This window comes from Salmonella sp. SAL04214, from assembly GCF_046550615.1.
In the GTDB taxonomy this organism is placed as follows: domain Bacteria; phylum Pseudomonadota; class Gammaproteobacteria; order Enterobacterales; family Enterobacteriaceae; genus Salmonella; species Salmonella enterica.
The window spans coordinates 57672-112596 of record NZ_JBGDXT010000015.1 but is presented as its reverse complement, the minus strand read 5'-3'; the positions used below and the strand labels follow the sequence as shown (position 1 = coordinate 112596).

62 protein-coding genes and 1 other annotated feature (1 of these 63 running past the window's edge) are annotated in these 54925 nt (G+C 51.0%); of the genes, 20 read left to right on the top strand and 42 right to left on the bottom strand.

The features are described from left to right. Positions 1-454: 454 nt before the first annotated feature. The 3 genes from clpB to rluD all read right to left on the bottom strand — a co-directional run bounded on the left by clpB (position 455) and on the right by rluD (position 4866). Positions 455-3028 (bottom strand): ATP-dependent chaperone ClpB, encoded by a 2574-nt coding sequence (gene clpB / locus ACLJQD_RS21205; protein WP_001235092.1) that lies wholly within the window; start codon positions 3026-3028, stop codon positions 455-457. Between the two features lie 129 nt (positions 3029-3157). Continuing rightward, positions 3158-3889 carry a purine nucleoside phosphorylase YfiH gene (gene yfiH, locus ACLJQD_RS21200; RefSeq protein WP_017442224.1) on the bottom strand — a complete coding sequence of 244 codons (732 nt, stop codon included), beginning with the start codon at positions 3887-3889 and terminating at the stop codon, positions 3158-3160. Beyond that, positions 3886-4866, bottom strand: coding sequence for a 23S rRNA pseudouridine(1911/1915/1917) synthase RluD (rluD, locus tag ACLJQD_RS21195; RefSeq protein WP_000079130.1), 981 nt, complete (start codon positions 4864-4866; stop codon positions 3886-3888). The genes yfiH and rluD overlap by 4 nt, the downstream gene beginning before the upstream one ends. A gap of 131 nt (positions 4867-4997) precedes the next feature. Between rluD and bamD the strand changes: the two genes are divergently transcribed. From bamD to ACLJQD_RS21180, 3 genes are all read left to right on the top strand, one after another. Then, entirely contained in the window at positions 4998-5735 is a 738-nt protein-coding gene (bamD, locus tag ACLJQD_RS21190; RefSeq protein ID WP_000197660.1) for an outer membrane protein assembly factor BamD, read from the top strand. Positions 5736-6006: 271 nt separating this feature from the next. Continuing rightward, positions 6007-6345 carry a ribosome-associated translation inhibitor RaiA gene (gene raiA, locus ACLJQD_RS21185; protein WP_000178449.1) on the top strand — a complete coding sequence of 113 codons (339 nt, stop codon included), beginning with the start codon at positions 6007-6009 and terminating at the stop codon, positions 6343-6345. Between the two features lie 157 nt (positions 6346-6502). Next, positions 6503-6889, top strand: a complete 387-nt coding sequence (locus tag ACLJQD_RS21180) for a hypothetical protein (protein WP_001156922.1) — start codon at positions 6503-6505, stop codon at positions 6887-6889. Between the two features lie 1033 nt (positions 6890-7922). Here ACLJQD_RS21180 and ACLJQD_RS21175 read toward each other — a convergent pair. From ACLJQD_RS21175 to ACLJQD_RS21060, 24 genes are all read right to left on the bottom strand, one after another. After that, positions 7923-9626, bottom strand: coding sequence for a hypothetical protein (locus ACLJQD_RS21175; protein WP_000977528.1), 1704 nt, complete (start codon positions 9624-9626; stop codon positions 7923-7925). Then, positions 9626-10171 carry a hypothetical protein gene (locus ACLJQD_RS21170; RefSeq protein WP_000200792.1) on the bottom strand — a complete coding sequence of 182 codons (546 nt, stop codon included), beginning with the start codon at positions 10169-10171 and terminating at the stop codon, positions 9626-9628. Before ACLJQD_RS21170 ends, ACLJQD_RS21175 begins: the two co-directional genes overlap by 1 nt. Continuing rightward, entirely contained in the window at positions 10143-10868 is a 726-nt protein-coding gene (locus ACLJQD_RS21165; protein WP_000267951.1) for a hypothetical protein, read from the bottom strand. The genes ACLJQD_RS21170 and ACLJQD_RS21165 overlap by 29 nt, the downstream gene beginning before the upstream one ends. Then, a complete protein-coding gene (locus tag ACLJQD_RS21160) occupies positions 10858-11412 on the bottom strand; it encodes a tail fiber assembly protein (protein WP_000122989.1) in 555 nt (184 codons plus the stop codon). The genes ACLJQD_RS21165 and ACLJQD_RS21160 overlap by 11 nt, the downstream gene beginning before the upstream one ends. A 12-nt stretch (positions 11413-11424) precedes the next feature. Then, positions 11425-13668 (bottom strand): phage tail protein, encoded by a 2244-nt coding sequence (locus tag ACLJQD_RS21155; RefSeq protein WP_025614139.1) that lies wholly within the window; start codon positions 13666-13668, stop codon positions 11425-11427. Positions 13669-13677: 9 nt separating this feature from the next. Next, complete coding sequence (locus ACLJQD_RS21150; protein ID WP_001001823.1) at positions 13678-14265, bottom strand: phage tail protein; 588 nt, start codon at positions 14263-14265, stop codon at positions 13678-13680. Then, complete coding sequence (locus tag ACLJQD_RS21145) at positions 14258-15442, bottom strand: baseplate J/gp47 family protein (RefSeq protein WP_000136921.1); 1185 nt, start codon at positions 15440-15442, stop codon at positions 14258-14260. Before ACLJQD_RS21145 ends, ACLJQD_RS21150 begins: the two co-directional genes overlap by 8 nt. Next, entirely contained in the window at positions 15439-15768 is a 330-nt protein-coding gene (locus tag ACLJQD_RS21140; RefSeq protein ID WP_001002797.1) for a DUF2590 family protein, read from the bottom strand. The genes ACLJQD_RS21145 and ACLJQD_RS21140 overlap by 4 nt, the downstream gene beginning before the upstream one ends. Further along, a complete protein-coding gene (locus ACLJQD_RS21135) occupies positions 15765-17732 on the bottom strand; it encodes a phage tail tape measure protein (protein WP_000811099.1) in 1968 nt (655 codons plus the stop codon). The genes ACLJQD_RS21140 and ACLJQD_RS21135 overlap by 4 nt, the downstream gene beginning before the upstream one ends. Continuing rightward, positions 17729-17872 carry a DUF6890 family protein gene (locus tag ACLJQD_RS21130; protein ID WP_371061717.1) on the bottom strand — a complete coding sequence of 48 codons (144 nt, stop codon included), beginning with the start codon at positions 17870-17872 and terminating at the stop codon, positions 17729-17731. Before ACLJQD_RS21130 ends, ACLJQD_RS21135 begins: the two co-directional genes overlap by 4 nt. A gap of 47 nt (positions 17873-17919) precedes the next feature. Then, entirely contained in the window at positions 17920-18177 is a 258-nt protein-coding gene (locus tag ACLJQD_RS21125; protein ID WP_000411498.1) for a putative phage tail assembly chaperone, read from the bottom strand. After that, entirely contained in the window at positions 18164-18397 is a 234-nt protein-coding gene (locus tag ACLJQD_RS21120) for a hypothetical protein (RefSeq protein WP_014344474.1), read from the bottom strand. The genes ACLJQD_RS21125 and ACLJQD_RS21120 overlap by 14 nt, the downstream gene beginning before the upstream one ends. Then, positions 18324-18656 carry a hypothetical protein gene (locus ACLJQD_RS21115; protein ID WP_000376377.1) on the bottom strand — a complete coding sequence of 111 codons (333 nt, stop codon included), beginning with the start codon at positions 18654-18656 and terminating at the stop codon, positions 18324-18326. The genes ACLJQD_RS21120 and ACLJQD_RS21115 overlap by 74 nt, the downstream gene beginning before the upstream one ends. Further along, positions 18656-18997 carry a M15 family metallopeptidase gene (locus ACLJQD_RS21110; protein ID WP_000175558.1) on the bottom strand — a complete coding sequence of 114 codons (342 nt, stop codon included), beginning with the start codon at positions 18995-18997 and terminating at the stop codon, positions 18656-18658. Before ACLJQD_RS21110 ends, ACLJQD_RS21115 begins: the two co-directional genes overlap by 1 nt. Continuing rightward, entirely contained in the window at positions 18994-19290 is a 297-nt protein-coding gene (locus ACLJQD_RS21105; RefSeq protein ID WP_001154426.1) for a phage holin family protein, read from the bottom strand. Before ACLJQD_RS21105 ends, ACLJQD_RS21110 begins: the two co-directional genes overlap by 4 nt. A 12-nt stretch (positions 19291-19302) precedes the next feature. Continuing rightward, positions 19303-19758: a phage protein gene (locus ACLJQD_RS21100; protein WP_000166745.1), complete on the bottom strand. Its 456-nt coding sequence runs from the start codon at positions 19756-19758 to the stop codon at positions 19303-19305. Continuing rightward, positions 19755-20882, bottom strand: a complete 1128-nt coding sequence (locus tag ACLJQD_RS21095; RefSeq protein WP_000220185.1) for a DUF2586 domain-containing protein — start codon at positions 20880-20882, stop codon at positions 19755-19757. Before ACLJQD_RS21095 ends, ACLJQD_RS21100 begins: the two co-directional genes overlap by 4 nt. Then, on the bottom strand, positions 20879-21583 hold the full coding sequence (locus ACLJQD_RS21090) for a hypothetical protein (RefSeq protein WP_000606932.1): 705 nt from the start codon (positions 21581-21583) through the stop codon (positions 20879-20881). The genes ACLJQD_RS21095 and ACLJQD_RS21090 overlap by 4 nt, the downstream gene beginning before the upstream one ends. After that, on the bottom strand, positions 21580-22062 hold the full coding sequence (locus ACLJQD_RS21085) for a phage tail protein (RefSeq protein ID WP_000080872.1): 483 nt from the start codon (positions 22060-22062) through the stop codon (positions 21580-21582). Before ACLJQD_RS21085 ends, ACLJQD_RS21090 begins: the two co-directional genes overlap by 4 nt. Continuing rightward, on the bottom strand, positions 22059-22511 hold the full coding sequence (locus ACLJQD_RS21080) for a head completion/stabilization protein (protein WP_000491223.1): 453 nt from the start codon (positions 22509-22511) through the stop codon (positions 22059-22061). Before ACLJQD_RS21080 ends, ACLJQD_RS21085 begins: the two co-directional genes overlap by 4 nt. A gap of 93 nt (positions 22512-22604) precedes the next feature. Next, positions 22605-22796 carry a hypothetical protein gene (locus ACLJQD_RS21075; protein WP_000505908.1) on the bottom strand — a complete coding sequence of 64 codons (192 nt, stop codon included), beginning with the start codon at positions 22794-22796 and terminating at the stop codon, positions 22605-22607. Between the two features lie 18 nt (positions 22797-22814). Continuing rightward, positions 22815-23513 carry a phage terminase small subunit gene (gene gpM, locus ACLJQD_RS21070; protein ID WP_001177275.1) on the bottom strand — a complete coding sequence of 233 codons (699 nt, stop codon included), beginning with the start codon at positions 23511-23513 and terminating at the stop codon, positions 22815-22817. 11 nt (positions 23514-23524) lie between these two features. Beyond that, positions 23525-24553 (bottom strand): phage major capsid protein, P2 family, encoded by a 1029-nt coding sequence (locus ACLJQD_RS21065; protein WP_001176504.1) that lies wholly within the window; start codon positions 24551-24553, stop codon positions 23525-23527. Between the two features lie 34 nt (positions 24554-24587). Beyond that, complete coding sequence (locus ACLJQD_RS21060) at positions 24588-25427, bottom strand: GPO family capsid scaffolding protein (RefSeq protein WP_031603163.1); 840 nt, start codon at positions 25425-25427, stop codon at positions 24588-24590. A gap of 210 nt (positions 25428-25637) precedes the next feature. Here ACLJQD_RS21060 and ACLJQD_RS21055 point away from each other — a divergent pair, with 210 nt between their 5' ends. Genes ACLJQD_RS21055 through ACLJQD_RS21045 form a run of 3 tightly spaced genes read left to right on the top strand, consistent with a single transcriptional unit; the run spans position 25638 to position 28761 of the window. Beyond that, a complete protein-coding gene (locus ACLJQD_RS21055) occupies positions 25638-27422 on the top strand; it encodes a terminase large subunit domain-containing protein (protein ID WP_001151938.1) in 1785 nt (594 codons plus the stop codon). Continuing rightward, the gene (locus ACLJQD_RS21050; RefSeq protein ID WP_000746493.1) at positions 27419-28438 is read left to right on the top strand and encodes a phage portal protein; all 1020 of its coding nucleotides are present in this window, start codon (positions 27419-27421) and stop codon (positions 28436-28438) included. Before ACLJQD_RS21055 ends, ACLJQD_RS21050 begins: the two co-directional genes overlap by 4 nt. 53 nt (positions 28439-28491) lie before the next feature. After that, positions 28492-28761: an ogr/Delta-like zinc finger family protein gene (locus ACLJQD_RS21045; RefSeq protein ID WP_001264830.1), complete on the top strand. Its 270-nt coding sequence runs from the start codon at positions 28492-28494 to the stop codon at positions 28759-28761. A gap of 27 nt (positions 28762-28788) precedes the next feature. Here ACLJQD_RS21045 and ACLJQD_RS21040 read toward each other — a convergent pair whose 3' ends face one another. From ACLJQD_RS21040 to ACLJQD_RS21025, 4 genes are all read right to left on the bottom strand, one after another. After that, positions 28789-31446 (bottom strand): toprim domain-containing protein, encoded by a 2658-nt coding sequence (locus tag ACLJQD_RS21040; protein ID WP_000994502.1) that lies wholly within the window; start codon positions 31444-31446, stop codon positions 28789-28791. Between the two features lie 259 nt (positions 31447-31705). Further along, complete coding sequence (locus tag ACLJQD_RS21035; RefSeq protein WP_000681786.1) at positions 31706-32275, bottom strand: 3'-5' exonuclease; 570 nt, start codon at positions 32273-32275, stop codon at positions 31706-31708. A gap of 9 nt (positions 32276-32284) precedes the next feature. Next, positions 32285-32617: a hypothetical protein gene (locus ACLJQD_RS21030; protein ID WP_000645096.1), complete on the bottom strand. Its 333-nt coding sequence runs from the start codon at positions 32615-32617 to the stop codon at positions 32285-32287. Between the two features lie 25 nt (positions 32618-32642). Beyond that, positions 32643-32981 carry a Cox family DNA-binding protein gene (locus tag ACLJQD_RS21025; RefSeq protein WP_000661530.1) on the bottom strand — a complete coding sequence of 113 codons (339 nt, stop codon included), beginning with the start codon at positions 32979-32981 and terminating at the stop codon, positions 32643-32645. 108 nt (positions 32982-33089) lie between these two features. Here ACLJQD_RS21025 and ACLJQD_RS21020 point away from each other — a divergent pair, with 108 nt between their 5' ends. The 4 genes from ACLJQD_RS21020 (at position 33090) to pheA (ending at position 35919) form a co-directional block, all read left to right on the top strand. After that, positions 33090-33389: a helix-turn-helix domain-containing protein gene (locus ACLJQD_RS21020; RefSeq protein ID WP_000085723.1), complete on the top strand. Its 300-nt coding sequence runs from the start codon at positions 33090-33092 to the stop codon at positions 33387-33389. A gap of 66 nt (positions 33390-33455) precedes the next feature. Beyond that, the gene (locus ACLJQD_RS21015; protein ID WP_024136262.1) at positions 33456-34448 is read left to right on the top strand and encodes a tyrosine-type recombinase/integrase; all 993 of its coding nucleotides are present in this window, start codon (positions 33456-33458) and stop codon (positions 34446-34448) included. 162 nt (positions 34449-34610) lie between these two features. Next, positions 34611-34736 (top strand) — a sequence feature (Phe leader region). Beyond that, positions 34612-34659 (top strand): pheA operon leader peptide PheL, encoded by a 48-nt coding sequence (gene pheL / locus ACLJQD_RS21010; RefSeq protein WP_010989056.1) that lies wholly within the window; start codon positions 34612-34614, stop codon positions 34657-34659. It overlaps the preceding feature by 48 nt. 22 nt (positions 34737-34758) lie before the next feature. Further along, complete coding sequence (gene pheA, locus ACLJQD_RS21005) at positions 34759-35919, top strand: bifunctional chorismate mutase/prephenate dehydratase (RefSeq protein ID WP_000200080.1); 1161 nt, start codon at positions 34759-34761, stop codon at positions 35917-35919. Here the strand turns inward: pheA and ACLJQD_RS21000 are convergent. Genes ACLJQD_RS21000 through aroF form a run of 3 tightly spaced genes read right to left on the bottom strand, consistent with a single transcriptional unit; the run spans position 35880 to position 39047 of the window. Then, the gene (locus ACLJQD_RS21000) at positions 35880-36788 is read right to left on the bottom strand and encodes an SMP-30/gluconolactonase/LRE family protein (protein WP_017442223.1); all 909 of its coding nucleotides are present in this window, start codon (positions 36786-36788) and stop codon (positions 35880-35882) included. The genes pheA and ACLJQD_RS21000 overlap by 40 nt on opposite strands. Before the next feature lie 57 nt (positions 36789-36845). Further along, entirely contained in the window at positions 36846-37967 is a 1122-nt protein-coding gene (tyrA, locus tag ACLJQD_RS20995; protein WP_000225191.1) for a bifunctional chorismate mutase/prephenate dehydrogenase, read from the bottom strand. 9 nt (positions 37968-37976) lie between these two features. Next, complete coding sequence (gene aroF / locus ACLJQD_RS20990; RefSeq protein WP_017442222.1) at positions 37977-39047, bottom strand: 3-deoxy-7-phosphoheptulonate synthase AroF; 1071 nt, start codon at positions 39045-39047, stop codon at positions 37977-37979. Positions 39048-39486: 439 nt separating this feature from the next. Between aroF and ACLJQD_RS20985 the strand changes: the two genes are divergently transcribed. Beyond that, positions 39487-40005, top strand: coding sequence for a YfiR family protein (locus ACLJQD_RS20985; protein ID WP_017442221.1), 519 nt, complete (start codon positions 39487-39489; stop codon positions 40003-40005). Next, on the top strand, positions 39998-41218 hold the full coding sequence (gene dgcN / locus ACLJQD_RS20980) for a diguanylate cyclase DgcN (protein ID WP_017442220.1): 1221 nt from the start codon (positions 39998-40000) through the stop codon (positions 41216-41218). Before ACLJQD_RS20985 ends, dgcN begins: the two co-directional genes overlap by 8 nt. A 156-nt stretch (positions 41219-41374) precedes the next feature. Here dgcN and rplS read toward each other — a convergent pair whose 3' ends face one another. The 5 genes from rplS to ffh form a co-directional block, all read right to left on the bottom strand. After that, on the bottom strand, positions 41375-41722 hold the full coding sequence (gene rplS, locus ACLJQD_RS20975) for a 50S ribosomal protein L19 (protein ID WP_000065257.1): 348 nt from the start codon (positions 41720-41722) through the stop codon (positions 41375-41377). Positions 41723-41762: 40 nt separating this feature from the next. After that, positions 41763-42530, bottom strand: a complete 768-nt coding sequence (gene trmD, locus ACLJQD_RS20970) for a tRNA (guanosine(37)-N1)-methyltransferase TrmD (protein WP_000469807.1) — start codon at positions 42528-42530, stop codon at positions 41763-41765. A 44-nt stretch (positions 42531-42574) separates the two neighbouring features. Further along, entirely contained in the window at positions 42575-43123 is a 549-nt protein-coding gene (gene rimM, locus ACLJQD_RS20965) for a ribosome maturation factor RimM (RefSeq protein WP_000043266.1), read from the bottom strand. An 18-nt stretch (positions 43124-43141) separates the two neighbouring features. Further along, positions 43142-43390, bottom strand: a complete 249-nt coding sequence (gene rpsP / locus ACLJQD_RS20960) for a 30S ribosomal protein S16 (RefSeq protein ID WP_000256453.1) — start codon at positions 43388-43390, stop codon at positions 43142-43144. Positions 43391-43703: 313 nt separating this feature from the next. Next, complete coding sequence (ffh, locus tag ACLJQD_RS20955; RefSeq protein WP_000460052.1) at positions 43704-45065, bottom strand: signal recognition particle protein; 1362 nt, start codon at positions 45063-45065, stop codon at positions 43704-43706. Between the two features lie 165 nt (positions 45066-45230). On the opposite strand from ffh, the gene ACLJQD_RS20950 reads away from it, so the two are divergent. The 3 genes from ACLJQD_RS20950 (at position 45231) to ACLJQD_RS20940 (ending at position 48053) form a co-directional block, all read left to right on the top strand. Beyond that, positions 45231-46022: an inner membrane protein YpjD gene (locus ACLJQD_RS20950; protein ID WP_001537507.1), complete on the top strand. Its 792-nt coding sequence runs from the start codon at positions 45231-45233 to the stop codon at positions 46020-46022. 19 nt (positions 46023-46041) lie between these two features. Beyond that, entirely contained in the window at positions 46042-47328 is a 1287-nt protein-coding gene (locus tag ACLJQD_RS20945; protein WP_127172650.1) for an HlyC/CorC family transporter, read from the top strand. 119 nt (positions 47329-47447) lie between these two features. Further along, positions 47448-48053 (top strand): hypothetical protein, encoded by a 606-nt coding sequence (locus ACLJQD_RS20940; RefSeq protein WP_001287923.1) that lies wholly within the window; start codon positions 47448-47450, stop codon positions 48051-48053. A gap of 34 nt (positions 48054-48087) precedes the next feature. Here the strand turns inward: ACLJQD_RS20940 and grpE are convergent, their stop codons facing one another. Further along, positions 48088-48678, bottom strand: a complete 591-nt coding sequence (gene grpE, locus ACLJQD_RS20935; RefSeq protein WP_001518875.1) for a nucleotide exchange factor GrpE — start codon at positions 48676-48678, stop codon at positions 48088-48090. 123 nt (positions 48679-48801) lie between these two features. On the opposite strand from grpE, the gene nadK reads away from it, so the two are divergent. The 3 genes from nadK to bamE all read left to right on the top strand — a co-directional run bounded on the left by nadK (position 48802) and on the right by bamE (position 51914). Beyond that, complete coding sequence (nadK, locus tag ACLJQD_RS20930) at positions 48802-49680, top strand: NAD(+) kinase (RefSeq protein ID WP_001059155.1); 879 nt, start codon at positions 48802-48804, stop codon at positions 49678-49680. A gap of 85 nt (positions 49681-49765) precedes the next feature. After that, complete coding sequence (gene recN, locus ACLJQD_RS20925; protein WP_000880958.1) at positions 49766-51427, top strand: DNA repair protein RecN; 1662 nt, start codon at positions 49766-49768, stop codon at positions 51425-51427. A gap of 148 nt (positions 51428-51575) precedes the next feature. Further along, a complete protein-coding gene (gene bamE, locus ACLJQD_RS20920; RefSeq protein ID WP_001203445.1) occupies positions 51576-51914 on the top strand; it encodes an outer membrane protein assembly factor BamE in 339 nt (112 codons plus the stop codon). Positions 51915-52079: 165 nt separating this feature from the next. Here the strand turns inward: bamE and ACLJQD_RS20915 are convergent, their stop codons facing one another. Together ACLJQD_RS20915 and ACLJQD_RS20910 are read right to left on the bottom strand one after the other, a co-directional pair. Next, the gene (locus ACLJQD_RS20915; RefSeq protein WP_017442219.1) at positions 52080-52370 is read right to left on the bottom strand and encodes an RnfH family protein; all 291 of its coding nucleotides are present in this window, start codon (positions 52368-52370) and stop codon (positions 52080-52082) included. Next, positions 52360-52797, bottom strand: coding sequence for a type II toxin-antitoxin system RatA family toxin (locus ACLJQD_RS20910; protein WP_001537508.1), 438 nt, complete (start codon positions 52795-52797; stop codon positions 52360-52362). The genes ACLJQD_RS20915 and ACLJQD_RS20910 overlap by 11 nt, the downstream gene beginning before the upstream one ends. A gap of 188 nt (positions 52798-52985) precedes the next feature. On the opposite strand from ACLJQD_RS20910, the gene smpB reads away from it, so the two are divergent. Both smpB and bapA read left to right on the top strand, forming a co-directional pair. Further along, the gene (smpB, locus tag ACLJQD_RS20905) at positions 52986-53468 is read left to right on the top strand and encodes an SsrA-binding protein SmpB (RefSeq protein ID WP_001518569.1); all 483 of its coding nucleotides are present in this window, start codon (positions 52986-52988) and stop codon (positions 53466-53468) included. 619 nt (positions 53469-54087) lie between these two features. Beyond that, positions 54088-54925: the 5' end (the start) of a biofilm-associated protein BapA gene (bapA, locus tag ACLJQD_RS20900; RefSeq protein ID WP_017442218.1), read on the top strand. It continues 10637 nt past the right edge of the window; only the first 838 of its 11475 coding nucleotides appear in the window; its start codon is at positions 54088-54090; the stop codon falls past the right edge of the window.

The window sequence follows — 54925 nt, the reverse complement described above, 5'->3', positions numbered from 1 at the left end:
AAAGTTTGATGCTCAAAGAATTAAACTTCGTAATGAATTACGTGTTCACTCTTGAGACTTGGTATTCATTTTTCGTCCTAGGACGTTAAGAATCCGTATCTTCGAGTGCCCACACAGATTGTCTGATAAATTGTTAAAGAGCAGGTGCGACGCGGCTTTCAGCTCACCGTCGCGAGGTGGCGTATATTACGCTTTCCTCTTTTTGAGTCAAGCCTTTATTTTCGCTTTCCTCACAGACTTCTTAACGAAGCCTTTCTGACCCGGCGGCCTGTATGCCGTTGTTCCGTGTCAGTGGTGGCGCATTATAGGGAGTTATTAGAGCCTGACAAGACCTAAATGCAAAAAAAAGCTCAACCGTTCACTTTTCAAACAACATTTGAACCAAAAGCCTATTTTCGCCTGGTTTTTAAACAAAAACGAGCCCGTCAGGGCCCGTTTTATTCAAATTTGTGACTTACTGCACTGCCACAATACGATCATCATTGGCTTCAAGGCGAATCACTTTGCCAGGAACCAGTTCACCAGACAGGATTTGCTGCGCCAGTGGGTTTTCGATCTGCTGTTGAATAGCACGTTTTAACGGACGCGCCCCGTAGACCGGATCGTAACCGTTGGCGCTCAACAGTTTCAGCGCCTCGTCGGAGATATGGATTTCATAACCACGTTCTTCCAGACGTTTGTACAGACGCTGCAGCTGGATCTGAGCAATAGAAGCGATGTGTTGTTCACCTAACGGATGGAATACCACAACTTCATCAATACGGTTGATAAATTCCGGACGGAAGTTTTGGCTAACCACACCCAGCACCATCTCTTTCATTCGACCGTAATCCAGTTCGCCAAAGCGCTCCTGAATGAGATCGGAACCGAGGTTAGAAGTCATAATGACCACCGTATTACGGAAGTCGACCGTTCTCCCCTGCCCGTCAGTCAGCCGACCGTCGTCCAGCACCTGCAACAGAATGTTGAATACATCCGGATGCGCTTTTTCTACTTCATCCAACAAGATGACGGAATAAGGACGACGGCGTACCGCTTCCGTCAAATAACCGCCTTCTTCATAGCCGACATATCCCGGAGGCGCCCCGACCAAACGAGACACGGAGTGTTTCTCCATAAACTCAGACATGTCGATACGCACCATCGCGTCGTCGCTGTCGAACATAAAGTTAGCCAGCGCTTTACACAGTTCGGTTTTACCGACCCCGGTCGGCCCAAGGAACAGGAAGGAACCAATCGGACGGTTCGGATCGGACAGCCCCGCGCGGCTACGACGTATGGCGTTCGATACTGCTTCAACGGCTTCATTCTGCCCGATCACACGGCTGTGTAACTCTTGTTCCATACGCAACAGTTTTTCACGTTCGCCTTCCAGCATTCTGGCAACCGGAATACCGGTCCAGCGCGCCAGCACTTCGGCAATTTCCGCATCCGTTACTTTGTTACGTAACAGACGCATGGTTTTACCTTCCGACTGGGTCGCGGCTTCCAACTGTTTTTCCAGCTCCGGAATTTTGCCGTACTGCAGTTCAGACATTCGCGCCAGGTCGCCAACGCGACGCGCCTGCTCGATGGCGATCTTCGCCTGCTCCAGCTCCGCTTTAATAGTTTGCGTACCAGAGAGCGACGCTTTTTCCGCTTTCCACTCTTCTTCTAACTCAGAATACTGGCGCTCTTTGTCGTCCAGTTCTTCATTCAGCATATCGAGACGTTTTTTACTCGCCTCGTCAGACTCTTTCATCAACGCCTGCTGTTCCAGTTTGAGCTGAATAATGCGGCGGTCGAGTCTGTCCAGCTCCTCCGGCTTAGAGTCAATCTGCATACGAATGCTGGATGCCGCTTCATCGATGAGGTCGATAGCTTTATCCGGCAACTGACGGTCGGCGATATAGCGATGAGACAATGTTGCCGCCGCCACAATCGCCGGGTCAGTGATCTGCACATGGTGGTGCAGCTCGTAACGTTCTTTCAGGCCACGCAGAATAGCAATGGTGTCTTCCACTGAAGGTTCTGCGACAAACACTTTTTGAAAACGACGTTCCAGCGCCGCGTCTTTTTCAATGTACTGACGGTATTCATCCAGCGTGGTGGCGCCCACACAGTGCAGTTCACCACGCGCCAGCGCCGGTTTCAGCATATTCCCGGCGTCCATGGCGCCATCGGCCTTACCTGCGCCAACCATGGTGTGCAGCTCGTCAATAAACAGAATGACGTTGCCTTCCTGTTTCGCCAGATCGTTCAGCACGCCTTTCAGACGCTCTTCAAATTCGCCGCGATATTTCGCCCCCGCCACCAGCGCGCCCATATCCAGCGCCAGCACGCGACGACCTTTTAAGCCTTCAGGGACTTCACCGTTAATAATGCGCTGCGCCAGCCCTTCAACAATTGCCGTTTTACCTACGCCCGGCTCACCGATCAAGACGGGGTTGTTTTTGGTACGACGTTGCAGTACCTGAATGGTACGGCGAATTTCTTCATCACGACCAATTACCGGGTCAAGCTTGCCTTGTTCAGCCCGCTCGGTCAGATCGACGGTATATTTTTTCAAGGCCTGACGTTGGTCTTCAGCCCCTTGATCGTTCACGCTTTCACCTCCGCGCATCTGTTCAATTGCCTGAGTGATATTGGCCGTGGTCGCACCGGCTGATTTCAGCAGATCGGTTAACGTGCCGCGAGACTCAAGCGCCGCCAGAACAAACAGCTCTGACGAAATAAAATTGTCCCCCCGTTTTTGCGCCAGCTTGTCGCAAAGGTTCAGTACGCGTACCAGTTCCGAAGAAGGCTGTACGTCGCCGCCGGTGCCTTCCACCTGCGGTAAACGGCTCAGCGCCTGATCGATAGCGGTGCGCAACTGGCCAGCATTAATGCCGGCGGAGGTTAATAAAGGACGTATCGATCCCCCTTCCTGGTTCAGCAAGGCGCTCATTAAATGAAGAGGTTCGATGAATTGGTTGTCGTGCCCCAGCGCGAGCGACTGGGCATCGGCAAGAGCAAGCTGGAATTTGTTAGTAAGACGATCCAGACGCATAACTCCTCCCATAACAGGTCAAAATTGCTACTGGAGATTAAATGAGGTCATCCCTCAATTATTCAAGGTGAATGACCTGAATTATGTGAAAAGAAAGTTACCCGTACCGGATCGTCTTGATTCTTTAGGTTATATCAGCCAAATAAAACTTGCCATACGACCTGTCGTCTTGTCGCGACGATAAGAGAAGAAAGTCTCACTTTCGCTAAAGGTGCAGCGATCCCCGCCATAGACATGTTCAACGCCGGTATTCGCCAGACGTTGGCGTGCAAGCTGATAAATATCCGCCAGAAATTTTTCCCCGTGCGGCAAAAATGCGCTATCGGCTTGCGCATCTTTTGCTAAAAATGCGTCACGCACTTCCGGCCCCACTTCAAACGCGGTCGGGCCGATCGCCGGACCTAACCAGGCGATGATATTTTCTGGTTTGTCAGCAAAGCAGATGACAGTTTCCTCCAGTACGCCTTCACATAATCCGCGCCAGCCCGCATGAGCCGCCGCCACTTCTGTTCCCTCACGGTTACAGAATAGCACAGGCAGGCAGTCTGCCGTCATTACCGCGCAGACGGTTCCTGGCGTATTGCTGTAAGACGCATCCGCACGTTTGGAGGCATAAGGTTCTCCGGTAAGCCTCAACACATTTTTACCGTGAACCTGTTCAAGCCAGACAGGTTTCGAAGGCAGATTGCCCGCCGCAAACAGACGCTTGCGGTTCTCTTCAACATGCTCCGGGTTATCGCCGCAATGCGCGCCCAGATTCAGCGAGTCGTAAGGCGGTAAACTCACCCCGCCAATACGGGTAGAACTACAGGCTGCGACGCCTTTCGGCAGCGGCCACTGCGGGACAATCAGTGCATTCATAACCAGTCCACATCATCTTTATGATCTTCGAAATCGGCGCGCATCGCATCGATAAGGTCCACCATATCCTGTGGAATCGGCGCGTGCCACTCCATTTCGATACCCGATACAGGATGGTAGAGACGCAGCATCGTTGCATGAAGCGCCTGGCGGTCAAACTTACGCAGAGTGGAAATAAACTCTTCCGATGCGCCTTTCGGTGGACGTGGACGACCACCGTAGACCTGATCGCCCACTAACGGGTGCGTAATATGCGCCATATGCACGCGGATCTGGTGCGTACGCCCGGTCTCCAGACGCAACCTAAGACGCGTGTGCACACGGAAATGTTCCATAATGCGGTAGTGGGTCACCGCCGGTTTGCCCATGGGATGCACCGACATATGGGTACGTTTGGTCGGGTGACGACTGATGGGTTCATTCACCGTTCCTCCCGCCGTCATATGTCCGATCGCGACCGCTTCATATTCGCGGGTGATCTCGCGCAGCTGCAAAGACTCCACCAGGCGCGTTTGCGCCGGAACGGTTTTGGCCACCACCATCAGCCCCGTCGTGTCCTTATCCAGACGATGCACAATGCCCGCGCGCGGAACATCCGCAATCGGCGGATAATAATGTAGCAACGCGTTCAGTACCGTACCGTCCGGGTTACCCGCGCCAGGATGTACCACCAGATCGCGTGGTTTGTTGATAACCAGAATATCGTCATCTTCATAAACAATATCTAACGGGATATCCTGCGCTTCAAAACGAATCTCTTCGTCGATCTCCGCATCAATAGCCACCCGCTCGCCGCCTAACACTTTTTCTTTTGGCTTATCGCAAAGTTGACCATTGACCAACACGCGCTGATTCAAAATCCATTCTTTTATACGCGAACGTGAATAATCCGGGAACATTTCGGCCAAAGCCTGATCTAAGCGTTGACCGAGTTGGTTTTCGGAGACCGTTGCTGTGAGTTGTACTCGTTGTGCCATATACAGCTTCTTCGTTTAACGTTGGGTTTTACGGCTTTGCCGTTTAATATAGTGTGCTATTGTAGCTGGTCTTAACCGGGAGCAGGAACAGAGAATCTCCCGTAAAACATTTTGAGGAAAGTCAAAACGTCATGACGCGCATGAAATATCTGGTGGCAGCAGCCACGTTGAGCCTGTTTCTGGCGGGTTGCTCGGGTTCAAAGGAAGAGGTGCCCGATAATCCGCCGAATGAAATCTACGCGACTGCTCAGCAAAAGCTGCAGGACGGTAACTGGAAACAGGCAATAACGCAATTGGAAGCGTTAGATAATCGTTATCCATTCGGACCGTATTCTCAGCAGGTGCAGTTGGATCTTATCTACGCCTATTACAAAAACGCCGATTTGCCGCTAGCGCAGGCCGCCATCGATCGTTTTATGCGTCTTAATCCAACGCACCCTAATATTGACTATGTCATGTACATGCGCGGCCTGACGAACATGGCGCTGGATGATAGCGCGCTGCAAGGTTTCTTTGGCGTCGATCGCAGCGATCGCGATCCACAACATGCGCGGGCGGCGTTCAATGACTTTTCGAAACTGGTACGCAGCTATCCTAATAGCCAGTACACCACCGACGCCACTAAGCGTCTGGTATTCCTGAAAGACCGTCTGGCGAAATATGAATATTCCGTCGCAGAGTACTATACCGCGCGCGGCGCATGGGTTGCGGTCGTAAACCGGGTAGAAGGTATGCTACGCAATTATCCTGATACGCAGGCCACGCGCGATGCGTTGCCGCTGATGGAAAACGCCTATCGTCAGATGCAGCTGAATGCGCAGGCTGACAAAGTCGCGAAAATTATTGCCGCTAACAGCAAAAACACCTGAAGCAATACCAACAAGCAAAACGGCAGCCTTCCGGCTGCCGTTTTTTTATTCGATATCTGATGCAACAGAAATGATTTCACTGCAACGCATCCAGTCAAATATGGCCTGCTTTCAGCCATTCCTCAAGTAAAAGATCGCTTCTTCCTGCGATGCCTCACAAAAAGTTCGCCTTGACAAAAAGTGACAAAATAATGTGATTTACATCACACATTTTGACATTAAGAACGGTATGCTGGAATCACCAAGACGGGAAAGACAAGAGGTAAAATTTATGACAATGAACATTACCAGTAAACAAATGGAAATTACTCCGGCAATTCGCCAACATGTCGCAGACCGTCTCGCCAAACTGGAAAAATGGCAAACTCACCTGATTAATCCTCATATCATTCTGTCTAAAGAGCCACAGGGCTTTATTGCTGACGCCACCATTAATACACCGAACGGACATCTGGTCGCCAGCGCAAAACACGAAGATATGTACACCGCTATTAATGAATTGATCAACAAGCTGGAACGGCAGCTCAATAAAGTGCAGCACAAAGGCGAAGCCCGTCGTGCCACCGCATCGGTGAAAGATGCCAGCTTCGTCGAAGCAGAAGAAGAGTAGTCCCTTACATTGAGTGTATCGCCAACGCGCCTTCGGGCGCGTTTTATTTCACTGTAGCACACTGAAATAAAAGGATTTATTTCAACCAGCGTCCACATATCGACCACATCGACAACAAAAAACCCCGAATCTGGGGTTTTTTCATATGGAGTCTTAAATGCAAGAGTTAGAAGGAGCACCACTACATCAGTCAAAACTGGCCGGCGTCAGGCTTGCCTGTCCTCCTGAACTTTCAGCTTCAATAAAAGATTACTTCAAAAGTAACGGATTTGACGTTAGTAACTCTGTTTGCTTTTCCAACAATGCACCGGATAGACTTAATCTCATCTTTGAAGTGGCCACTCAGGCAAGGAAGTTAGCAGGGGTTATTATGGGATTACTGAACAGGAACGATGTTGAAATCGAGTTGAATCTTTGCACTCGCGGTGATGAACCGAAAACAGCAAAGGTAAAATTGCGTAGCCTGAAAGATGTTGAGGCTTGCGAACGTCTGATCGATAAGCTGGCATCAGTGGTTGTGAAGCCCAAACAAGACGACCAGTAAACGCAGCAATAGCCCCATTCTCTGGGGCTTTTTTGTATCTGCAAAATATTAAAGAATTTGCGCTCCCCCACCTCTCATATTTAAGACGGCCATCGGAAAACCGTCACAACCATCACGCATCCTGAAATCACACATTAACCACATGATTATTATAAATAAATGTTGTGACGGTAAAACCATCACAAAACGTAACGCAAACCGTCACACCCAATAAATTCAGTGAGTTATAAAACAGATTTGTGATGATCTAAGACCGTCACACTGTGATGCTGTTGTGATGTTTTTGTGATGGTTTTAGTAATGCCTATTTATTATTCAATATCATATAGATAGATACTATTTTTAAATCTTGTGACGTTTGTGACGGTTTTCCGATAGTCCCCCTCAATTTTTGAAAAAATCAGAATTGGTCAGAAATTACCCTGATTTGTTGGTAGTTTTGTATATCTAACTGTTAGTGACTTGAGCACTGGAGCGTCTACGTTAGTGCAGGTATGGCAATGGTTCAGGCTGTGCAAAGTATTTCAGTTCCGCATTCCACTGCCATTCCGCGCCAGAGTACGCCAGTTAAGGCCTGGACACTTACACGCTCTTACGTGATCCCGCTGCGGTCGTTACGTAAAAAGTCACGTAATCGCTGTTAATCCCGCATGTAATCAGGCTCCGATATTTCTCCCCCATAGCCGGCAATCGCACAAAAACTGAAATCCTTGAAATCTGTTTCACACATTTCAGTTGGCGAACCACTGCCAAAGCCCCAGCGCTGGCGCGGTCTGGCGATGTGTTTTGTACGACCGGAAAAACTGAAATCATTCTCAACACGAAAACCGCAGGCGGGTGCGGTGTAGCGCCGTTTTCGTCACTTCCTCCGTTATTTCGTCGCCAACAGACAGCCGCAGCGGCTTGCTGTGCCACTGAAACAAATGAGGTAATGGATGAACGGGGGCAGATATTAACGACTCTGAAAATGCGTCTGACGCGGTCTGAAAGTGGGGATAAAAAAGCCCGCATTATGCGGGCTGAAAAGAGAGAATCAGGCGATGATGTTCTGGTACTTGCTCCGGGTCTGCCCGGCCTTTACTGCTGTCTGGTTGAATGCTCCGGCATTGGTCGGCGTACCAACACTGGGGTGTGAATGGCTCGCGCACTGCTGCGCCAGCTCTGCCAGTAAATCAATGGTGTCCAGCATCATGGTCAGTGTGTTGACGCTCTCACTGCCAATATGGACGGTTGGCCCCATAATTTGCTGACCGCCCGATGCCACCGATTTACGCAATGCGGCAATCTTTTCTGTCAGGGTTCCCCCCACATCAACATTCATGGCACCGGCCACTTTCGTGGACTGCTGCCCGGCGATTTCGGTTTCTTCATTTCCTGTAATACTGGCCAGCCGGTTTCCTTTTACCGCCTGGCTGAAGTCGCCAGCACTGACCTGCTGTATGGCTCCGGCCATCAGCGTGGCGGTACCCAGTACTGTGATTTTATCCGTAGCTTTCACCGTGGTTTCACGGCTGACCAGTTCGCGCCGTTCCGTATCGGCTTTCACCGTCCGCGCCATCGATGTTTCACTGATGGTCTGATCCGTCTGGCGTACCCAGTCTCCTGCCTGTGTCACGCGTTGCGAGACTTCCGCCCGCTGCTGTTGCAGCTGTTCGCCGGGCTTAATGTCCGGCAGACTGGTGCCATCCGGCAGCGTCTGCCTGATAAAGGGCTTATCCGGCCTGCCGCCCGTAAACGCCACCTCTACCAGCGTTCCTTCCGGTGGAAACTGGAACATTCCCGAATCGTTACCGGCCATTGGCACCGGCAGCGGTACGGCGGAATATACCGGCGTCTGGTTGTCCGGGTTGCCGTCCGCGTCAAGCAGCTGCACGTCAACAGCGTACCGTGGCCGGAACGGGTCGGCAAAATTACCGCTTTTTACGGCCTCGCTTGGTGCCACTACCCTGGCCAGTTTGGGCAGGTGAAGACCTGAAGCCAGTTCCGGGTAATGGCTTTCTATCTGACGCTGCGCCGGTGTTTTCTGTAATGGCTGACCTGTGGCGCGGTTCCGTGGTGTCCACGTGATGGTCATTGTGTCATTCGTCAGATGAACTTTGGTCACGCGTTCCCCGTTCACGTCCACGCCCGGACGAAGACTCTGGATCACCGGCAATGTCATGGAATTACCGCCCGCCGTTCCCTGGCTGAACTCTGCCGGGATTTCTACCGGACGTCCGGCAAACAGCGCCTTTTCTGCGCCGCCGACATACAGCGAACCATCCGGCAATGGATACCAGATGTAATCCGTGATACTGAATGCCCTGCCCAGATTATTCAGCAGCTGGTATCCCGTCCCGTTATGGGTGAAATGGGGGATCGGTTTATCACTGTACGGCACATCCGGTACCGCAATGCTGATCCCGCTGTTTTCCTCCAGCCATCCGGCCACATCGCGCAGTGTGGGATGCTGGAATGAGCATGGCCACATCCGTTCAAATACGCCAGCCAGCTCGCGGACGAACAGACGCTGATAACCGTTTTCGGCAGGCTGTGAGCGCTCCACATAGCCGGTAAACCAGCGCAGAAGTAAACCGGAATACCCCACATCCAGCCGCACCAGTTTGCCGGTGTAGTCTGTGGTCGTCTGTGCCGTAATAAAACCACGTCCGCAGTTGTTCAGCTCCAGCACCAGACTGGCGTCAGCCAGGTGTATTTCATCCGTTGAAAGGTAAAGGCGTTTTACTGGTTTCATCATTAACCCAAAGCGTCATTGACGGGCTTCAGCACCCTGCGTTCAAACCACGTCAGTTTTTCTTCATCCTCTCCGGCACTCTGGCCACCGGATTGTCCCGTACTGCTGGCCGTCTGTTTTTTTGCCGTTGTTTTACCGGTTGCCCTGGCTTCCCGCTTCTCCTGTACGCTGACATGTTCCGCCAGGGTGAACGTGACCAGCCAGGCCATTTTCCCGTCCTGCTGCGGTGCATCCAGCATTCCGCTGAATGTGGCCTCACGAAAATTCACCGCTCTGGCCACCTCATGCGCAACGCGGTATTTCATGCGTTTCCCGTCTGCATCGGTGGCGCTGGCCAGTTCAAAAATACGCTTCAGGATCTCCGGGTTTTTAAAGGGTATTTCGCCGCTGATACGCAGCTCTTTGCCCTTTGCCCCCTGCTCTGATTTGGTGGTCGCGCTGGTCTGACCGGACTGGTCTTTATCCTGAAACTGCTGGGAAACGGTCACGCGCATGTTTTTCAGCAGTATGGCCTCACCATTAAGCGCCAGTGTCGGGATCGACGTCATGAATCATGCCCCTTATTCCATCAAGATTTTTTCCGGCCAGCATGATTGCCGCAGTATAAACGGCTGAAGGCTGCGGAATGTCCTTTACCAGCGCCAGAAGGGTGGCGGCGGTGTCGCCACTGGCCGTAAATACCCATGCCCTGGCGCTTTTCCCCTGCAAATCAGCAAGGCCGCTGGCCACATCGTTAATCAGGCTGTCACGCAGTTGCGTAAATTCCCCCAGCTGTTGTTTCAGCCCGTCCAGGCTGAATCCGGCGCCAGCCGCTTTCTGCGCCTCACTGATAGCGGCAGCGGATAACGCTGCCCTGCTGGTCGGAACGGACAGCGGAATGGCAACCGGCAGTCCTGCCCCGGCTTTCGCGGGGATCTGCATTTTCTCAGTAGCCAGTGTCGCCGCAGACTCAGCCAGACGTCTAACCTGGGTGAATGCGGGCGCGGGGAAAACATCCACCAGGCTGTTAAGCCCCTTCATGAAGTTTTCATGGGTCTGTCCCGTTACCATCATGATCACCACATCGGTATTGCCTCCCGTTCCGGCCAGCCTTTCCGCCAGATAATGGATTGCATTGACCGGACTCAGGTATGCCCCGTTATCTGTCTGCTGCCCCAGACCGTGAATCCACGGATGCGCCGGAACGACAGAACAATCCAGCGCAGCCAGAGAATCCGTAAAAGCCAGACGCGCTTCACGCCACATCCGGTACCTCCGGCCAGTCAGGGGAAGCTGTATCCACACGGTTAACCATTACGCTGTAGAGTTCCCATGCTTCAAGCCGTTTAATCTCTTCATCTGTGGCAATTTTTAGTTTTACTGCCCGCGCCAGTGGTGCAATGGCTGATTCAGCCTCAGCAAGGCGGCGAACTTTTTCAGCTTCCGCCTTTTTACGCAGCTCTTCCGGCGAATAAACCCGTTGAACGACTTTACCGTCTTTAAACTGCCAGCCGCCTGAAATATCAGCGCGACGGTTTTCATCCGTATCAGGTAGCTCCGCCACGCTCTGGCCTGCAGGCCATAAACCGGAAATATCGCGCGTGATACACGTAATAACATCGTTATCGTCGTAGGTAATTTTCAACGTGTCTGCTGAAAATAATTGCTGGCATGCATACCAGTCCTGACCATCCTCTGATTGTAGATGCGCCGCACCGGCGAATAATGTGTCGTCTGGTTCCGGTGTATACGGAATGAAATTTTTAATATTTAAAAACTGCTTGTTCTTTTTATTTTTTGCCGCTGTCATAATTATTCCTTCTTATACACTTGGGGCTGTCACCCACGTATCACCAACCAGATACTGAATGGGACGGTAATAAACCTTGTCATCACCACCTTCCATTTCCCAGCTACCGTCAGTATGGAATCCCGTCACCACCTGTCCGCCGCCAAGCTGAAAATCACGCCACAGACCGCCAGAAAGCGCCACAGGGCCGAGCCTGACCGCTTTGACCATATTCGAGTAGAGGTAGCCGCTCAACCAGGCGGCATTACCTCCCCCCCACACGGTGCCTGATACGTCTCCGTTATTGGCGTAGATGGCCCCGCCTGCACGAAGTGTGTTAGCGGTGATATCTCCATTGACCGTAAAGACAATCGAACCATCAGGATTTCGCTGGCTGTACAGATGCCACCCCTGATCGTCGTCCAGTTCAATAACTGTTGGCCTGTTTGCGTCGCCCCATAAATTAAACGTGGCTGTCATTGTCGAATTATTATTGCTCGTCAGTGACAGTTTTTTTGCGTTGCCTGCGCGTACGGCACCATTAGTGAGAACATCTACTGACATGTGCAGCCCGGAATTGTCGATATAACCAACCAGAGCATTATTGGCATAAATCCCCAGAACGCCGTCACTGTGCCACTTAAACCCTGTATCGTTATCGCCGAATACAATCGAATTACCGCCCAGCGCATTATCAGTACCAATGCCTAACGGACCGTTTAGCCTCCCTCCATTAACTGACAGCGCTCCGACATCTTCGGGAGTAGGTTTCATCAGGCTGTTATACAGCGTATATGTCTGACCGCTGGTTGAGTTTCCCGGCTGTACTGATGAATATTCAGGCGTACTGTGTAGCGTGACATTTGCATTACCGGTGTAATCATATTGCGCAATTAACCAGTACGCATACTGGCCGATATTAATATAAATATCGTAGGTGTCGCCTGATGTATTAACCCATGCGACCTCGTTAGCAGCAGAAGGTGAACGCCTCCATAATGTGGCGGTTATTCCAACAGGTGAACCATTACCGGCACGCAGTACCAGTTCACTGATTGCCGCTTGCTCACATGATCCAACGTTATACCCCGAACCTCCATAAAGCTTAATTACCGCTGTTGATGTGGACTGCGGCATTACAACCGTGGCGATTTTGAACCAGCCTGATTCGCCAAGTGTAATGGTGGTCGACGTTACCGCGCCGATAGTTCTCGCAAATTGTTTTTTGTCCGGAATATCGCCGCCATTACTGTTTTTCTCCAGTCGTCCGTTCGCATTATCCATAGCCGCTTTAACCGCTTTCGGCGTTGCGGCCAGCATCTCCGAATCGCTGTTTGTTTCACTGCTTAACTGCACAAACCCTTTTTCGCGGGTTGTGGCGTCCGGATGATTACGGGATTGTTCATGTTTTCTCAGCGCATCGCTGGCCTGCTGCTCATTCAGCGTCCCTTTCGGGCGTAAATCCGTAATATTGCCGTTTTCATCAATACCCGCCACCGCAAACACATAATGCTGTATGTCGTTCTGCACATAATCCGCCAGGTTGTCAGCAACCGTAATACGGGACTGCACACCCCACACGCTGGTAAGCGTTCCTGTCCAGCATACATCCAGCCAGACTTTGACCGGCCTGGTTGTCACGGTAATATTCAAGTTTTCTGCAAGCGTTGTGCGCAGCCCTGCCACATAGCCGGTACCTTTGGTCACATAAAACTGATTCCCGCTTTTCCCGACCAGATAGCCGTCACCAAAAAACGCCGCCGCCCCGAAGATGTCGATATTTTCCAGGCGCTGGCGCTCGTCCATTCCGGCCATACGCGCGGTAAAGTCAATCTGCCAGGTCTCAGCAGGCGTATTAATTCCGGTTTCAGCCTGTGCGCCGTTATATTCCATCAGAAACGAGCGCGTAAGCACGTTCCCCTGTTGCCCTTCAGCTGTTTTAAGTTTTTGCTGTAATGGCGCATGAACAATCATTGCCAGCGTACCGCTGGCCTTATTCAGCAATCCAATCCAGTTAAAGGAAAAATCCCCCACGTCCGCCCCCAGTACGACGGAATGCACCACGGCGTTGTCATTCACCACACCCTTACGGCTGACGGCCTGCCGGTGAACAATCTGTTCAGCCGGTGGCAGGGTTTCATTGCGGTCAACCGGCTGATCCGGATCAAGTCCCGGTACGTTAGCGAACACAAATTCATCCAGCAGGACAGGCTCCCCCGTGGCACCCTGTTGCGCTTTCCACTGTTCAAATGCCAGTGTAATTGTTGTCTGTGACATATAATCCCCTTATAACCCTGCGCTGTACGTCGCGTTGCTGGTTTCCGTACCGCTCAGTGCTGCCGGATAAACCACATATTCCCCCTGATCCCATCCCGCCCGGATAGTCAGCCGTTCGGACGTGATCACTTCAAACTGGTAACGGCGGCATGTCCGCCCGTACTGCCGGATAATCTGGATCATCAACTGCGTGTTAGTCGCAATCTGGCTGTCCGTGACGCGAACCTGAATCACATCCCAGTCAATGCCCGGCTGGCGCTCCATCAGTTCAACGTACCCGATCCCCAGCCGCTCAAAGATACTGATAAATCCCTCAACAGAACCGGCGTCACGCGCATTCACGAAGGCATACGCCACACGCCTGCGGAACAGTTCCAGCGGCTCCCCGTCAAAGCGGGAAATGTCCCGGTCATACGCCAGCAGGTTAAGTAATGCCGGTGTACAGGTCAGCGGATCAAACTGGTTCAGTGGCCACGTCACCCAGCCGTACACCTCCGCCCAGAATCGCCGCGCCGTTTGCAGCAGTTTTCGCGGCTCGCCCCTGTCCATCCAGGAGGGAAGTACCATTCCGGCCAGTTTTTTCATGAACTCATTCATTCTCAATACTCACCACAAGCGATTTCAGGCGCGGCACATTCAGCTCACTGGCAATGTCATCCAGCGAAAAATTCAGCGATTCCGTTACCGGAAAGTTTTTATGGATTTCGCGCCCCAGCTGCGAGAAGGAGAACCGTGAATACGGCCACGTCCTTCTGACGTCATAGTCCGTATTTTCCCGGAAGGCGCACCGGATCAGGTTTTCAATACCGTCCTTCAGGCGCTTCTGTTCATCATCACTGATGTTGTTCAGGTTCCTGACCCAGACAGTGACCGCCAGATCGTGCAGGGTTTCCGGCATGGCATAACACTGCATATCGTCCCCGTGGCCGTGATGCCCCTGCGTGTTGATATAGTCATTCACGGCATCCACAAACGGCGCAGAAGCCACGCCGCTGTCCAGCAATAAATAGGCGTTGGCTGTCCCCGGCCCCCTCGGTGCTTCGTGCTCAAAGAAAATCCGGTCAATGCTCAGTCCGGCAACACCGGCTATCATCGACCGGTACACCGCGTCCGTGTGGTAGTTGCCCACCAGGTTAAACTGGTTACGGCAACGCTCACGCAGCTCATCATCGCTTTCCTCATCCGCGCCCGGTACGGTCAGCCAGTTCTCTTCACTGGCCACATGGCTGATGCCGTCCACGGCCACCGGCAGAATGCGGTAATATCCCGGCGCAAGGTTATATGCGCCGCCCGTTCCCGTTGCCTTTACCGGCAGCAGTGCGCTGGCGGTACCGGAGGCGATCACCACATCTTCCGTGATGGCCAGTTCATACACCCTGCCGTTAATACGTTCTGTCTGTATCACCGTTCCGGCCTTCACCGTCACCACGGCGCTGGCGTCTTCCTTGTAAAAACGGATAACGCCCTGTGCAGCGCTGGCGGGCTTCGGCGTGATATTCACCGCCCATGCCAGCAGCCGTAACATGCTTCCACTGGCCGTGGCCACAAACATATTTGCCAGTACGGTGGAGATCAGAACCTCCTTCAGCCACATCACCGGCGCGGTTACAATGGCCGTGACCAGTCGCCAGAACGGAGACATACGGGAGGTATTCGTGATAATTCCCTCCTCCGTCGCAATGGCATTAAAGCGATCGCGAATCTCTTCTTCCGTCACCGGCATACCGCTGGCTTTCACCACCTCTTCAAAGTCAACCTGTGGCTTTTCCGTCATAAATCCACCTGTACCGATATTCCGCCAAAGTCATAAGTACTGGCCGTGATCCACAACCGTGTCCGGCTTTCTTCACCGATTTCCACCGTCCCCGGAACGATGCGCTCATCATCTTCAATCAGTAATTCCATGCGGGTAAAAATATCTGCCCGCATGGTCGGGCTTCTCTCGGCAATTAATTCCGTCGCCAGACCGCTTTCAATAATGGAATGAATAATGTCCTGCCCGATACTTTTACGGTTATTACATAATTCAGGTTCATTACCGGTATTCAGGACAAAGTCATTTCCCTGAATTAATAAATCAACATACAGGATTTCATTCATACGCCCAGCTCCTGAAACTCCATTAACTGCCCCGGCGTTATCATTTCTTTTGGATAGATATTGACAGTATTAATTTTCCGGCTGTTATCCGTCACAGCCCTTGAGTTATTACTGACAGATTTACTGATACCACCTTTATCAATTCCTTTTAATTCTCCACCAGTAGAAAGCGTATTTGTTGTCAGTGCCGGAGGTGACTCGTTAGCCAGCGAAATATTGACACCGGGTATTTTATTCAACTTTTCTACAATCCAGTTCCATGATTTCAGGAAGCTACCTTTAACGGACTGCCAGATATTATCAAACATGGATACAATACCACCGGCCATCCCGCTTAATGCCTGTGAAGGTGAAAATCCCGTCAGCAGATTAATAAAGCCGTTCCAGCCGTCCTTAATCCATTGCCATGCCGTCGAGAACACACCGGCAAGCCATTCGACAACGCCAGCCACAGCGGTAAACGCTGCCGTATTCATCACCGCCGCCTGTACATCGTCCCAGTGTTTAATCAGCAGATAACACCCTGCTGCCAGCAGGCCAATCGCACCAATAACCAGCAGAACCGGCCAGCTCATCAGATTTATGCCAATTCCGGCCATAATTGCCGCCATACGAACCGCAAGAAGCGTACCACGCAGAAATTTAAGCGTCAGATTCCATGCCGCTACAGCTTTTGAGGCAATCCAGACGGTGGCGGTGTATATCTTCGTGACTGAAGTCAGTGTCTTCCAGAGAGCAATCGCGCCCAGCTTGATAAGTTTTGAGACGCCCAGAACGATGTTAGCTATTGCGCCGGCGGCAGCAAACCCCAACAACGCCATAGCCGCATAACCGATAACACGCGCAATGTTGGGAAATAGCTGCATCCAGCGGGCAAAGGTCTGTCCCATATCAGCCAGGCGGTTCAGCACCGGATACAGGACGGGGATCAACGTCAGTCCAATGACGGTCTGAACAGACTTAAGGATCTGTACAAAGCGATCCCACGGTTTCACCAGTTTGCCGGCCATCTCCTGTGTACGCTTCAGCCCGTCAGAACCGCCCAGCTCAGTGATGTTACGTTGCAGTAAGGCCACATTGCCGTACAGGTGTTTCACCACCGCCGAACTGTCACCAAATGCCGCATCCAGCTCCGCCTGTGCTTTCAGGTTCCCTTCCAGGCTTTTGCCATACTTGCCCTGTAACTTGATCAGCATTTCAGGCATGGACAGCATTTTGCCGGTGGCATCCGTAAAGGACAGCCCCAGCTTTTTACCGCCCTCAATGGCTCCGGTCATGAAGCCTTCGTAAGCGCTGCTGGCTTCCGTTCCCAGCGTGCGGTTAAGCTGCCCCAGTACGGCCAGCTGTTCATCCAGTCCGACGCCGTAGTTGGTACCAACGCCCCGCGCCCCTTCCATCAGGTCTTTGATAGTGCCCATTTCGGTACCGAAGACCTTGCGCATATACACCATTTTTCCGGCCAACTGCTCAGCGAACTGAACCTTGCCCAGACGCTCCGCATCAGCGGAAAAGTTACCGAACATCTGCCCCATAAATTCCGCCGTTTCGGCAGATGTGGATCTCAGGGCAAATGCCAGGGTATTAGCAACTTTTGTCACTTTCGGCAGCTCATTACCGGCGAGGCCGGCAATGGAGGCATTAATATTTTCTGTGGACTTAACAAACTCCACCGCGCTGGCACCGTAGGTCATACTGAACCGCAGCGCATCACGCTGGACAGCCTTTAAAGCCTGATCATCAATCCCTTTTGCCGCAGCGTCATTCAGTGCGTCATACATCTCAATAGCCGGCGATAACGCCCCTTTGATGGCCATCCCTGTGCCGGCTAAAGCCAGCGCACCGCCCCCAATCTGCGTAAAGGCCGCTTTCGATTTTTCCGCAAAGCCTGTGACACTGCTCTGCACCTGCTTTAACGGGCGCGTCAGTTTATCAATCAGGCTTAATGTAAAATCTAACTGTTTCATCCTGAACCTTTAAATGCGGTGCTTATTCCGTTAGCAACCGCTATGCGCGTATTTTCCCAGTGGCGATTATCCAGCCAGATAGCGGCGGAAATATCATCCACGGAATCCTGACCGTGCGGTAAATAATGACGCCGTAAAATCAGATATTGTTCGAGTCCGTTCTGTTCGATTGACCGGACTCGCTTTGTCAGTTTTTTACTTCAATTTCCAGCTCTGGCGCATAAAGCTCATTGATTTTACCTGCAAGTTGAAGCGCTGCCCCCGGACGCTTCAGAATATCTTCCAGCGCTTCTTTACACTCTGGTACAACAATACGCATAAGATAACTATGGGCTGGAGCCACTTTATTATCCATTGCCATTTCATTGATGAATTTATTATAAGCCGTCTGATTTGGTTCAAACGTAATTTCTTTCTTACATACAATCAGATTAATTTTTTCCATAAATAATATTCTCTCTTAAATTAATTTCATCAACCAGCGTGTTATGACGTGCAGCACACTGCCCGTATAACTCCAGATAAAGTGTCAGTAATTCCGCCGCATCTTTTCCCTGCGTGCCATTCAGGCGCGGCAGCTGCGTGGCACATTTAGTTTTCAGGTTTTCCTGATAACGTAAGTTCGGTACTGGTGACGGCGTCGTTGTACATGCGGACAAAGTCATCAGACAGGCACACGTTAGTAAACACCGGTTTAACCACCTCCGTACGAATTTCACGCGGCGGCGCATTTTTCAAAGCCTCCAGTTGTTCTTCCAGTTTTCGCCCGGATTCACTGGCCACGCTCGCCAGCGTTTCCCCGGTAGCGCTGGCTGACCGGCTGATGGCCAGATCGATACTGTCACGCTGCCAGTTAGCCGCCTTCCAGCCTGCCCAGAAGGCCAGAACAACCGTCACAAGCCAGCCCGCCACCACACGATCCATCAGCGAACCCCATCATGTTCCAGACTGAAATGATTGCCGTCCGGCCTGGATTTGAAGCGCCCGCCCCAGCTGCCGCCCAGTGACTCCCAGTATTCGCCCAGCGGCAGGTAATCCTCTGTGCGGGTCTGGTACTGGCCGTTAACAAACAGGTTAAAATCCACCGCCAGACGCCGGGTATGCAGACTGTTGGTAATACCGCTACCCTTTTTAGCGTTCAGCGCCGCCTGTTCCGGCGTGCGGTAAGCCTCCCCGAACGTCAGCCGGTAGCCGTGTTCTTCTGCCCAGTGGATCAGATTTGCCACCATAATGGTAAACAACTGTTGTTTTTCGCTCAGTGTCACTTTGTCACCCCCTTGCCCAAAATTCCGGCAAATCCACGTTTACGTAACCATGCTTCCACCACGTTTTGTCCCAGAATCCCCAGACCAGAACCAAATCCCAGCAATGCCAGCGGATGAATATTTGGTACAAAGTAAAGAGCAACGCCGGCAATAACAGATAACCCGGCCCCGACAATGACACGGCCGGCCACCAGACGAAGGGTAATCGGCTCGTCACTGTTAAGTAGTTTCCCCAGTGCAATCAGCCCCCCCATAACCACAAGGGCAATAAATCCCTTTTCATAGTCCTGCATCCCTGCTGCCCCTTATCCAATCAGGTTTTCCGTGGCCTCCGCTTCCAGATACGGAACGCCGTTGATGTTGACGAACTTCGGACTGGTCACGAAGTATTTAATTTTATGCGTGGACACGCTGCTGCCCTTCGGATCAACATCCAGTACACTATTGAGCTGGAGCTTATTACCGAAGGTTTCCACCTTCATTTCTTCGCTGCCGGCTTTGGCGTAAAAAAGGAAGTCCACAGGGGGAATGCCCCGCCATGAACCGGCTGAACGGGCTTTGGCCGTCAGTACCTGAAGCACTTTTGAACTGACTTCAATTTCACCCTCTGCGGCCACATCGCCGTCGACATAGCCGTCAGGTACACCGCGTGTCTGAGCTGCGGCGCTGTTGTCGGTGATATCCAGCGAAATCTTTTCAATATGGATCAGGTCGCCGTCCACGTAGACGTCAAAGGACATCCCTGAAATACGTTTGGTCATGCGCTGGCCTCCAGACTCGCATCCAGTAACAGACTGATGGTGATTTGCAGTGGTACTTCATACGTACGCACCACAATGTAGATATCCACCGCCTTTTTGTTCTTCCAGACAATGGTCACGTCACCGTCCTGCGGTGGCTTCACTTCGCCCGGAAATGACACACCGTTAATGCTGGCCGCCGTGGACATTTCACGCAGCGGACGGGCAAACAGCGTCTGGTGTGCGGCAATGCTTCCCGGTGTACTGTTCAGGGAGCGATCGGCAATCTTACCGATAGCCAGCAGACGGACACGACGGGCGGCCTTGTCCACAATACGCAGCGTCTCAATGGACTGATAATCACCTCCTTCCACATCCAGCGTGCGACCGTCAGCCCAGTAAAAGCCGTCATAATCCGGATACCACATCGGCACGCTGTAGCGCTGCGCTTCCAGCGCTTTAAGGGTGGCCAGCTCCAGTGTTTTCCCGGTGCCATCTTCCGGCAGTTCATCGCTGCCCAGATTCAGTAACGGCCCGGTTTTTACCCGCGCCGGACTGTCAGCGATGGTAACAGCGCGATTACAGAGGCGACCGGCCAGAACACCCGGTTCATTCCCCCAGAGACGCGGAACCAGCTGCACCGCTTTTTCAGCAATACCCTGCTGAAGAGTGGACAGACGTTTCAGATAATCCGCCTGTGATTCATCCTCCTGCATACCCTGTACGGCCAGAATGAACCACACCCAGCGACCGTATTTTGCAATCAGTTCGGATCGCAACGTTGCCGCCTGGTTAATCTGCTCTTTTGCAGCCACATCATCCGACAGCACCACGCCTTCCACCGAGCAGGAAACCTGTGCAGCTTTGACGGCATCAACCCACGCCCCTGACTCACTGTCAGCGGCCAGCACATGGATGAACCCCCACCAGTTCTGCCCGGCGTTCGCCAGTGCAGCCAGTACATCACTTTTTAACGGACTGTTTCCCTCACCCAGTAGCGCGTTAAAGTCACTCTGTGCATTAACAACCAGAGTTTTTCCCACATTTTTGGTACCCGTACCGATAAACAGCAACGTGCGTTCCACCTCTTTGGTTTCACCCAGTAACTGGTTTACCTGGTTAACGGTTACGATTGGCCAGGTCATGCTCTCCCCCTGATATCCTGCGCGTTAACATCCCAGCCGAACCCGATAGCCTGAAGCTGTCGTGCCAGCGCTCTGTTAAAATCATCCTGACCTATCCCCAGAAACGCCCTGGCAGATAAATCAATCTGCCAGGATGTTTTGACCGGTTTGTCCTCCAGTATCCGGATAAGCAAACCTGCCTGTCTGGCGGTCATTTTTTCCTGTATTTCCTTATAACCGGGCTTACGCCAGCGCTTGCCGCGCCTGACTTTATACCCGGCCTTACGCAGACGTTTCGCCTGTCGCAGTGATGCAGGTTTATCCCCCTGCTCACGGCCTTCCACCTGCCTGCGGTTGACGGTTACGCTCATGCCATTCTGCTGGACATAACCCACCACGCCGGCAGGCAGATTTCCCTTCGCATTCCGGTAATGGCCACCGGCCAGATACAACCTGACGGAATCCGTTTCCGGCATTTCACGGATGCGGATAAGTTTCGGCATATTGCGCAACATTTTGCCTTTACGCCGGGTCTGTCTCCCCTGCCACTTATCCCCCTCCGGTGACTGCTGGTTGCGCACATTGCGCTTTGCTGCGGTTTCCACGCCGTATTTCGCCATGCGCCACAACAGCCGGCGACGTTTGGCAGGAGGCAAATCCAGTTTTTTCAGCGCCTCCTGTAGCTGGCGGAACTGTTCCTGGTTCAGTTCGCCATTTATCATTCCTCCCCCTCATTGACGGGGATCACCGTCACCTCATCCGCCGTCCAGACTTCGGGGTTTGCCAGCTTCCAGCGCTGGCCATCAAACGGGATCTGACCTTTGGGATCGGGGATCAGATTCAGTTCCTCCACCATTGGCAACGTCACCACCATAATGGCGGTTTCCTGGTCGATGGTTTCGATATCAAATTCCGGTAGTTCGGCATCAATGCCGGTTTCCTCAAAGAGCGCCCGCTCATCCTGACAAAGCCACGACATAAATAACGCCATCAGAATTTTGGGATCGTACTCACGGTAGGGATAACGCTCCCACGTCAGCACGGCGTTATAACGAATGATGGCAATGCGATACTGCCCCAGCCCGGTGTCACGCTGTGCCGGGATGAATGCGATTTCATCCATCTGGCTGTCAAATCCCTGCATTGCCCGTCTGGGCATGTTCGCAATGAGAAAATCCGTTAATTCGGTAAGCTGGCTCATATCATGGCCACCGTGATGCGTTTCAGCCCTTTGATACGCCGTACCGCCAGCGTGGATTCCGCTATCAGACTGGAGCGGGTTTCATCGCTTTCCTGCCCCGGATGGCTTTCACGGCGACCAACAGACGCAAATTCGCCCATCAGGTCAGCTTTGGCGCGGGCAAAAACAGCCTTGCGGTAACGGGCGCACAACAGATTTTCACCGTCAATCTCAACGCCCGGAACGTCCGCCGCGCTTGCATGGCCACTGAGGCGACAATCTGCCACTACCCTGACCAGATCATCATTGATTTCACCGGCTGCGGTCAGCAGCGCCTGACGGATGGTGGCTGCGTCGATATCGGCAGGAATAGCACGCTGGGACTGAAAATCCTTCACGCTCAGGTCTGGCCAGAAGCCATCATTCGTCAGAATGGCATCATCAAAATCAATTGCAGTTCCGCTGAACATCCTGTTCCTCCGGAAAAAAGCGGGCTGGCCGGTTTCCACGGGCGATACGCTAATGCGATCCCCTCCACCGCGCCCGCTTTCGGGTCGGTAGTCTTATTCGCCGCTTACTGCGGCCTGAATCTCGCCTTCTTCAAACCACGAATCAACCGCACGGCCATCAGCAGCCTGATAGTGGATCAGATACTGATTGCAGCAGTGGGTGTATTCTGCACGGGCTTTCACATGCCCTTTCTCACCGCTGACAGAAATCTTCACTGCTTGCCCAAGCGAATGTTTAAACCCCATTTTTGAACTCTCCGATGACTATTTTTCAAGCGCCCGCAGACGGGCAGCAATACGCTGCAACATCGTGCCAACGCCACATTTAGGGTCGAATCCCTTCGCCTGCTCCAGCAAATCCTTCGCCCGGAGCAATACATCCCTGTCTTCCGTTGCCGCTGCGCGTGGCTCTCCGTTCTCATCGCGTAGCAGGTGCAGACCGGCAAATTTCACATATTTGGCCTTGATGAACTCATACACATTCCAGTGCTGCATAACGTTTCCCAGCGTGCGGCTGAAATACGGCTCCACATCCTGCCCCTGTGCGGCTTCCGTCTCCGCCCAGGCCAGTACCGTATCGGCCACAAACACCGGGAACGCACTGCCGAACGCGGCCGGGGTTTCCTGCCCCCGTTCGATGGCCACATCCGCCCAGTCCAGCGCCTGATCGAACTGGCCAGTATCAAACAGCCAGATGACACACCAGGCAAAAACGGGATTCTGATGCATGCTGTCACTTTCCAGCCAGGTTTGTGCGGTCGGCATCCAGCGGGGCAACAGCACATCACGCTTGAACTCCATGCGCTCCGCACGGTTGCTAATCGCTGCGGCCGCTGCCACATCCTTTTCCAGTGCCGCAATCTGGACGTGCAGACTGGTTTCACTGTCGAGAGATTGTTGCTGACGCAGCAGCCGTTCTGCTGCAATACGCGCGCTGTGTCGCTGTGCCGGTGACAACTGCATCATTTCCCCCGTTATGCGCCTGCTGACGGTGCAGCCGTTGCCCCAATCGTTACCGCGCTTTCGTCAAATGCGGCATACAGTTCCGGATATTCCACGGCATAGCCTTCATTACGCAGGTATTTGTTTTCATACTGCTTGCGATCTTCCACAAACTCCGCTTTACGCTGACGCGTACCGCGCTGGGTGTAGATATGCAGGTTAGGCAGTGTGGTAACAATCATGCGCTTGCCTGGCATAAACGGCGGAACATAAGCCGTACGGCCGGCGATACTGTCAGACAGCAGCTGTGCCGCAATCTTTTCAGTGGGTTTATCAGCTTTCTGATACAGACGGAACGACTCCGCCGCCACCAGGTCAGCACCTACCAGAACCACCAGACGCGGATCATTACGGTACTGTGCCGGAATTTTGGCATTGATAAGATCGGATGCCATCGCATCCAGCGACACGTAATCACCTTTACCGTCACCGTCCAGCACAACCTTATCAGTGATGATCTGCTGGCCGTCCTTCCACTCTTTAACGATTTGATGCCAGCCCTTGTTCACATCCTCGCCGTTCGGGTTGGTTTCCGCATTTGTGGTTTCTGCCACTTTGGTACCATTAAACCCGATACGCAGCATATCCAGCGCAAACGCCTGATTGGTGAACTCCTGGACGCGCTGGAAAAACTCGTTTTCATCGCCGGCATTCGCCCAGACAGAAAGCAACTGCCAGGTCAGTGCGGCACACGAATCTGTTTCGACCAGCCTGTAATCATTCCCGCTGACGCCCACTTTTTTACGGAAACGGCCATCCAGCACACGCCCGGTATACAGGCCAGAACTGCCAACCGGAACCACCTGCCCCTGTAACTGATCCACATCAGCAACCGTCAACAGATTCAGGAAAGATGACTCCTCCAGCAGCGCATTACGCATCTGGGTTTCTTTCGGATCTGACAGCGCAAACCAGCGGTCGCCATCGGTCGCACCGTAGGATTCACGCAGACCATTGTGGTACTGGCGCAGAAACTCACGGGCTTTCGCATTTAATTGCATATTCTTTTTCCTTAAAGAAAAGTTGTGTTATCCCTTACAGGAAATTGAAGCCTTTTTTGCCCTTGCTGAATTTTTTATCCGGCAACTGGGTAACTTTGCTGTTCAGTTTGCTGAAGTTTTTCACCAGCTCCGGCAGATTGCCCACCAGGCGCGCAAAATCTTCGGTATCCACCACTTCCTTAACGGTGTCCACATCTTCCTGGACATCAGATACCGCTTCTTCCGCCTCACCCAAACGGGTTTCAATGGCAGATACACGCTTATCAATCGCATCCAGCGCTTCAGCGAGCGCCTGTAAAGCATCAGGCTGTGATGTTTCCTGCTCCGCGGTCGCTTCTGGTTCTTCAATACTGAAAAAATGGCGCCAGCCCTTTTTCGCGGTCTTTGACATTCCCTTTTCCTTTTTAAATTCCCTGACTTCATCAAACGCCAGCGGCTTATACGGGCCGATGCGTTTTCCTTTGGTGCGGCTGAAACGTAGCCGTGTGGTGCTCACTCCTGCCGGGCTGTCAGTGACTGCCAGCCCTTCCAGATAGGTTTTACCGGTGTTCCGGAAATTACCGTCCGGTGTGAATTCCGGCGACAAAAATAAAAGTTGCCCGTTGGCGTTCGCCTGAAGTAACGAAATACCAGGACATAAACGAGCATATAAACGCAAAATACCTTCATCATCACGTTCAGCTTTTAATTCCAGCACCTCCCCCATATTCCCGAAATTACGGGAATGCTCCGGCCATAACAGCGCCGTATACAAAGAGGGGTCGTATAACTCAGCGGCATCCAGTAGCCATTGCTCTTCAATAGCCCGCTTATCAACCGTTTCACCCGCAGTAGCGATACAAATCCAGTTTGTTGCCAGTTGTGAAGCTGACATATTGCCTCCCTTCCTGCTGCGGTTTTCAGTATCGCCAATAAAATTAGCTTCCGCATTCACTTCATTCCGGAATAATTCGGTTATGTCGCTTATCCGTATATCCACGAAATTATTTTCAAAAAAGAAAACCAAATTGCTGAATAATTCATACATACCACTGCTTCCGGATTTAACCGAAAAGACAGTACTGACATAAAGGCAAGGAAGCCAATGGCGAAATACAGTGAAGAATTAAAAGGCGTTGCACGGGCACTCTATTTAAAACGATATACTCCGCAGGAAATTGCCGATGAACTTAATCTGCCTAACAGACGTATCGTCTATTACTGGGCGGAGAAATATTGCTGGGCGGAATTACTCAGTCATGAATCAACAGAAGACGCATTAAACCGCCGTATTCAGTCACTGACATTACGTGAAGGGAAATCGGAACTGGAGCTGCGGGAGCTGGACAGCCTCGTTTCTCACCTGGTGAAACTCCGTGCACAGCATAATAAGCATCAGGAAAAGCTGGCAGAAATTAAACACAGTGAAAGTGATGCGCCGGCGTCCCGCCAGTCCTGTGGCGACGAAAAGCACCGAAAACGCGGCAAATACAAAAAGAACGATATCAGCCACTTAACCCAGGAGGATTTTGACCGTTTCGCGCTGGAGCACCTTTTCGGCTACCAGAAACACCTTCGCGACAATCTTCATCAGCAAATCAGGAACATCCTGAAAAGCCGCCAGATTGGCGCAACCTGGTATTTCTCAATAGAAGCGTTTGAGAATGCGGTTATGACAGGTGATCCACAAATCTTCCTGTCCGCCTCAAAAGCCCAGGCTGAAGTATTCCGCAGCTATATCGTCAACATTGCGGAGCAGTATTTCGGCGTGGAGCTGACCGGCAACCCCATCCGTTTGTCCAACGGCGCGGAGCTGCGCTTCCTGTCAACCAACAAGAACACCGCCCAGTCATACAGTGGCCATCTGTACTGTGATGAATATTTCTGGGTACCCAACTTTGCAAAGTTAAACGAAGTGGCCAGCGCAATGGCCACACACGACAAATGGCGCACCACTTACTTTTCCACACCCAGCAGCAAAACACACCAGGCATACCCGTTCTGGACAGGCGAAGAGTGGAAGCGCGGCGACAAAAAACGCGCACGCGTGGCGTTCCCAACAGAGAAGGAGCTGCGTGACGGCGGACGGTTATGTCCTGATGGCCAGTGGCGCTACATCATCACGCTGGAAGACGCGATCGCAGGCGGGTTTAACCTGGCCAGCATCGATAAGCTGCGCAACCGCTACAACCGCGACACCTTCAACATGCTGTACATGTGCGTGTTCGTGGACAGCAAGGACAGCGTATTTTCGTTCTCCCACGTCGAACGTTGCTGTGTTGATCCGGATATCTGGGAGGATCATGACGAAAACCTGCCACGGCCATTCGGCAATCGTGAAGTGTGGGCAGGCTATGACCCTGCACGCAGCGGGGACACATCCACCTTCGTGATTATCGCGCCGCCGATCGTGGCGGGCGAAAAATTTCGCGTGCTGCGCGTATTCCACTGGCAGGGAATGAACTGGAAATGGCAGGCGGCACAAATTAAGAAGCTGTTTGGCCAGTACAACATGACCTACATCGGCATTGATATCACCGGGCTGGGGAGTGGTGTCTTTGAGGATGTGCAGCATTTTGCCATGCGTCAGGCGGTGGCTATCCGCTACGGCGTGGAAACGAAAAACCGCCTGGTGATGAAGATGATCGACGTTATCGAAGACAACCGCGTGGAATGGGATAAGGAGAAGACGGAAATCGCTGCCAGCTTTATGACCATCCGCAGAACGTCCACGGCCAGCGGTAACGCCATGACATTTGTCGCCGACCGCACAGCTGAAACCGGCCACGCTGACAGCTTCTGGGCTATCGCCCATGCCATTGACAACGAACCATTAAACTTTGAAAACCAGCGAAAATCACGCTGGGGCAACTTAGGGAAAGCAGCATGAAAAAACGGAAATACAGGGAACGCCGCACCGTTACCAGACCGCGCCATATGAGCCTTATCACGCTGGGTAAGCCAGAACCCATTCTGACGACCGGCACGAACTATACAGACGTCTGGTATGACAATGAAGCGGAACACTGGACGCTCCCGATTGACCGGCTGGCGCTGGCGCAACTGGTAAACCTGAACGCGCAGCACGGTGGCGTGCTGTATGCCCGCCGCAATATGGTGACAGCAAATTATGATGGCGGCGGCCTGACGCATGAGCAACTGGGCGCGGCCGTGTTTGACTGGCTGACGTTCGGTGATGTGGCCATTCTCAAGGTACGTAACGGCTGGGGGGATGTAATCGCACTTTACCCGCTGCCGGCACTCTATACCCGCCAGCGTAAGACCGGGGAATTTGTTGTACTTCAGCAGGGTGAACCGGTAATTTATCCGCCTGAAGATATTATTTTTCTCAGGCAGTACGACCCGCAACAGGCCATTTATGGTCTTCCGGATTACATCAGCGGCATCCACTCCGCCATGCTCAACGGTGAAGCCACGATTTTTCGTCGGCGTTACTACCACAACGGTGGTCACACGGGCGGCATGATTTATTGCAACGACCCGAATATGACCGACGAAGTGGAAGAAGAAATCATTCAGAAGCTGGAGCAGTCGAAGGGGATCGGGAACTTCAGCACCATGTTTGTGAACATCCCCAAAGGCGATCCGGATGGCATCAAATTTATCCCGATTGGCGATATCAGCGCCAAAGATGAGTTTCAGAACATCAAAAGCATCAGCGCCCAGGACGTGCTGACCGCGCATCGTTTTCCGGCAGGTCTGGCAGGGATTATCCCCACCAACGGAGCTATAATGGGCGATATTGAAAAAGCGGCTAAAACATACCGTAAAGCGGAGATTTTACCCATTCAGCGTATGTTCAGCGCCGCAGTGGCGCAGGAAAGTGATGTACCGCCCCACCTGTACCTTAATTTCCTGAAAGACAGTGAGCTGGAAGGTGATTAATGTCCAGAAAAAGGCTAAAATATCAGCGTTTTCAGATTAACGGAGCGAGGGATATGCGGGTACTGAAAGTAAAATGTCCGGAGTGCGGGGCAAAAGCGGTTATCAGAAAAACCAATCCCAAACACCCCCATATTTCAGATATTTATTGCGCCTGTACGGATGTGGAGTGCGGACATACATTTGTACTGAATCTGACATTCTCCCACACACTCAGCCCCAGTGCGAAGACAGGCGATATGATGTTACAGACCATCATTAATTCATTCTCACCAGAACAGAAGCAAATGACGCTGGATTTATTAAAAGCCAGTCTGGCCGCATAACACATGGCACCGCACACGGTGCCTTTTTTATTTCTCTCGACCAAATATCCAGCACCGGAAGGTCTCAGGCATTCTGGACATATCCCCTTTACCGCGATTATGACGCTCACTTACTGCGCTGCGTGTGGTTCCCTGCCTGATGAAACGGCGTTCATTACCGTTTTTAAGCAGCTTTTTGATTTCCGTTAAGGTAAAAGGTATGCGCTGCCGGTGTGCAGCGGCGACTTCCTCCATGTGGTTAAAATTAACCGCTATTTCATTCTCATCAGACGAATGATTGATGCCATAAGGTGCCAGTTCATCCAGGTAATCAAACAACTCCCAGAACTCCTGAACCATAGGATGATCCTTTTTAAGTGCCTGGCAGCGTTCCACGGCCAGTGCAGTGATAGCCGCACGGGTTTTTTCTATGCGCTCAACCGGCAACGTTACAACAATCGCGAGCGCATCCAGCAGACCAGCCAGCTGCGCGTGATTTTTTGCAATACGAATATGGCGAATATCCGCATCAGACTCCAGTTCATTACGGGCGCGTTCGTAACTCCTGCTGAACGTATCCATAATTTCTTTTTCACGCATGGCCGCCAGTAACGTGAATCCGGACACCCGACTGACAGGGATTTGTTCAAGCCGCTCTGCGGCATGTCGCGTCTGAATGGACTGGCCACGTTTGTCAGTGTAGATATGGATAATACGCTCCAGAAACGCCTTACTGCCGTCTGTATCTGCGTTCTGTGCGATAACGATACTTCCCCTGAATGGCGGTTCATATGTCTCGTTATTGTTGGATTTGATGCCTACTGCGCGGGATGCCCGACCATTATACAGTGATTTCAGTTCATCCCAGTCAAAAGCACGCTGTTTCGCGTTGTCCGTGGTGCGATCACCTTCAATTAGCACCACCGGCAGGTTACTTACCTGAGCAAAGTTACGCCCGCGCGCTGCGGCCGTCGATTTAGATGGATCAAAACCTTCATATTCTTCACGGCCAGCGAGTTTCCAAAGGAACTCAATAAGCGTTGATTTACCCGTTCCGGGTTCGCCGACAATCTCCAGAAACGGAAATGACTTGTCACGTTCGCGGATTTGTTCAGCAAAGAGTGACCCCAGCCAGAACGCCAGCGCCACATATCCTTTTTCACCGAACGCCGTCCAGATATCGTCAATCCAGCCTGTGGTAAATTCATTCAGCTTTGGATTCAGATCCAGTACAGGCGTAAGACTCAGGCTTTTTACGCTTGCATGGTTAATTTCGAAATAATCCTCGTCATTCATTTCATACAGCCGGCCATCGCAAACGGCCACACGATTAAACAACCACGCTGAATAATCCTTGTTGTAACCAATAAAATTCTGCGTTTTAACCTCTTTGATTTCGGGAAGACGCATCTGAATAAACTTATCCAGCTGTTTGGTACTCCCGGTATACACAGCCCCTTTGGCAATATGCAACAACCGCTTTTTAAACTCGGCGGAGCTGGTAAGCTGATTTGCTGTGAAGGTGTCTTTCACAGCCGGTCTGTCTGGCATATTCACCTTCACATAATACCAGGACTCGTCCGTGGGTTCAGAACGCTGGAAATACAGGGGAGTCAGCCAGCAGTTGGCAATTTCCGTGACACATCCGGACTCTTTAACAGCTTTTTCTCTGGCCTCCCATTCCTGTATGACTTCGGTTCCGGTATTGGTAATACGATCCAGTGCGCGTGTGTACCGGTCAAGATCCAGCTCAAACCAGTACATACGTGAGCCATACTCAAAATAAAACGAATGCCATTCATTATGTTGATGCATAAGAAGGGCTTTTTCAGTCGGGCTTTTCGCCAGCAGGAGATCGCCATAATAGCGGTAATTTTTTATGTCTGATTTACTGAAACGGTCACGTAGCAGCAAATCATTCCAGTCCAGGCAAGACGATGATTTCACCGGCTGCGCGGCGCGCGTTTTCCAGCCGGCGGCATCACTGCGCGCAGCAAAAGCCAGTGTGTGTTTTGTACCGGCCTTATCACCATCAAACGCCCATACAAGGCGCGGGCGTGGTTTTTCACCCAATTCTTTGGCCAGTGTATCCAGCGCGGCCAGCGGATAATTATTGCTGCTCAGTGTTGCCACCGCAGGTAAGCCAGCCTGACAAAGACTCAGTGCATTGAAAATGCCCTCGGTGATCCAGATTTCGTTCACTTCCAGCAGGTTAATAAAAGGCGGTACCCACCAGTGACCAACATAGCTTCCTTTGATATTCGCTTTTTGTTTTCCGAAGCGCTGCGGCTGGTCAATGATACGCTCCCACATGGCACCACATGACAACTTAAACCGGACAGTGGCAGACCCCATACCATCCTTCACAAATGCGCCCTGGGTAAAACTGCCTTTCAGTGGTTCCGTATTCAGCCCTCTGGCCTCACGCAGATAGGCTTCTGCCGCCGCATGTGGGGTTTCGGGCGTGTCCTGATAACGCTTAGACCAGTCTTCAAAAATATCTGAATACAGCTCTTTAACAACGACCTGATGACCGCAGTTATTTTCGCGGCCACATTTCAGAATCCAGGGTTTCTCAATACTGGTAAATAACTCACGTTTATGACAGGCAGGGCATATGCCCTGCTGCAAATATTTATCTTTTTCTTTAAATTCAAAGTCACGGACAAGGCGGCGCACAACGTCACGTTGTATCGTAGCGTTCATATATAATCCAGATATGAATAGTGGAAGAAAGGCAAAAATTATATTTTATACTGTTTATTATATCGCTCATGCGTCATTAATTCCCAGCTCCTGCCCTTATTCTTACTAAGCAGACGCCAGCGATAGGATACATGAACAGAAAAATAATGATTCGGCTTAATAACCTGATAAACCTTTTTGCCGTTGTAATATTCTGTCAGTACTGAAAATGCCTTGTTAATGACACTTTCACTCGCATGAGAGGTCACTATCAGCATAATTATTTCACACTGGCTATTTTCATGAGGTACGTCCAGACATAAGAAACAATTTTTGCCTGATGGATAGCATCATATAAAGCGTGATGTTTGACGCCTTCAAACTTAATAATATTATTAATATTCAGTCCCAAAGCTTTAGCCAGTGCACTTACTGTTCTTACATCACGATCATTCCAGTAATTCCACATCGGGCTTAACAAGCCGACCTTATTTGCAGCATGACGAAGAATAACGTTGTCGAATGACGCTCCATTACCCCAGACCTGTAAATGATGTGCATCAGTGAGTTCACAGATAAAATGGAAAAGGTCAGATATGGCGGTATCCAGCGGACAATTCGCATCATTAATAATCTCGCTCTTTGCTTCGATGGACTGACGCAGCCACCACAACACTGTATCTGCGCCCATCGTGCAGTCGTAATCAACGCTACTTGTAAGACTGATACGACGATAGAATGTTTCCCCCATTTCACCCGTTTCCGGATTAAACAGAACAGCACCGATAGCAGTAATTGCAGCGGTTGGTTTATTATCCATTGTCTCAAGGTCAATCATTAAATGTTTCATGGTATTTCCTTAACGTTGAACGGCGGTAAGTTGTACAGCAGATTTATTATTTTTTACAGTGCATGAAGCGAGTGAAATAAGGCCTGGAATATTATCATCAACCGGAATACTCCCGTTAAAAGCCATCATAGTAATTTCGTGAAGTTCACAATAATCCTCAAATTCATTATTAAACCTGGCCATTAAAGACATACCTTCGAGACACTTCGCCAGTTTTAAATTTAGCTCCATTAACTGGATACCATCGCTATGAACAGAGAATGACTCCTTCTCAATAGCACTTGCCTGTTCGCGATAGGTACGTAACAGGCTACGAATAAGCGTGGCGTATTTCGCTTTCATAGTGAATCCCGAATAAATTAAAAAATTATTTTTTATTATGGCTTGTTGTTTTACTCGTCGTAAAAACTCGCTTAGCCCACTCCTTAAAGATTCCTGGTTCAGATGTAAATAAGCGGTTTTTCCAGTTATGCCACTCAGGCGGTGCAGCCTGTGCAAGGTAAGCTGCGTAATCATCCCATTCGCCACGATGAATATAAATTTCTCCCCCTTTTTTCGAGGGATTATCAGGATCTTTCATGCGTACAACTGGCAACTTATTAGCAGAAGCCATTTTTCGGATCGCAGACGGTGTTTTACCTATGTAGGTAGCAAAAAGTTCTGGTGTCACCAGTAATGAAATCTCGTTTTCGGATAGCTCTTTCATCTGTGTTATCCTCCGTCAGTTTGGGTTCCTAGAGCATCTTAGGGCGTTCTAGGGTTTGTTAAATAAGGTTCTTATACGAGAACCGATGATAGTTGCAATTTAAGAACCATGTCAAGAGATTATGCGGAGAAACTCCGCCAGATACGTAAGGCCGAAGGTTTAACCCAGAAAAGTTTTGCGGAACTTACCGGAGTCGCTATTGGGACAGTAAAAAAATATGAATCTGGACATCAATCGGCCAGAGCTGAAATTGTTGAACGTGCTGTTGGAGTACAGCGGTTTGAAAAATATACACTTTGGCTGATGACAGGCAAAACAGCACCGGCAGCGGGACAGATCGCGCCGTCTCTCTCCCCTGATGGGCAAGACGACAAAAAATCATCCCACTCCGCCCAGAAGGCTGGTTAATTGTCTGTTTTCTATACGCATTAGCACATAATTTACATAATGATTCGAATGTCGGAGGGCTTCGCTATGTCGATTAAGAAGCTCGATGATGGTCGTTATGAAGTGGACGTAAGACCGCGCGGAACTTCAGGAAAGAGGATTCGCCGAAAATTCAACAGGAAGTCAGAAGCTCAGGCATATGAAAAATATGTTTTGACAAACTTCCACGATAAAGAGTGGCAGGATAAACCAGCAGACAGAAGACTTTTGTCTGATTTGATCGCGCTATGGTGGAGTTACCACGGTAAAAACCATAATTACGGTGACTCATACAAAAAACGGCTAGAAAAGATTAACCGTGAAATGGGCGAACCCAGAGTTTACGAACTGACCCGTAATTTTTTAATGAAGTATCGCGCAAGCAGGCTACATGATGGTGTGTCTGCCGGAACGGTAAACAGGGACTTTTGTACTATGTCCAGCATGTTTAGGCTGCTGATTGATATGGAGGAGTTTCATCATGAAAACCCATTTCACAAGGTGCGTAAACTACGCCTGGAAAACACAGAAATGTCCTTCCTGTCAGAAGAGGAGATCCGGGACTTATTAATGGCACTCACTGGTGATGATCGTAGGGTTGTCGTGTTATGCCTAAATACAGGGGCGCGATGGGGCGAAGCCAGTAATCTGAAAGCAGAACACGTTATCAGTAATCGTGTAACTTTCGTCAAGACTAAAACTGGCCCCGCCCGGACAGTTCCAATTTCACAAGAGATAGCTGACTACATCCTTACGCGCAAATCAGGAAAGTTATTTGACACTAACTATGAACGAGTTCGCGATGTACTCCGTAAGGTAAAACCCGACCTGCCAAGAGGACAAGCGCTTCATGTGTTACGACATACTTTTGCTACTCATTTCATGATTAACGGTGGAAACATTATCACGCTACAGCGAATCCTGGGGCATACAACTATTGAGCAAACAATGACGTATGCTCACTTCGCCCCGGACTATTTATCCGATGCTATACGGTTTAACCCTATGCGCGGGAGTGTCCAGATAATGTCCACCAACTAAGGCACTTTAGGGGTAATTAGGGCTGATAAGGCGCTCATAACTGATTGATTTAAATAAGAGCGCCTTATTTAACAAGCATTTCAATCGCACCTTCGGGCGCGTTTTTTGTTGACAGGATTAAAACAGTACGGGTACTGTACTTACGTACACAAAGGAAACAGTTATGAAGCTAACCCGGTTTTTCTTCGCATTCTTTTTTATCTTCCCCTGACCGGGAGGCGTTTCGTCATGTGATAAAGAATGCGAAGACGAACAAGAAGGCCTCCCCCACCGGGAGGCCTTTTTTATTGATAACAAAAAAGGCAACACTATGACATCGGAAAACCCATTACTGGCGCTGCGAGATAAAATCAGCGCTTTAGACGAAGAGTTACTGGCCTTACTGGCAAAACGACGCGCGCTGGCGATTGAAGTGGGACAAGCAAAACTACTGTCGCATCGTCCGGTTCGGGATATCGATCGTGAACGCGCGCTGCTGGACAGGCTCATCCATCTCGGTAAAGCCCACCATCTCGACGCACACTACATTACCCGTCTGTTCCAGCTTATCATTGAAGACTCCGTGCTTACTCAGCAGGCGCTGCTGCAACAACATCTGAATAATACTCACCCTCATTCGGCACGTATTGCGTTTCTTGGGCCGAAAGGCTCCTATTCTCATCTCGCGGCGCGCCAGTATGCTGCACGCCATTTTGAGCAATTTATTGAGAGCGGTTGCGCAAAATTCACCGATATTTTTCATCAGGTCGAAACCGGCCAGGCCGATTACGCCGTGGTTCCGATAGAGAACACCAGCTCCGGCGCTATCAACGATGTGTACGACTTATTGCAACACACCAGTCTGTCGATTGTCGGTGAGATGACCGTCACTATCGATCACTGCGTACTGGTTTCCGGCGCTACGGATCTGAATACCATCGAAACGGTGTACAGCCATCCGCAGCCGTTTCAGCAGTGCAGTAAATTTTTGAGCCGCTATCCGCACTGGAAAATCGACTATACCGAGAGTACGTCGGCAGCGATGGAAAAAGTCGCGCAGGCGAACTCTCCGCGCGTCGCGGCGCTCGGCAGCGAGGCAGGCGGCATGTTGCACGGTTTACAGGTGCTGGAACGCATCGCCGCAAACCAGACGCAGAATATCACCCGCTTTCTGGTACTGGCGCGCAAAGCTATCAACGTTTCCGATCAGGTTCCGGCAAAAACCACTCTGTTAATCGCCACCGGGCAGCAGGCTGGCGCGCTGGTCGAAGCGCTGCTGGTGCTGCGTAACCACAATCTCATCATGACGAAACTGGAGTCGCGTCCCATTCACGGCAATCCGTGGGAAGAGATGTTTTATCTCGATATTCAGGCGAACCTGGAGTCGCAGGTAATGCAAAGCGCGCTAAAAGAGCTGGGCGAGATCACGCGCTCAATGAAAGTGCTTGGCTGCTATCCCAGCGAAAACGTCGTGCCGGTAGAACCTGCCTGACGTTCAATAAAACGGCTTTTCTTCATCCCTGCGACGGCTACCTGCAGGGTGAAGATGGCGCCGGAGAGCGGATAATCCGCCACTTCCTGAGCAGACATATTTTCTCTGGTAGTTGTAATAAACAGCGTTTTCATATCTGCGCCGCCAAAGCAAACCATCGTCGGACAACGTACCGGCAACCGGTACTCTTCCAGCTGCTCTCCTTGCGGTGAGAAACGCGCCACGCGCCAGCCGTCAAACATCGCGCTCCAGTAGCACCCTTCACTATCCATCGCCGCGCCGTCGGGAAGTCCTTCTCCTTCGCCAAAATGGCGAAAAAGTTCACGCTTGCCCGGTTCGCCATGCTTATCAAGTAACGTGCGGTATATCACACCATTCGGCGTATCGGAGGTATACATCCACTGGTTATTCGGGCTGAACGCCAGGCCGTTGTGTCCCTGGATATCGCACTGGATCACTTTTGCCGTCAGGTCATGATCGATCCGCATCAGCAACGCGCCATTATAGTCACCTGGCGCCCAGAACGTTCCAGCATAAAAACGTCCATCGCCATCAGTGCCGCCATCGTTGAAACGCGCCAGTTTCGTATTAGAGGGATTGTCGCAAATCTTACGCTGCAATAATCCATTTTTATCGGCCAGCCAGATAGCATGACGCATGGCCACAATAAATCCGCCCTGCTCACGCAAGGCAAAACAGCCCACCTCTTCCGGAAACGCCAGCACGCTATGCGTCCCGCTCGCCGGATGGTAACGATGGATCTCCTGTTCCAGGATATCGGTCCAATACAGCGCGCTTTCATCCTCGCTCCATGTGGGGCATTCTGGTAGATGTCCGACATAATCAAATAAAACGTGCGGCGTAGTCATAACGGTTCCTTAAACGAAAAAAGCCAGCAAAGCTGGCTTTTAGTATAGATGTCATCATTATGGTCGGCTGTCATTCGCCTGACGCAATAACACACGGCTTTCATTCTGGAAGCGTCTGGCATAATCGCCAAACCAGTGTTCAACTTTGCGAAAACTGTCGATAAAAGCCTGCTTATCACCCTGTTCCAGTAACCCGATAGCATCGCCAAAACGTTTATAGTAACGCTTGATAAGCGCCAGATTGCGCTCCGACGACATAATAATGTCCGCATACAGTTGCGGGTCCTGGGCGAACAGACGCCCGACCATCGCCAGCTCCAGTCGATAAATCGGCGATGATAGCGCCAGAAGCTGCTCAAGCTGGACGTTCTCTTCCGCCAGATGCAGCCCATAAGCGAAGGTAGCAAAATGGCGCAACGCCTGGATAAAAGCCATGTTCTGATCGTGCTCGACAGCGCTAATTCGATGCAACCGCGCGCCCCACACCTGGATTTGCTCAAGGAACCACTGATACGCTTCCGGTTGACGCCCGTCACACCAGACCACCACCTGCTTCGCCAGGCTCCCGCTGTCCGGACCAAACATCGGATGCAAGCCCAACACGGGGCCATCATGGGCCGCCAACATTGCCTGCAACGGACCGCTTTTCACCGATGCCAGATCGACCAGAATACAGTCGGACGGCAGGGGCGGCAGTTGCGCTATGACCTGTTCAGTAACATGAATCGGCACGCTGACGATCACCATTCCGGCATCGGCGACAATGTCCCTGGCGCGCGGCCAGTCCTGTTGTTCCAGAATACGGACCTGATAGCCCGACAGCGTGAGCATTTTTTCAAACAGACGCCCCATCTGTCCGCCGCCGCCCACAATGACGACCGGACGCAGAGAAGGACAAAGCGTTTTGAACCCCTTATCATTTTCGCTGGAGTAAGATTCACGCATTACCCGGCGCAGGACATCTTCAATGAGATCGGGCGGGACACCGATCGCTTCTGCTTCCGCCCGTCGTGAAGCCAGCATAGAGGCCTCACGCTCCGGCACGTAAATAGGCAGGCCAAAACGGCTTTTCACCTCGCCGACTTTGGCAACCAGTTCCAGGCGCTTAGCCAGTAAATTCAACAACGCTTTATCGACATCATCTATTTGATCGCGTAACGCGGTCAATTCAGCAACCATAACAACCTCTTATGCGACGCGCGCCGCCAGCTGGCCGCTCAAATCTTTATGAATTTCACGTAACAGGGCATCGGTCATCTCCCAGCTAATACAAGCATCGGTGACGGAAACGCCATACTTCATTTCGCTGCGCGGCTGCTCGGAAGACTGATTACCCTCATGAATATTACTTTCAATCATTAAGCCAATGATTGAACGATTGCCATCTTTAATCTGCGCAACCACAGATTCGGCAACGGCTGGCTGGCGGCGATAATCTTTATTGGAGTTACCATGACTGCAATCTACCATCAGCGAAGGACGTAGTCCCGCCTGTTCCATCTCTTTTTCACACTGAGCGACATCTGCCGGGCTATAGTTTGGCGCTTTGCCGCCACGCAGAATTACATGGCCATGCGGATTTCCCTGGGTTTGCAATAACGCAACCTGACCGGCCTGGTTAATGCCAACAAAACGATGAGGTTGCGCAGCGGCGCGCATGGCGTTAATCGCTGTCGCCAGGCTGCCATCCGTGCCGTTTTTAAAGCCGACCGGCATAGAAAGACCAGACGCCATTTCGCGGTGGGTTTGCGATTCGGTTGTGCGCGCGCCTATCGCCGACCAGCTAAACAGATCGCCCAAGTATTGCGGGCTGTTCGGATCCAACGCTTCGGTCGCCAATGGCAACCCCATATTCACCAGTTCCACCAGTAGCTGACGCGCTATTTTCAACCCGGCTTCCACATCAAATGAGCCATCCATGTGAGGATCGTTAATCAGCCCTTTCCAGCCGACGGTAGTTCGCGGCTTTTCAAAATAGACGCGCATTACCAGATAGAGGCTATCGCTGACCTCTGCGGCAAGGGCTTTAAATCGACGGGCATATTCCAGAGCGGTTTCAGGATCGTGAATAGAACAAGGACCGCATACCACCAACAGACGCGGATCGCGCCCGGCAATAATGTCAGAAATGATTCCCCGGGACTGCGCTATCTGCGCTTCCTGCGCCAGGCTCAACGGAAAGGCCGCTTTAAGCTGCTCCGGCGTCATTAATACCTGTTCATCGGTGATACGTACGTTATTCAGCGCGTCTTTTTGCATGATGGCGATCCTGTCTTTTCTTGTTTGCGATAGTTGATCCTCCACGAGGATGTTTAAACCATACCACAAAAAGTAAAGATTTCAATCCATATTGCGTAAAATAAACTTTACACCATGCGAAATCATCGATTAAATCCCTTCATTTCGTATCAAAAACTTTACACAACAAGTGAATTATTTTATTCCCAGCCTCAGAAAAGCGGTAAAATGAGCGATGCTCGCTATTTTTTGATTATTTTTTCTCCGCACACATATTTTTACTTTCTGATACAGGGTGATTAATACCATTATCACAAGAATTTAATATCAGGGATGCCACTTAAATTATTCATATTATCAATAAGACATAATGACGATATGGCAAAATAATGTTATTTTGCTACAAACAATCACGGATGTATTTTAATGCTTTACGACTGAAGATGGTGGGGACTTGTTAATGCGTTTTTCTCACCGATTTATCCTTCTGTTATCGCTATTATTAGCAAGCTTGCCTCTGTATGCTCAACGCGTCACGGAAGAAGAGAAATCCGTACGCGCCATCGTCTCCGGTATCGTCAGTTATACACACTGGCCGGCGTTATCCGGGCCGCCAAGGCTATGCATATTTTCATCTACGCGTTTTGTCAGGGTACTTAGCGAAGAGGCTGACTGGGCTTTCCCTTATCAACCGCTTGTCATCCGTACCACACAAGAAGCCCTGAGCGCCCGCTGTGATGGTTTTTACTTTGGCAATGAATCGCCAGCTTATCAGGTGGAGTTAACGCGTCATTATCCAGTTAATGCCTTGTTATTAATTGCCGAGCAAAATACCGAATGTATTATTGGCAGCGCATTTTGTCTGATCATTAACAATGATGAAGTCAAATTTTCCGTCAACCTGGACTCCCTCTCGCATAGCGGCGTGAGAGTGAATCCAGAAGTATTAATGCTTGCACGGAATCAAAAGCATGAATAAGGAATTTCCTCTGTCCAGACCAACATTTAAACGCACACTACGGCGGATTAGTATAATCAGCGTGCTGCTTACGATGACATTGATCTGGCTATTAATTTGCGTTGCGTCTGTCCTTACGCTCAAACAGTATGCGCAAAAAAATCTCGATTTGACCGCCGCCACAATGGCCCACAGCCTTGAAGCGGCACTGGTATTTTCCGATAACGCGGCCGCAGCGGAAACGCTCGCCACACTGGGACGCCAGGGACAATTTTCAGCGGCGGAGGTCCGCGATAAAAATGGCCGTACTATCGCCTCATGGCGCTATGATGCGCGAGCCGCAGACGATAAGCTCATCGGCTTAATTAGCCACTGGCTTTTTCCATTGCCGGTATCGCAACCCGTCTGGCACAACGGCAGGGCCATCGGCGAAGTACGGCTTGTCGCCCGCGACAGCCTTATTGGTCATTTTATCTGGCTATCGCTGGCAGTGCTGACAGGATGTATTCTGCTGGCATCCGGCATTGCCCTGCTGCTCACGCGTTATTTACACAATGGCGTTGTGGATGCGCTGCAAAATATTACTGAAGTTGTACACGACGTTCGCACTAACCGAAATTTTTCACGCCGGGTACCTGATGAGCGTATTGCGGAATTTCACCTGTTTGCGCAGGATTTCAATAGCCTTCTGGATGAGATGGAAGAATGGCAGCTACGGCTTCAGGCTAAAAATGCCCAGTTACTACGTACCGCGCTGCACGATCCGCTGACGGGGCTTGCCAATCGCGCGGCATTTCGCAGCTGTATTAACGCGCTGATGAAGGGCAATTCCGCTCGTAGCAGTTCGGCATTGTTATTTCTGGATGGCGATAACTTTAAATATATTAATGATACCTGGGGACATGCGGCAGGCGACCGCGTACTTATAGAGGTTGCCAAAAGATTAGCGGAATTCGGTGGTAGCCGTTATCAGACTTACCGACTCGGCGGCGATGAATTTGCGATGGTGCTTTACGATGTACATTCGGAATATGAAGTACAACGTATTTGCGCAGCGCTATCCCAGGCGTTTAATCGACCTTTTGAACTGCATAACGGCCAGAGGATAACGATGACCCTGAGTATTGGCTTTGCGCTGACATGGGAACATGCCACTGCCGAAAAACTACAAGAACTGGCCGATCGAAATATGTATCAGGCTAAACACCGGCGTGCGGAACGCTCGCTAAACTAAGGAACGGGCCTGGCCGTTTCTGACTCAGCGTTGAGACCACAGACCCAGCCTAATCATGCAACCGTCTATGGCGTGGAGCAAACCCATAAAAAAGGGGCCAGCGTAATGCCAGCCCCTTCTTTTCTACAAGCTTTCGGATGTTGCGAAAGCGCGTTCTTAGTTAAGACGCTCTTTGATACGAGCCGCTTTACCAGTACGCTCACGCAGGTAGTACAGTTTAGCTTTACGAACAGCACCACGACGTTTAACAGCAATGCTGTCAACTACCGGAGAGTGAGTCTGGAAGACACGCTCAACGCCTTCGCCGTTGGAAATTTTACGAACAGTGAATGCAGAGTGCAGACCGCGGTTACGAATAGCGATAACCACGCCCTCGAATGCCTGCAGACGTTTCTTGGTACCTTCAACAACCCATACTTTCACTTCCACGGTATCGCCCGGACGGAAGGAAGGTACGTTCTGCTTCATCTGCTCTTGTTCAAGTTGCTTAATAATGTTGCTCATAATTTAATCTCTTATCCTGGGTAAACTGATATTTGGGGGCCTATGCCATCCCATCATGTTTATGCTGCTGTTGTGCGTGTTCTGTTTTGAACTCCGCCAGCAACCTTGCTTGCTCTTCAGTCAGAGCCAGGTTTTCCAGAAGTTCAGGTCTTCTAAGCCAGGTTCGGCCCAGCGACTGTTTCAAACGCCAGCGACGTATCTCGGCATGGTTTCCCGACAGCAATACTGGCGGTACTTCCATCCCCTCTAACACTTCAGGGCGCGTATAGTGCGGACAATCCAGCAACCCATCAGCAAACGAATCTTCGATTGCTGATGCTTCATGCCCCAGAACTCCCGGTATAAACCGGGCGACGGAGTCAATCAGCGTCATTGCCGGTAGTTCGCCACCGCTGAGAACGTAATCGCCAATTGACCATTCTTCGTCAATTTCGGTCTGAATTACGCGCTCATCTACGCCTTCGTAGCGACCACACACCAGAATAAGTTTCTGATTCGTGGCCAGCTCGCTAACGCCCGCTTGATCAAGCTTGCGTCCCTGAGGCGACAGATAAATCACTTTAGCGCCTTCACCTGCCGCGGCTTTTGCTGCGTGAATGGCGTCCCGCAAGGGTTGCACCATCATTAACATCCCCGGTCCGCCGCCGTAAGGACGATCGTCCACGGTACGGTGCCGGTCATGCGTGAAGTCGCGAGGACTCCAGCTTTGGATGTTCAGCAGGCCTTTTTTTACTGCCCGGCCAGTTACCCCGTAATCGGTAATTGCGCGGAACATTTCAGGAAACAGGCTAACTATGCCAATAAACACAAGCCAATCCCCATAACGCCATTTATTACCGTTTATCCGGTGGTTTAAAAACCAGGATCCCAGTCTACTTCGATAGTACGAGTAGCGAGATCGACTTTCTTGATAACCTGCCCATCGAGGAACGGTACTAGTCGTTCCTTGATACCAAATGCATCTTTCAGGTTCGCCTTAATGACGAGAACGTCATTCGACCCGGTTTCCATCATGTCGATAACTTTACCGAGATCGTAGCCTTCAGCGGTGACTACCTGGCAGCCCATCAGGTCTTTCCAGTAGTAGTCTCCCTCCTCAAGCGCAGGAAGTTGCGAGGAATCCACGACAATTTCGCAATTGGTCAGAAGATTCGCGGCATCTCGATCGTCAACGCCTTTCAGCTTGATGATCAGATCCTGATTGTGGTGCTTCCAGCTTTCCAGCTGTACCTGCTGCCACTGACCCGCCTTCTGGATAAACCAGGGCTGATAGTCAAAAATGCTTTCGGCGTCTTCAGTGGAGGAAAACACTCTGAGCCAACCACGGATACCGTATGAAGAACCCATTTTCCCCAGTACAACCGGTTCAGCGGGTACTTGTGCGGCGAGTTGCTTGCTCATCATGACCACCGTGACAGATTAAGCTGCTTTTTTTACTTCTTTGATCAGCGCCGCAACGCGATCGGAAATGGTTGCGCCCTGGCCAACCCAGTGAGCGATGCGATCCAGATCCAGGCGGGTGCCTTCTTCTTTTTCGCTAGCGATTGGGTTGAAGAAACCAACGCGCTCAATGAAGCGACCGTTGCGTGCATTACGGCTGTCGGTGACAACAACCTGGTAGAACGGACGCTTTTTAGCGCCGTGACGAGCTAAACGAATAGTTACCATAACATCCTCTTGTGTGAATAAAACAACCGGGCCCCATCGAGGAACGGAGCCCGGCGTCATATTAAAAGCCCGAAAATTTTACTGATTTCTGGGAAAAAAGCAATCAACATGTGATGAAGCTTGATTCCAGGGCGTGACCGTTGCAGCCAGTTTGGCGTCGGCGTGCGCGCAGAAAGCGGAGCGTACACGCAGTACGTGAGCATTTACTCGCTCCGCTCGCCCTTCGGGCCGCCCTAAAGGGCGTTCAAAACACTATCGTGTTTTGTCGAGCACACTCCGGCGTCAAAATGGCAAATAAGGTAGCCCGATATATTTATCTACCCGGGAAGCCTGGCGGCATCATCCCCTTCATACTCCGCATCATCTTCGCCATCCCGCCCTTCTTCATCTTCTTCATCATGCGCTGCATGTCGTCGAACTGTTTCAGAAGGCGGTTAACGTCCTGCACCTGCATCCCACAGCCCTGCGCGATACGACGCTTGCGGGAACCTTTGATGATTTCCGGCTTCGCGCGCTCTTTCAGCGTCATCGAATTGATGATCGCTTCCATACGCACCAGCACCTTGTCATCCATCTGTGATTTAACGTTGTCCGGAATCTGCCCCATACCCGGTAATTTGCCCATCAGACTGGCCATACCGCCCATGTTTTTCATCTGTTTGAGCTGTTCCAGGAAGTCGTTCAGGTCGAAACCGTCGCCTTTCTTCAGTTTGGTCGCCAGCTTTTCAGCCTGTGCGCGGTCAACTTTGCTTTCGATATCTTCGATAAGAGACAGTACGTCGCCCATGCCGAGAATACGCGAGGCGATACGATCCGGGTGGAACGGCTCCAGCGCGTCGGTTTTCTCGCCGACACCGAGGAATTTAATCGGCTTACCGGTGATATGACGAATAGAGAGCGCCGCACCGCCACGCGCATCACCATCAACTTTGGTCAGCACCACGCCGGTTAACGGCAGCGCTTCGTTAAAGGCTTTTGCGGTATTCGCCGCATCCTGACCGGTCATCGCATCGACGACAAACAGCGTTTCTACTGGCTTGATAGAAGCGTGGACCTGTTTGATTTCGTCCATCATCGCTTCGTCAACGTGCAGACGACCGGCGGTATCCACCAGCAGCACGTCGTAGAATTTGAGCTTCGCTTCTTTCAGCGCGGCGTTGACGATATCAACCGGTTTCTGGCCGACATCAGACGGGAAGAAATCTACGCCAACCTGCTCAGCCAGCGTTTCGAGCTGTTTGATCGCCGCCGGGCGATAGACGTCGGCAGAGACGACCAGCACTTTCTTCTTGTGCTTCTCGCGCAAGAATTTACCCAACTTACCGACGCTGGTGGTTTTACCCGCCCCCTGCAGACCCGCCATCAATACTACGGCTGGCGGCTGCGCAGCCAGATTCAGGGTCTGGTTTTCTTCGCCCATTGCCGCAACCAGTTCGCTACGGACAATCTTGACGAACTCCTGCCCTGGGGTCAGGCTCTTGTTAACTTCATGACCAACCGCTTTCTCTTTTACGCGATTGATGAACTCACGCACTACCGGCAGCGCAACGTCAGCCTCCAGCAGCGCCATGCGCACTTCGCGCAGCGTCTCTTTAACGTTGTCTTCAGTAAGGCGCCCACGGCCACTGATGTTGCGCAGCGTGCGCGACAAACGATCGGTTAAATTATCAAACATTGTCTCTCGCCTGGGGTGGAAACGGTTGGTCGCCGCAGCGACACAGTTACAGAATTTCGCCACAGTATACCATGAAGCCGTCTTTGTTGTTATGCAACGGTTGGAGCTGCGGTCACGTAACGCTATACTGCTTCTCTTTCTCACTGGTCAACTGTCGACACAACTATGCCCGTTTTTGCTTTACTTGCCCTTGTCGCCTACTCCTTCAGCCTCGCGCTGATCGTTCCCGGACTGTTGCAAAAAAACAGCGGCTGGCGGCGTATGGCTATTCTTTCTGCGGTCATCGCGCTGGTGTGCCATGCTGTCGCGCTGGAATCGCGTATTCTGCCCGGCGGCGACAGTGGACAAAACCTGAGCCTGCTGAATGTCGGTTCGCTGGTCAGCCTGATGATCTGCACGGTGATGACCATTGTCGCGTCGCGTAATCGCGGCTGGTTACTTCTGCCCATTGTCTATGCTTTTGCGCTGATTAACCTGGCCTTCGCCACGTTCATGCCTAATGAATATATTACGCATCTGGAAGCGACCCCAGGCATGATGGTGCACATCGGTCTGTCGCTTTTCTCTTACGCGACGCTGATAATCGCCGCGCTGTATGCGCTACAACTGGCGTGGATCGACTATCAGTTGAAGAACAAAAAGCTGGCGTTTAGTAATGAAATGCCGCCATTGATGAGCATTGAGCGCAAAATGTTTCATATCACGCAGATTGGCGTCGTACTGCTGACCCTTACTCTGTGTACCGGCCTGTTTTACATGCATAACCTGTTCAGTACTGAAAATATTGATAAAGCCGTGCTCTCTATCGTGGCATGGTTTGTCTATATCGTTCTGCTGTGGGGGCATTACCATGAAGGCTGGCGGGGTCGGCGGGTCGTGTGGTTTAACGTCGCAGGCGCGGGTATTCTGACGCTGGCCTATTTTGGTAGCCGCATATTACAGCAATTTGTAAGCTAAGCTTTTAAAGGAGTTTCCCCTGGAACACATCTCCACCACCACGCTGATTATCATATTAATCATCATGGTGGTCATCTCGGCCTATTTTTCCGGTTCCGAAACTGGAATGATGACGCTAAACCGTTACCGTTTACGCCATATGGCGAAGCAAGGTAATCGCTCGGCAAAACGGGTAGAAAAATTATTGCGTAAACCCGACCGACTGATAAGCCTGGTGCTGATCGGCAATAACCTGGTCAACATTCTTGCCTCGGCGCTCGGCACGATTGTGGGTATGCGGCTTTACGGCGACGCCGGCGTGGCTATCGCCACCGGGGTACTGACGTTTGTCGTGCTAGTTTTTGCCGAAGTCCTGCCCAAGACTATCGCCGCGCTCTATCCGGAAAAAGTGGCCTATCCCAGCAGCTTCCTGCTGGCGCCGTTACAGATACTGATGATGCCGCTGGTGTGGTTACTTAACACCATCACCCGCCTACTGATGCGTCTGATGGGAATTAAAACGGACATCGTGGTCAGCGGGTCGTTAAGCAAAGAGGAATTACGCACTATCGTGCATGAATCCCGTTCGCAAATCTCTCGCCGCAATCAGGATATGCTGCTGTCGGTTCTCGACCTGGAAAAGGTCAGCGTGGATGACATCATGGTGCCGCGTAATGAAATTATCGGGATCGATATCAATGACGACTGGAAGTCTATCGAGCGGCAGCTCACCCACTCGCCGCACGGACGCATTGTGCTCTATCGCGATTCGCTGGATGACGCCATCAGTATGCTGCGCGTGCGTGAAGCCTGGCGGTTAATGGCCGAGAAAAAAGAGTTCACCAAAGAGATGATGCTGCGCGCCGCCGATGAAATCTATTACGTCCCGGAAGGTACGCCGCTCAGTACGCAACTGATTAAATTTCAGCGCAATAAAAAGAAAGTCGGACTGGTCGTCAACGAATATGGCGATATCCAGGGGCTGGTCACCGTGGAAGATATTCTCGAGGAGATCGTTGGCGACTTCACCACATCGATGTCGCCGACACTGGCGGAAGAGGTCACGCCGCAAAACGACGGTTCGGTCATTATTGACGGTACCGCCAACGTCCGGGAAATCAATAAAGCGTTTAACTGGCACCTGCCGGAAGATGACGCGCGCACCGTCAACGGGGTGATTCTGGAGGCGCTGGAGGAAATTCCGGTTGCTGGCACGCGCGTGCGCATTGAGCAGTACGATATCGATATTCTCGATGTACAGGAAAATATGATTAAGCAGGTAAAGGTTGTACCGGTAAAGCCGCTGCGCGAGAGTGTGGCGGAGTAACACAATGGCGAACTCCGGTTCGCCTTTTTATCGCCGTCTTTTAAGATTCCATCAATTCCTGCCATTTACTTAACAATGCAATAATGTCTTTTCAGGCATTCAGAAAGGATATTGATGTTATGTCAGAAGATTATGTAATTGAATGGGATAAGAATTTTGCAGACGACCTCAACGTCGTCGCTAACGTTTTTTTATCGCACAACCCAACCTTATGGCCCACTATTTTCTCTCAACTTTCGACGCAACCTGAAATCTTTGAAGACGAAGATGAAGACGAATATGGGTTGCAGGACGTCCTGGATTGTAGCGGTGGCGATCTCGGAAATAACGAGCTGGCACAGGCATTTTTACAAGTTCTACGCGGCGAAGGATTTATTCACCTCGTTGACTGGAAAGGTGAAGATGAAGAAGGCGAACTGGCTAATTTTGCCGCAGATCGCTTTTATGAACTCACAAAAAACCTGACGGATTCTGAGGAATTAAGAAATCTTCTTGTCGAAATAACCCAAGAGGATGAAATCTCCGATGTCTGTGAAGCCGGGGACCGTTACCTTGACGAGATCTTTGAACGCATCCAGACCGAACTCAATAAGAGGGGCTTCCAGATTTTTGATCTGAATGAAGGATCTGACACCTATAATGTGGTCGTTCTGCCAATGAGCGAATATAAAAAAATAGAGGACTTCAACACGCCGTGGCTGGAAGTGCAGGATTTTTTAAGCTAAAAAAATGGCCGACTTTACATCGGCCATCAAACTTTTACTTCGCCTTCGCTACAGTCACCATCGCCGCGCGAATGGTACGACCGTTCAGCGTATAGCCTTTCTGCATAATACCCAGCACATTGCCTGCCGGAACCTCTTCCGACTCCACCATCGCAATCGCCTGATGCACGTTCGGGTCCAGCGGCACGTTGGTCTCAGCAATCACTTCCACGCCGAACTTACGCACCACATCCAGCATAGACTTCAGCGTCAGCTCAATCCCTTCGACCATTGCCGCCATATCCGGATTGGCTTTGTCTGCGACTTCCAGCGCGCGATCCAGGCTATCAATTACCGGCAGCAATTCGTTGACGAACTTCTCGAGAGCGAATTTATGCGCTTTTTCGATATCCTGTTCAGTACGACGGCGCAGGTTTTCCATTTCCGCTTTGATACGCAACACGGTGTCGCGTTCGCGAGTCTGGGCTTCTGCAAGCTGAACTTCCAGATTCGCAATTTTTTCATCGCGCGGATCCACCTGCTCAGCAGAATCGTTTGGTTCAACTGCCTCAACCTCTTCGTGCTGATCCATGATAATTTCTTCCGGGGCTTGCCCCTCAGGCGTTTTCTGTTCTTTACTACTCATGAATTTCTCCGCGTTTTTTTTCGCATTCATCTCGCTAACTTCGCTTATTATGGGGATCAGATTCAGGGTTTCAAGGGAAGTACTCACATTGTCATCAATCTTCGCTACAAGGACCTCAGAAAAATGAATAATCATTTCAAGTGTATCGGCATTGTGGGGCATCCGCGTCATCCCACCGCACTCACGACACATGAAATGCTCTACCGTTGGCTATGCGATCAGGGTTATGAGGTCATTGTGGAGCAACAAATCGCCCACGAATTACAGCTAAAAAATGTGCCAACCGGCACGCTGGCGGAAATTGGTCAACAGGCGGATCTGGCGGTAGTCGTGGGCGGCGACGGCAATATGCTTGGCGCAGCGCGTACGCTGGCGCGTTATGACATCAATGTGATTGGCATTAACCGCGGTAATCTTGGCTTCCTGACCGATCTCGATCCGGACAACGCCCTGCAACAATTATCTGATGTGCTGGAAGGGCGCTATATCTCCGAAAAACGTTTTCTGCTGGAAGCGCAGGTCTGCCAACAGGACCGCCAGAAGCGTATCAGCACAGCCATTAATGAAGTGGTGCTGCATCCGGGAAAAGTGGCGCATATGATCGAATTCGAGGTTTATATTGATGAAACCTTCGCTTTTTCACAGCGGTCTGATGGTTTGATCATTTCTACGCCGACCGGCTCCACCGCCTATTCGCTCTCCGCAGGCGGCCCTATTCTGACCCCTTCACTGGATGCAATCACCCTGGTGCCGATGTTCCCGCATACCTTGTCGGCGCGCCCGTTAGTCATTAACAGCAGTAGCACGATTCGTCTGCGTTTTTCGCATCGCCGTAGCGATCTGGAAATTAGCTGCGACAGCCAGATAGCGCTGCCTATTCAGGAAGGAGAAGATGTGCTGATTCGCCGCTGCGATTACCATCTCAACCTCATACATCCCAAAGACTATAGCTATTTCAATACATTAAGCACAAAACTCGGTTGGTCAAAAAAATTATTCTAATTTTACGTTAGCCTCTTTACTGTATAAAAAACCAGTTTATACTGTATTTAATTACAGTCATGGTTTTTCATACAGGAAAACAGCTATGTTGGCGCAACTGACCATCAGCAATTTTGCTATCGTTCGTGAGCTTGAGATCGATTTTCAGAGCGGAATGACCGTCATTACTGGTGAAACCGGCGCGGGTAAATCTATTGCGATTGATGCTCTGGGTCTGTGTCTGGGCGGTCGCGCTGAGGCCGATATGGTCCGTAGCGGAGCGACCCGTGCCGATTTGTGTGCCCGCTTTGCGCTGAAAGACACGCCTGCGGCATTGCGCTGGCTGGAAGAAAACCAGCTTGAAGAAGGGCGCGAATGCTTACTTCGCCGCGTTATCAGCAGCGATGGTCGCTCACGGGGCTTTATTAACGGCACCGCTGTGCCCCTGTCTCAATTGCGCGAGCTCGGTCAGTTGCTGATTCAAATTCACGGTCAACATGCGCACCAGCAGCTTACCAAACCCGAACAGCAAAAATCGCTGCTGGATAGCTATGCCAACGAAGCCGCTTTAGCGCAGCAGATGGCTGCTCGCTACCAATTATGGCATCAAAGCTGCCGCGATCTCGCCCATCACCAGCAACAAAGCCAGGAACGCGCCGCGCGCGCGGAACTGCTGCAATATCAGTTAAAAGAGTTGAACGACTTTAATCCGCAGGCCGGCGAATTCGAGCAAATTGACGAAGAGTACAAACGGCTGGCCAACAGTGGGCAGTTGCTTACGACCAGCCAGAACGCTCTGGCGCTACTCGCGGACGGCGAAGACGTTAACCTGCAAAGCCAGTTATATAGCGCAAAACAACTGGTTAGCGAGCTGGTAGGTATGGACAGCAAGCTTTCCGGCATCCTGGATATGCTGGAAGAAGCCACTATCCAACTCACCGAAGCCAGCGATGAATTACGCCACTATTGCGAGCGTCTGGATTTAGACCCCAATCGCCTGTTTGAACTTGAACAGCGCATCGCTAAACAAATTTCGCTGGCGCGAAAACATCATGTCAGCCCAGAAGCGCTGCCGCAGCTTTATCAGTCACTGCTCGAAGAACAGCAGCAGCTCGACGATCAGGCCGATTCGCTGGAAACGCTAACGCTGGCGGTTAATAAGCATCACCAACAAGCGCTGGAAACGGCGCAAGCACTGCATCAACAGCGTCAGTTTTACGCCCAGGAGCTGGGGCAGTTGATCACTGAAAGTATGCATTTACTTTCGATGCCGCACGGTCTGTTTACTATCGACGTGAAATTTGATGAGCATCATCTGAGCAACGACGGCGCCGATCGCGTGGAGTTTAAAGTGACGACAAACCCAGGTCAGCCGCTGCAGCCTATCGCTAAAGTCGCGTCTGGCGGTGAACTGTCGCGCATTGCGCTGGCTATTCAGGTGATTACCGCGCGCAAAATGGAAACGCCGGCGCTAATTTTTGACGAGGTTGATGTTGGCATCAGCGGCCCAACCGCCGCCGTGGTCGGTAAACTCCTGCGCCAGCTTGGCGAATCCACTCAGGTGATGTGCGTCACTCACCTGCCACAGGTAGCCGGGTGCGGTCACCAGCACTTCTTTGTCAGTAAAGAAACAGACGGGGCAATGACCGAAACACATATGCAACCTTTGGATAAACGTGCGCGTTTACAGGAACTGGCCCGCCTGTTGGGAGGAAGTGAAGTTACGCGTAATACGCTGGCAAACGCAAAAGAACTGCTGGCGGCGTAAACTTTTTTATCTCCCGAAGGTCTGAGTTCACAACAAAAACGCCGTAAGACCCGACAGCAAAAGGTTTTAAAGTGATGAAAGGTCTATTATCATCGGCATATTAATATGAGCCACGTACTGCTCAGGCCCGAAAAGGAACCCAATCACTATGCGCTGTAAAACGCTGACTGCTGCCGCAGCAGTACTCCTGATGTTGACCGCAGGCTGTTCCACTCTGGAGCGAGTGGTTTACCGACCTGACATCAATCAGGGGAACTATCTTACACCTACGGATGTCGCCAAAGTGCGTGTTGGTATGACGCAACAACAGGTTGCGTATGCTTTAGGCACGCCGATGATGACCGATCCTTTTGGTACGAATACCTGGTTTTATGTCTTCCGCCAGCAGCCAGGACACGAGAACGTGACGCAGCAGACTCTGACGCTCACCTTTAACAGCAGCGGCGTGTTAACCAATATTGATAACAAACCGGCGTTGACGAAGTAATTTTGTGATACCGCCTGATGAGGTTACGTTCATCAGGCCTGCAAACCTCACCCCCGCCATTTGGTACGAATTTGCCTGATGGCGCTACGTTTATCTGGCTTACAGGCACACCTGTGCTTCAGGTGTGGTACGGCTTCCACACCGTTATCCGGCAAAAGAGGCTAATTATCTGCCAGCCGATTTTTCGGCGCGCTGGCGGCGTAATGCTTTTGGATCGGCGATTAAGGGACGGTAAATTTCAACCCGATCGCCATCCTGCACCGTATCGGTGAGTTTTACCGGACGACTGTAGATACCTACTTTATTTTTCGCCAGATCGATATCCGTGCGCAATTCCAGCAAGCCGGAAGCGCGAATCGCCTCTTCGACCGTCGCGTCCTCCTCCAGCGTTACGCGCTGCAAATACTGCTTTTCCGGCAGCGCATAAGCCACTTCAACCACAAGTTTATCCGGCACGGTAAACCTCTTTGGCGCGAACCGTAAACGCCTGCACCATGTTGGACGCTAACTCTTTGAATATACGACCAAACGCCAGCTCAATGAGTTTATTGGTAAACTCAAAATCAAGCTGAAACTCAATGCGGCACGCCTCGGGGCTGAGCGGGGTAAATTTCCAGCCGCCGATCAGCTTTTTAAAGGGGCCATCCACCAGATGCATCAGAATGCTCTGGTTACGCGTTAGCTGATTACGCGTCGTAAACGTCTTGCTGATACCCGCCTTCGACACGTCAACAGCCGCCGTCATCTGTGCTGGCGATGACTCCAGGACGCGACTACCAACACACCCAGGCAAAAACTGGGGATACGATTGCACGTCATTCACTAACTGATACATCTGTTCCGCACTGTAGGGGACTAAAGCAGTCCGACTAATCTGAGGCATAGCAATTCCCATCAACATAAATCGTGTAAATAATACCACTTATCAGCGAGTAAAAAAAATGCTGTCCCCAACCGTCATGCCTTAATTGTGCGTGCATAGCCCAACTCATGCTAAGATAGATTTTTGCACCTCATCAGGACGTAATGGGGTGTTTTCGATATCAGATTACCTATGAATTCACGACACTTATGACGAAGAAAAAAGCACATAAACCGGGCTCAGCCACCATCGCGCTGAATAAGCGCGCCCGGCACGAATACTTTATCGAAGAAGAGTTCGAGGCTGGTCTCGCCCTGCAAGGCTGGGAAGTAAAATCTCTGCGCGCAGGAAAAGCCAATATCGGCGACAGTTACGTTATCCTCAAAGATGGCGAGGCCTGGCTGTTTGGCGCAAACTTTACGCCGATGGCGGTCGCCTCGACACATGTCGTATGCGACCCAACCCGAACCCGCAAACTGTTGTTAAATCAGCGTGAGCTTGATTCGCTGTATGGCCGTATTAATCGTGAAGGTTATACTGTCGTCGCGCTTTCTCTGTACTGGAAAAATGCCTGGTGCAAAGTGAAGATCGGCGTGGCGAAAGGTAAAAAACAACATGATAAACGTTCCGATCTTAAAGAACGTGAGTGGCAACTGGATAAAGCACGCATTATGAAAAATGCAGGCCGATAATAGACATTTTTTGTGACCAGCTTCTCAGTATGAAGCTGGTCAATATTCATATCTCATTCATGCCTCGAAAATATATTCTTTGCGTCTGACGCTTATCAGTAGCAATAAATACCACACCACAACAAGAATATATTCTTTGTTTAAAAAAATTTTATAGCCTAATAACACAATACTTCAAATGATTTTTATAAAATTTAATATTACTGAATACCTTCACAAAAGGTATTGTTTTTATGTTAAAAAAGAAAAAGAAGAAGAAATTAAAATTCATTATAAAACATAAAGATAAATAAAAAATCATCATACATTGTTAGCCTGCCCCACCTCTCCTTAACACAAACTCCGTTATATTTCAGACGCACTAACACCTTTATCAATAGATCTTAATTTGCAGAAAGATTTTTTTCTGACTATATCATCTAATACGAAAGCACTAGTCAGGCACAAAAAATAAAGGGTTATTCGGCGAGAAAACCAGACCTTCACCTACGCTCATAAAAAAGAATATGGCTACGGAAATTCATCTCTCATGATGAACGGGAAGGCTCGTCTACGCATTTTGCCCTGAACGTCGTGCCCGTTAATTAATACACAGAGCAAATCCATCAGGAGCTAATTTATGCGTCTACTCGCCGTGGTTTCGAAATTGACTGGCGTCTCCACCACTGTGGAATCCTCAGCGGTCACTCTTAACGCCCCGTCAATTGTTAAATTATCAGTGGCCCGGGAGGAAATTAGTCAACTTACGCGCATTAATCAGGATCTGGTGGTGACGCTCCATTCCGGCGAAACGATCACAATTAAAAACTTTTACGTTACCAACGATCTGGGCGCAAGCCAGCTGGTACTGGCGGAAAACGATGGCACGTTATGGTGGGTAGAAAATCCGCAAGCCGGGCTACATTTTGAACAAATCGCTGATATTAATGAGCTGCTGGTCACTTCTGGCGCTTCCCATGAAGCAGGCGGCGCCGTTTGGCCGTGGGTACTGGCTGGTGCGGTGGCGGCTGGCGGCATTGCCGCTATCGCGTCTTCCGGCGGCGGCGATTCCCACCATCATTCGGATGGCGATAATCCGCCCCCCGATAACACCAATCCTGACGGTAATCCCCCTGATAACAGCAATCCCGGCGGCAGTAACCCTAACGGCAATACTCCAGGTAGCAGTAATCCTGTAGATACCACCCCACCTCTCGCTCCCGGCAACTTGTTGATTTCAGCGGACGGAAAAACGGTGAGCGGCGAGGCCGAAGCGGGCAGTACCATTACCATCAAAGATCCTTCAGGTAACGTCGTTGGCGAAGGCAAAGCGGATAGCGACGGTAAATTTAGTATTGATTTGACAGCGCCACAGCTTAGTGGCGAACAACTTACCGTGACCGCGACTGACGATGCCGGCAATACCGGCCCATCCGCAACCATTGATGCGCCCAACATTCCTCTCCCCGATACACCAG

Excerpts from the sequence above, each read along its gene's own strand:
- clpB (WP_001235092.1), bottom strand. The coding sequence starts at position 3,028 with ATGCGTCTGGATCGTCTTACTAACAAATTCCAGCTTGCTCTTGCCGAT.
- yfiH (WP_017442224.1), bottom strand. The coding sequence starts at position 3,889 with ATGAATGCACTGATTGTCCCGCAGTGGCCGCTGCCGAAAGGCGTCGCA.
- rluD (WP_000079130.1), bottom strand. The coding sequence starts at position 4,866 with ATGGCACAACGAGTACAACTCACAGCAACGGTCTCCGAAAACCAACTC.
- bamD (WP_000197660.1), top strand. The coding sequence starts at position 4,998 with ATGACGCGCATGAAATATCTGGTGGCAGCAGCCACGTTGAGCCTGTTT.
- raiA (WP_000178449.1), top strand. The coding sequence starts at position 6,007 with ATGACAATGAACATTACCAGTAAACAAATGGAAATTACTCCGGCAATT.
- ACLJQD_RS21180 (WP_001156922.1), top strand. The coding sequence starts at position 6,503 with ATGCAAGAGTTAGAAGGAGCACCACTACATCAGTCAAAACTGGCCGGC.
- ACLJQD_RS21175 (WP_000977528.1), bottom strand. The coding sequence starts at position 9,626 with ATGATGAAACCAGTAAAACGCCTTTACCTTTCAACGGATGAAATACAC.
- ACLJQD_RS21170 (WP_000200792.1), bottom strand. The coding sequence starts at position 10,171 with ATGACGTCGATCCCGACACTGGCGCTTAATGGTGAGGCCATACTGCTG.
- ACLJQD_RS21165 (WP_000267951.1), bottom strand. The coding sequence starts at position 10,868 with ATGTGGCGTGAAGCGCGTCTGGCTTTTACGGATTCTCTGGCTGCGCTG.
- ACLJQD_RS21160 (WP_000122989.1), bottom strand. The coding sequence starts at position 11,412 with ATGACAGCGGCAAAAAATAAAAAGAACAAGCAGTTTTTAAATATTAAA.
- ACLJQD_RS21155 (WP_025614139.1), bottom strand. The coding sequence starts at position 13,668 with ATGTCACAGACAACAATTACACTGGCATTTGAACAGTGGAAAGCGCAA.
- ACLJQD_RS21150 (WP_001001823.1), bottom strand. The coding sequence starts at position 14,265 with ATGAATGAGTTCATGAAAAAACTGGCCGGAATGGTACTTCCCTCCTGG.
- ACLJQD_RS21145 (WP_000136921.1), bottom strand. The coding sequence starts at position 15,442 with ATGACGGAAAAGCCACAGGTTGACTTTGAAGAGGTGGTGAAAGCCAGC.
- ACLJQD_RS21140 (WP_001002797.1), bottom strand. The coding sequence starts at position 15,768 with ATGAATGAAATCCTGTATGTTGATTTATTAATTCAGGGAAATGACTTT.
- ACLJQD_RS21135 (WP_000811099.1), bottom strand. The coding sequence starts at position 17,732 with ATGAAACAGTTAGATTTTACATTAAGCCTGATTGATAAACTGACGCGC.
- ACLJQD_RS21125 (WP_000411498.1), bottom strand. The coding sequence starts at position 18,177 with ATGGAAAAAATTAATCTGATTGTATGTAAGAAAGAAATTACGTTTGAA.
- ACLJQD_RS21120 (WP_014344474.1), bottom strand. The coding sequence starts at position 18,397 with ATGACTTTGTCCGCATGTACAACGACGCCGTCACCAGTACCGAACTTA.
- ACLJQD_RS21115 (WP_000376377.1), bottom strand. The coding sequence starts at position 18,656 with ATGGATCGTGTGGTGGCGGGCTGGCTTGTGACGGTTGTTCTGGCCTTC.
- ACLJQD_RS21105 (WP_001154426.1), bottom strand. The coding sequence starts at position 19,290 with ATGCAGGACTATGAAAAGGGATTTATTGCCCTTGTGGTTATGGGGGGG.
- ACLJQD_RS21100 (WP_000166745.1), bottom strand. The coding sequence starts at position 19,758 with ATGACCAAACGTATTTCAGGGATGTCCTTTGACGTCTACGTGGACGGC.
- ACLJQD_RS21095 (WP_000220185.1), bottom strand. The coding sequence starts at position 20,882 with ATGACCTGGCCAATCGTAACCGTTAACCAGGTAAACCAGTTACTGGGT.
- ACLJQD_RS21090 (WP_000606932.1), bottom strand. The coding sequence starts at position 21,583 with ATGATAAATGGCGAACTGAACCAGGAACAGTTCCGCCAGCTACAGGAG.
- ACLJQD_RS21085 (WP_000080872.1), bottom strand. The coding sequence starts at position 22,062 with ATGAGCCAGCTTACCGAATTAACGGATTTTCTCATTGCGAACATGCCC.
- ACLJQD_RS21080 (WP_000491223.1), bottom strand. The coding sequence starts at position 22,511 with ATGTTCAGCGGAACTGCAATTGATTTTGATGATGCCATTCTGACGAAT.
- ACLJQD_RS21075 (WP_000505908.1), bottom strand. The coding sequence starts at position 22,796 with ATGGGGTTTAAACATTCGCTTGGGCAAGCAGTGAAGATTTCTGTCAGC.
- gpM (WP_001177275.1), bottom strand. The coding sequence starts at position 23,513 with ATGCAGTTGTCACCGGCACAGCGACACAGCGCGCGTATTGCAGCAGAA.
- ACLJQD_RS21065 (WP_001176504.1), bottom strand. The coding sequence starts at position 24,553 with ATGCAATTAAATGCGAAAGCCCGTGAGTTTCTGCGCCAGTACCACAAT.
- ACLJQD_RS21060 (WP_031603163.1), bottom strand. The coding sequence starts at position 25,427 with ATGTCAGCTTCACAACTGGCAACAAACTGGATTTGTATCGCTACTGCG.
- ACLJQD_RS21055 (WP_001151938.1), top strand. The coding sequence starts at position 25,638 with ATGGCGAAATACAGTGAAGAATTAAAAGGCGTTGCACGGGCACTCTAT.
- ACLJQD_RS21050 (WP_000746493.1), top strand. The coding sequence starts at position 27,419 with ATGAAAAAACGGAAATACAGGGAACGCCGCACCGTTACCAGACCGCGC.
- ACLJQD_RS21045 (WP_001264830.1), top strand. The coding sequence starts at position 28,492 with ATGCGGGTACTGAAAGTAAAATGTCCGGAGTGCGGGGCAAAAGCGGTT.
- ACLJQD_RS21040 (WP_000994502.1), bottom strand. The coding sequence starts at position 31,446 with ATGAACGCTACGATACAACGTGACGTTGTGCGCCGCCTTGTCCGTGAC.
- ACLJQD_RS21035 (WP_000681786.1), bottom strand. The coding sequence starts at position 32,275 with ATGAAACATTTAATGATTGACCTTGAGACAATGGATAATAAACCAACC.
- ACLJQD_RS21030 (WP_000645096.1), bottom strand. The coding sequence starts at position 32,617 with ATGAAAGCGAAATACGCCACGCTTATTCGTAGCCTGTTACGTACCTAT.
- ACLJQD_RS21025 (WP_000661530.1), bottom strand. The coding sequence starts at position 32,981 with ATGAAAGAGCTATCCGAAAACGAGATTTCATTACTGGTGACACCAGAA.
- ACLJQD_RS21020 (WP_000085723.1), top strand. The coding sequence starts at position 33,090 with ATGTCAAGAGATTATGCGGAGAAACTCCGCCAGATACGTAAGGCCGAA.
- ACLJQD_RS21015 (WP_024136262.1), top strand. The coding sequence starts at position 33,456 with ATGTCGATTAAGAAGCTCGATGATGGTCGTTATGAAGTGGACGTAAGA.
- pheA (WP_000200080.1), top strand. The coding sequence starts at position 34,759 with ATGACATCGGAAAACCCATTACTGGCGCTGCGAGATAAAATCAGCGCT.
- ACLJQD_RS21000 (WP_017442223.1), bottom strand. The coding sequence starts at position 36,788 with ATGACTACGCCGCACGTTTTATTTGATTATGTCGGACATCTACCAGAA.
- tyrA (WP_000225191.1), bottom strand. The coding sequence starts at position 37,967 with ATGGTTGCTGAATTGACCGCGTTACGCGATCAAATAGATGATGTCGAT.
- aroF (WP_017442222.1), bottom strand. The coding sequence starts at position 39,047 with ATGCAAAAAGACGCGCTGAATAACGTACGTATCACCGATGAACAGGTA.
- ACLJQD_RS20985 (WP_017442221.1), top strand. The coding sequence starts at position 39,487 with ATGCGTTTTTCTCACCGATTTATCCTTCTGTTATCGCTATTATTAGCA.
- dgcN (WP_017442220.1), top strand. The coding sequence starts at position 39,998 with ATGAATAAGGAATTTCCTCTGTCCAGACCAACATTTAAACGCACACTA.
- rplS (WP_000065257.1), bottom strand. The coding sequence starts at position 41,722 with ATGAGCAACATTATTAAGCAACTTGAACAAGAGCAGATGAAGCAGAAC.
- rimM (WP_000043266.1), bottom strand. The coding sequence starts at position 43,123 with ATGAGCAAGCAACTCGCCGCACAAGTACCCGCTGAACCGGTTGTACTG.
- rpsP (WP_000256453.1), bottom strand. The coding sequence starts at position 43,390 with ATGGTAACTATTCGTTTAGCTCGTCACGGCGCTAAAAAGCGTCCGTTC.
- ffh (WP_000460052.1), bottom strand. The coding sequence starts at position 45,065 with ATGTTTGATAATTTAACCGATCGTTTGTCGCGCACGCTGCGCAACATC.
- ACLJQD_RS20950 (WP_001537507.1), top strand. The coding sequence starts at position 45,231 with ATGCCCGTTTTTGCTTTACTTGCCCTTGTCGCCTACTCCTTCAGCCTC.
- ACLJQD_RS20940 (WP_001287923.1), top strand. The coding sequence starts at position 47,448 with ATGTCAGAAGATTATGTAATTGAATGGGATAAGAATTTTGCAGACGAC.
- grpE (WP_001518875.1), bottom strand. The coding sequence starts at position 48,678 with ATGAGTAGTAAAGAACAGAAAACGCCTGAGGGGCAAGCCCCGGAAGAA.
- nadK (WP_001059155.1), top strand. The coding sequence starts at position 48,802 with ATGAATAATCATTTCAAGTGTATCGGCATTGTGGGGCATCCGCGTCAT.
- recN (WP_000880958.1), top strand. The coding sequence starts at position 49,766 with ATGTTGGCGCAACTGACCATCAGCAATTTTGCTATCGTTCGTGAGCTT.
- bamE (WP_001203445.1), top strand. The coding sequence starts at position 51,576 with ATGCGCTGTAAAACGCTGACTGCTGCCGCAGCAGTACTCCTGATGTTG.
- ACLJQD_RS20910 (WP_001537508.1), bottom strand. The coding sequence starts at position 52,797 with ATGCCTCAGATTAGTCGGACTGCTTTAGTCCCCTACAGTGCGGAACAG.
- smpB (WP_001518569.1), top strand. The coding sequence starts at position 52,986 with ATGACGAAGAAAAAAGCACATAAACCGGGCTCAGCCACCATCGCGCTG.